Here is a 57,671-nt window from a genome sequence, read left to right as displayed (position 1 = left end):
TGATCCCCCAGTGGAATACACTCCCCGCCATCGCTAATTGCTTAGCTTCAGGTGTTAAAGCAACAGTATTAAAAGGAGTTCCAAACCAGTCAGTGAAATAAGCCGTTGGTTCTGCAACACCAAAAAACATGATACCGCTGGCAATACCCGCAGCAAATAACATTGAACTCCATGACAATGTTGAATGTTCAGGCTTTGCCTCTTTACCACCGATACGAATTTTACCTAGTGGTGAAAGCATTAAGAATATACAAAAAACTGCGAAAGTATTAACAGCCCACATAAAGTAGCTATCAAACTGTTCCATAATACCGTTTCGCGTATTATTTAATGCTGTTTTTGCTGTCGCAGGATCGACAACTAACATCACAGCAATAAATAGCAAAATTAATATCGCACTAATACCAAAAACCGGTTTGTGAATATCAAAACCCCAGCGCTGAATATTATCTTGTCCAACTTGATAATCAGTCGTTTCTATACTGTATTTACTACTTACTTTATCCGTCGAAGTATTCAAAAAATCCTACCTTGTTATGTAAACTCAATAATATTATTTAGAGCACTAAACAATATTTCGCCGCAACCATAACAACAGAGAGGATAAACAACAAACAATAACAGCAAAAATGGGTTATAAATTACATAAAACTGACAAATAGCAGTGTCTTATTGTTTTTTACACGAAGTATTTCTTGCGTAAATAAATCATGACGATGACGGTTAGCAGAACAAAATGGTTTAGCGTTTTACATCCCATTCATTATAAAGTGGACAATGATTTACTGTGCCGTATTTAAGGTTAAGTGGATGTATATCTATTAACGCCCGGCTATTAATACTGGTTTTCTACTCTGCATTAACTTGAAATGGCACAAGCCAACACCTACTCCCCATATAGCCGCACTGATCCCTAACAAATGAATACCTGATAAAGTTATTAATAAAGTAAGTATCGCCGACTCTCGGTATTCATCGGTAGAAAATGCATTAAACAAGCAGCTAATTAAGGTGGTTAATAAAGCAAAACTAGCAAGAATATCAGCTAATCCATCAGGCAAAGATACGAAAATAGCGACTACAATTGATGCCCAAATACCCACCAACATATAAAATCCACCGGCACAGATAGCAGCCTTGTAGCGATCACTATGCTTACCATCAATGTCGTCATTCATACAAATAGCGGCACTTATTGCCGCAAGGTTCAACGTGAAAATCCCACAAGGAGCAGCAATCATATTCACTAAACCAGTTCCTAAAAATACTGGGCGAACTGGCACTTTAAATTGAAAGTTCTGAAGCACTGCAAAACCTGCAATATTTTGCGACAACATAGTAATTAAATATAAAGGAATAGCGATATTAATGATCGGTTGAAAATGAAAGCTCGGAGTTAGCCAATAAAATGTTGGTATTGCCATATGAATTGAAGCGGTATTTAAGGTATTGGAATACAACGCAATGCCTACAGAAGCAAGTAACGTCAGCAACATCGAATATCGAGCCATAAATCGTTTCGTGATTATATACACGCTAAACAACAACAAAAACATGATTGGATGCGTTTCTATTTGCGTGAATCCACTTAAACAAATAGGCAATATAACGCCACACAATAAAGCTGAAGTTATTGGTGGTGGAATACGTTGCAACGCCAAAGCAAGCGGACGAATTAACCCAGAAATAAAGGTCAATAAACCACAAACAATAAATGCGCCAATGACATCTGTCGCGCTGTACCCCTGCACTGCAGTGATCAAAAAAGCAGCGCCGGGAGTAGACCATGCAGTTAATACTGGTACTTTAAAATAAAAAGAATAAGCGATGGTTGTTATGCCCATAATCAACCCCAAAGCAAACAACCAACTATTAACCTGCCACTGAGCTAACCCCATTTCTGTTAGGGCATGAATAACTAAAATAACAGACGAAGTGTAACCGACTAAAACAGCAATTGTTCCAGCTGAAATATGACTTAAATTAAATCTCAGATCGTTCATTTTCTACTCCTTAGAACAATGCTATCATGTGCGCTATAGCGCACAATACAGATGGATTTATTTGTACGTTATAGCGCACAGGTGGAACTTTATCATTGTGCGCTATAGCGCACAATAGGAAAGAATGATGAACGAAGAAATTTTTAAAGCCAGAATATCGAAACATTTAAAAGCATTGCGTGAGAAACAAAAACTTAGCCTAGATGCAACATCAAAGTTAACGGGTGTATCTAAAGCCATGCTAGGACAAATAGAGCGTAAAGAATCGAGCCCAACCGTGGCAACCTTGTGGAAGATATCTAGTGGTTTGAATTCCTCATTCACTGCTTTCTTTAGTGATCTAAATGATACTGATGGAAGGATCTTTCCAGCCGATATCGATATGCATGTGAAAACGTTAATCGCTTATGATCCTACGGTTAAATTTGAGATGTTCGAAATCACACTAACCCACTTTCATACGCAGCATTCGTCACCGCACAAGGTTGGAACTATTGAGCATTCTGTTGTTACTGAGGGAGAGTTAGGAGTGTATATCGATGATAAATGGCACTATTTATCCAAAGGTGAAAGTATTCGATTTGAGGCAGATAAACCTCATGACTATCGTGCAGTGACAGAAACAGTTGTATTTCATAACATCGTTTCTTACTCAACAGTAATGCATGAAGACTAGGTTTATATTCATATAAAAAAGAGAGTGAACAGTTGTTCACTCTCTCCTAAACACTTCATAGCCCATTAATTGGCTTAACTAGCAACTTGTAAGTATTTATCACGTACGAGATCATGCATTTGTTTTACAGCCATTAAAGATAACCAAACCAACTCATAGGCTGCTTGCTCATTAGTCGGGTTATCTGAAGTCATTGGTATGTTTGTCTCATCAAAATATGGAAGCTCAACGACTTTTTCATCTTGAATGCTTGAAATCAAAGCATCCATTGCACTATTAATCGTCCCTTCCCAGTCCGTTAGACTATGTATTGTGGTTCCATTTCTCGCAAGAGGAATAAGTAAACACAGATAGTAAGACAGCAAACGATAATGACTGAGCATTTCTTCATAGTATTGAGGATCACGGCGTGTGAAACGAGGCTCGTTCTGCATCTCATTATAAATCAGCTCTAACCCTCGCTCTTTCGATAACATATCCAAACGCTTTTTACCAAATTGAGTGGGCTCAATCTTATTACTTTCAGATTGAAGTTCCTCATAACACATCAAGAATAAGGTTTTAGATGCTTGAAGTGCTTTAATCGATTGAGCGTGGATCTCTTTTCCTCTCCATTGTGGCCAAAGTAAGCTGTAACCCACTAACACTAAAGAGCACCCGATAAGATTATCTATCATACGAGGAACAACAATATCAATGCCACTGCTAGCAATAACTTGGAACACCAACACCAACATAGCTGTAATACAACCAATCGCAAGTGCATAATTTTTAAGAATATTAAACATCGCAACTGTCAGTAGTATGGTTAACAGTATATAAACTTGGAGATCCGATATACCAAGGAAAATCACCCCAGTCGCAAATAATAAACCTGAGCCTGTGCCAAGCCATCTTTGCCATATTTTACTTCTGATCGATGAAAAGCTCGGTTGGATAACCATTATAATTGAAATAAATACCCACTCTGGATGCGCTAAATGAAATGAGTCAGCAATAAAAGCACCCAAAGTAAAAATCAACGAGAAACGCGCTACATGTCGCCATATTGGGTTATTCTTCTTTGGCCAATGCCAAGCTAATTCAAAGGGTTGTATTTCAATTTGTCTTTCAAACGATGGTTGTTCAAGTTCAATCCGACGAGAGAGATATTTAATACTTGCCGCCCAGTAACGAAACCTTGTTTGCTGATTTAACTCTGCTTGAACTGCATCTATTAATTCATCTGCGATGGCAATACATGATTCTGTAGGGGGTATAACTTGTGTATGTTGAAGCGCTTTCGCTTTACACAATAACCTCTGCTGACAATTTTCACTCCATTTTATCAACAGATTACGTTTCTCTTTATCATGTTGAAACTGACTGATCAGATCTTTATTTCTAGTATGACAACTTATCAAACCTTCAAAAATGTCAGCGGCAAGGAATAACTCTTGTTTTAAAGAATTTACATCGTTTTTTGATAATAGAAATGACTCAGATTGAACGGCTTGCTCAAACAATTCAATCAATTGATATTTGGTTTCTATTGCTTTTTTCTCGATACCTTCTCCCAATAAAAACTGGGTTCGGTGTTTAAAAAACGCATTAAGTTGATCGTAAATAGCAATTAAACCCACTTTTAGCGCATAGTGTTTCCATAATGCAAACCAAGCCCAACTGAATAAAGAAAAACCTAATGGACCTAAAACCAGCATCAAATAGGAATACATGTCAGCTTTTGAGTTATGCAGTGACAAGGCCATAACAGTAATCAATAAACTAGATATACCTAATCGTCCCCAAAAAGGACCATTCAGGGCACAGCCTGCAGCTAATATCGATAACACCCCATAAATAACCCACAATGGAATAGCAAAAGTAAGCATAAAATAAGACAGTAACAACGCACTAATCCACACCACTGATGAGATCAAAAAACGCGCCCATCGTCTCGGTCCAGCAATATCTAATCCACTAATTAAAGCCGCTGGTAATGTCATTAATGCCGTCATTGCATAATTGACTTGTCCAGAAATTAGACCTAGTGAAATAATCAATAACATTGCACTGAATGCACGAAAACCAAAGTTAACTGAGGGGGTATACCAGATTTTACGGACGACGGAAGATAGCATTAACACACCAAAACATATCACTTACATGAATGGTTAACCTATCATGATTATGTCGTTAAAACGATATCGCATATTTATACTTGTTTGCTTCTTTTAGAGAATAAGAAACCGTAGGTATATGTAAAATAACCCTATCTTTATTATGTTAAAATAAAGTATAGGGCTATGTTCAACCACTCTATGTAGTTATTTAAATCGGGGATAATAACTTACTTTTAAAGTTATAGCTTTCGACCCAAGCGTTTTTCTACTTGCTTTTTTTCCCACTCAGGACCGAAAATATTAAGGACTTCAAACGCACTAAGCGCATGGCTCACAATACCAATCCCCCAGCCCAATGCAGGCCATACTGCCCACCAATAACCAGGACTCGTAAAATAGTTAATCACGAACAATCCACTTATAACAAAAAGGTACGTGACTAAGTGTGAGTAAAACTCTTTAATACTCTTTACATATTCAAGCGCTTTTTTTTCGTCTTCTGTAACACTGATTTCTTTATTCATTGGCGGCTCCATTTGAAGATCTGATACTTGTATTTCAAACACAGCAGCTAAAGATTTGAGTGATTCTAGCCCCGCTTTTTGTCCTTGCTCAATACGTTGAATCGTACGAATACTTAATCCACTTAATTGAGAAAGTTGCTCCTGAGACCAACCACGTTGTAGTCGTAATTTTCGAATAATCATTACAAATCCTTTTTGCTACTTTCCGCCAAAGCCTAACGGTATCTTATCAAAAACATCACGTCACAAGCCTGACATAAACGCGACAGCCTTTATTTATCAACAAGTTAAAATAGTCACTAAAATAACATTTTTCATCTATGCTGCAAATTTGACGTTTTTAACACGCAACTAACCGTTATCAATAATACCTATTTTAAAGTCTTAATTAACAAGTTCACTCTCAAATACTCTGCTTTCATCACTCTTTCCAACTTTCGTGAAATAGCTCGTATTATTATGTAAAAGTGGAACACTCAAGTATTCACTTATATACGATGCCTAATAACACAAGAAAGTAGAAAACTTAAAAAGGAATCGTTATGAGATTGGCATGTATCCTCATGTTCACACTATTAATTTCAGGGTGTATTAATAGAGATGAAATTTACGCTAACCCACCTGCAAAATTAACAGAAAGCATTAATGCTATTCTTCCCGCAGCGACAGAATATGTAAAACAACAAGAGAAAATCGCGCAAGAAAAAGGTCAACTACTGAATAAGCAAGCATTAGCTATTGCCAAACGTATCGGTATTAAACACCCGGAAAAAGTGCATGTTTATTACACCAACACACTTCCATTTCCTACAGATCCAACATTAGCACAATTAGCCAAAAAATCTGGTTATGCGGGGTCTAATATGGCGGGATACACCTATGGATATGGTATTTGGATCAAAAATAAAGAACGAGATAATCGTGAACTCTTAGCCCATGAACTTATTCATGTTCGTCAATTTGAACAACGCGGTGTACAAGAACAAATTCGGCAATATTTGATGCAAATTTATATCTACGGTTACAACAGCACGCCTTTAGAGATCGAGGCATACAGTGAAGCAAAAAATTATATTTAGTTTCAACTCCCGCGTTCAAAGACAATATCAGGAAGCCAACCATTAGGCTTCCTATTCATCTTTATACAAATGAATGACTCAACACATCCACATTTTTGCTTTTTTCATCGAAATACCGTTACTCTGTAACATACGGTAGAATAAACAAATTACAGAATGTAGACGTATAGAGATCAGCACAACATGAAACGTATTCCAACCAACATTATTACTGGCTTTTTAGGTGCTGGTAAAACAACAGCGATTCTTTCTCTTCTTGCTCGTAAACCTGAAAATGAAAAATGGGCAATTCTTATCAATGAGTTTGGCAATGTTGGCGTCGATGGCGCAATTCTCGAACAACAAGGTGCCATTATCAAAGAAGTTCCTGGTGGCTGCATGTGCTGCGTCGCTGGATTACCTATGTCTGTTGGTATTAATGCCCTACTGGCGCAAAAACCTGATCGCTTACTATTAGAGCCAACAGGATTAGGCCATCCAAAAGAAGTGATCAATAAGCTAACTTCAGGAGTGTATGCAGATTACGTCGATTTACGTGCCACCATCACCCTTGTTGACCCTCGTCACTTTGCTGATAGTTTCTATACTAATAATGAAAACTTCCAAGATCAGCTTGCTCTTGCCGACGTTGTCGTTGCTAACAAGATCGACCAATGTGATGACTACGATCTTTTCACTTTCCAGTCAGCGATTGAACAAGCCGAACCAAAAAAAGCCTTAATCGGTGAAGTAGAACTCGGTAAGCTAGAACTTGAGTGGCTTGATATTCCACGAATTGATCGCGCTGCACAACACAGCCATCACCATCATCACGACGATCACCACCACGATCTCGCCCCTGAGCCAGAGATTGAGCTATTACCAGGGCAGCAATTCATTCGTAAAGAAAACCACGGTCAAGGGTTCCACAGTTGTGGTTGGTTCTTTGCCGCCGATCAACATTTTGAATTTTCAAAGCTTTTCAGTCTATTCTCAAGCTTAAATGCGAACCGTGTAAAAGCTGTCGTGAATACTGAAAATGGTTGTTTTGCCTTTAATGTTGTAAACCAAGTGGTTTCAGTTAACGAACTATCACTCGAAGGTTTTGAATCCCGCATTGAAGTGATTGATAGTGAAGTTTTACCTTGGGATGAACTTGAACAAATTCTTCGCTCTATTATTTTGCCTTCAGTTGAGAACAACTAACGCATTACAGTTACTCACTGATAACTCAGTATTTAATCGTTTCTTCCTATTTCACCAATAGAGGAAGAAATAACAAAAAACTGCTAGTTTATTAAATAGAGCTCATAAAAACACAAGGGAGCACACATGCTAAACCCTAGCACTGCTAAAGCAGTCATCGATCATGCGCTATTTTTAGGTGCCGATTTTGCTGAACTCTTTGTTGAACATCACCAATCTAACTCTGTGCAGTTAATTTCAGGTGAGATAGATAAAATCAACTCAGGGATCGATTTTGGTATCGGTATTCGTCTATTTTTCGGCTTTAAAGTTTTATATGGCTACACCAACAGTACAGACGAAGATGAATTGAAACGCGTTACTAGCCTACTGGCAGCAAAAGATAAACGTGAACAAATTTTATCTGCTGGTAGTTTGAATTTAAACCGCTTTACTAATAAACACAGTTGCCAGTTACCATTAAGCCAAGACGCTAACATGGCAGCAAAAATTGCGTTTTTACGCCAAGCAGATGAAGCTGCTCGTGCTGAAAATGAAAAGATCAGCCAGTTCATCGGTAACATTGGCCAACGTGAACAACAGATTGAAATCTTCAACTCTGAAGGTTTACACATTGGTGATACTCGCCATTATACCCGTATTTCAGCTAATGCCGTCGCGCAAAATGGTAGCGAACAATCCACTGGCTATGAAGCACCAGGGGCATTCACTGGCTGGGAATTTAATAGCAAGGTCAATCCAGAGCAGTTAGGTCAAGATGTGGCTAAACAAGCGATGGTTAAACTGTTTGCTGATGCTTGTCCATCAGGCGAAATGCCAGTGATCATCGGTAATGGTTTTGGTGGTGTAATCTTCCACGAAGCGTGTGGTCACTTGCTTGAAACCACCTCCGTTGCGAAAAAAGCCTCTGTTTTCTACGATAAAATGGGCGAAACCATTGCCAATTCAGTCGTGAACGCAGTGGATGATGGCACTATGGTAAACGAATGGGGCTCTATCAATATTGATGATGAAGGCATGGAAACCCAACGCACTCAGCTTATTAAAGACGGTAAACTTACTAGCTTTATGGTTGATCGCATGGGCGGCATGAAAACAGGCTTTGCTCGTACAGGCTCTGGTCGTCGTCAATCATATAAATTTGCGCCAACTTCACGTATGCGTAATACCTTTATCGAACCCGGTGATAGTAGCCTTGACGATATGCTCGCTGGTGTTGAGCGCGGTATTTACGCTAAGAAAATGGGTGGTGGTTCAGTTCAACCCGGTACAGGTGAGTTTAACTTTGCAGTGCAAGAAGCCTATCTTGTTGAAAACGGTAAAATCACTAAGCCATTAAAATCTGCAACTCTAATTAGTACTGGTCCTAAAGTATTAAAAGAAATCAGTATGGTTGGTAATGATTTTGCCCTTGCGGCTGGTATGTGTGGTTCTGTCAGTGGCTCAGTGCCGACAACTGTGGGTCAAGCTGCATTGAAAGTTGATAATATTCTTGTGGGAGGTGGTAACTAATGGCTGATCAAAATAAATTACAGCAAGCCATCGACCATGTGCTTGAGCGTGTAACTCAAAAAGGCGCGAGTGCTGATGTGATTGCGAATCGCAGCAATAACTTCTCGCTTAAAGCGAATAATGGCGAGCTCGATGAATACAAGGTAACGTCAGGACAAGTGATTGGCGTACGCGTGGTAAAAGATCAACGTATTGCCACCAGCTATTCTGAGTCATTAGATCCAACTAGCCTTGATCTAATGGTTGATAACGCGCTATTGAACGCCGAATATTCACAGCAAGATCCGCATCAAACTATTAGCTGTATTGATAGCAAAATTAGCACAGATTTAAACGAGATTTACCAAAATGATGATGGCGATGTAGATCAAAAGATCGCTCTCGCCCTATCACTAGAGCAAGGTATAGTAAGCAAGCCTGACGCTAAAAGTGCCCCATACAATGGCTTTGCTGAATCAGATGCCCATGTGATTTTAGCGAATACTCAAGGTACGCTTTGCCATCACAGTGAGCGTTCGACCTACTGTTACGCTTACAGCTTAATTGAAAAAGACGGCAAGCAAGCGATGCATGGCGGTATGTCATCAGGTCGTAAGTTCAGTGAGTTAGATGCTAACTTCTGTATTAACTATGGCTATGACATGGCAAAAGCCCTACTCGATGGTTCACCTATCGCTACCAAGCAATACCCTATCATTTTCACCCTAAGCTCACTTAGTAGCTTATTCGGTGCATTTGGAATGTGTACTTCTGGTCAAGCTGCAATGAAAGGCATTAACCCTTGGCGTGATGCGATTGGTAGCCAAGTGGCGAGTTCACTTATTACCATCACTGACAAGGCTTATATTGAAGGCGGTTTTTCTATTAAAGCCTTTGATAGCGAAGGTTTTGCCACTCGCGATACTGTTCTAGTCGGTGAAGGTCAACTAAATAGCTTGCTGCACAATAGCCATACCGCGAGTTACTTCGGGATCGAAAACACCGCAAATGCATCACGCTCTGCAAAAGGTGGATTAGGTGTTGGCTCTCGTCACACGGTTATTTCAGTTGGCGCAAGTAGCGTTGATGATACAACAAGTGGTGAATATGTAGAGCTTGTTGAATTGCAAGGCGTTCATTCTGGCGCAGATGCTATCAGTGGTGATTTCTCATTTGGTGCAAGTGGTTTCTTATGTCGTGATGGTCAACGTATTCAAGCAGTACGTGGTATTACGGTAGCAGGTAACTTCTACCAAATGCTCAAAGAAATAGACGCGGTAAGTAATGTATTAGAACACGATTACAATCGAAGCTTCTATGCGCCAAAAATCCGTTTTGCTCGCCTAAATATAGCTGGTAAGTAAATAAACCGATAAAACCTTGCGACTGTTTACTTGTTCAAATAAGTTATTCAGACGTAAGGTTTTATTTTATCTAACAATAAATATTAGCCTTTCCCCTAACCTATCAGCTTTGTAGTGCTTACTTATAGCGTAACTCTTAATGCTATTGGCACTGATTACTTACTTAAGATCTTTTGGACTTCAAACATGTTAGATAGGTGTCCGCTACTTTAAGCCTTTGTTGCTAACAAAACCCCACAGGTTGCTAAAAAACCGCCAGAGAACTTGTTAAGTAACTTCTTCACTTTCTTTCCCTCAAATACAAAACTTACCCTTGACGTAATACAAGCATAGAGACTTAGTGTCCCACCGACAGATATCGTCGAAATCATAAAAATAATAATAACGTCTGACAGTGAAGTTGACTGTAGATCTATAAACGCGGGAAAGAACCCCATATAAAACAATATCGCTTTGGGGTTAGATAAAGTCATTAACATACCAACAGCCACACTTGAAGTTTTTATCCCTTTATCATGAACTCGTGTTGATGTTATAGAAACATCAGAAGTCCATGTGACATAAGCCAACCAAAAGAGATAGGTAATTCCTACATATTTTATGACGATAGCAAACTCACCCATAGCGTTTGCAACCACAGATAGACCCGACAAAGCTAGAAAGATAAAGATGTAATCAGCGAGTACCACTCCGAGCACAACTAATAAGCCTTGTTTCCAACCATAAGTAAGAGATCTCGATATAACAGCGAGCACACTTGGTCCCGGAATAGCGGCAGATAGAAGCATCGCAAGAAATAGTGCAATACCCGTTGCTATAGACATAAACCATCCTTTGATTTAACGCCTTACTAAATGGCGAGCAATAGTGGAAGTAACAATATCACTCAGCGTATTTTATGAACAACAACTTACCTGTCTCGTATTGCATGGTAAACACCCTGCCACGATTGATGTTTATAGTCGTGCGTTGCCTCGCATTATGTTTCTAATTGATAAATCGCCTTATACATTAACCAAAAAGATCTTAAACAACATTTTCGGGAACTGCGTGGTTTACGCGCCACGTATCCTTATCTTGATATAAGCACTGAGCTTTGTTCAAAAAGTGAACCAGTATTCTCTACCTTGCTTCTTCATTGCGATGACCGTACTTTGAACATCATTAGTTACTTTATGAATATTTGACTAACTGAATGCACAAGAAATAGGATATACAGGTACGTTAAAATCATGTTCAATTTTAATCAATTTTCCTTAATAAGTAAGAGCAATCAAAATGTCTAATGTCGTTCAGTTCTCTGCATTCAGCGGTAATAAGAAAAATAGCGCGACTTCACCCACTACATCACCTAGCCCTAAAGCATTAAGGGAAGAAGCCGCACTAAAACAAGACAATTGCTGTTACTTTTGTGGCACTCGTAAAGATCCCAAAGAGCTAAACTGGCTTAATAAGGTAGGCTTTAAACAAAAAGCGCATGTTGTTTGCGGTACGTGTAGCTCTGAAGCTAAATCACGTTCAATGGATGATCTACGAATCATTCTTGCGCTTAAAGCAATGGATTTTAGAACAATTAAACTCAAACAGTTTCTGGAATTAAGAGAGAAAGGCGTTCAAATAGATGGAGTTCGCGACTACAAATTCTACTTTGAAACCATTGATTGATGGTTCTCTAATGATGAAGCACAAATAAAACCTTGTCCTTACTCTCTTATTTAATATAAGCGATTAAAGAACAAGGTTTTATTTTAGCCAACGTTTAGGTTATTAGTTAGTCACGTTATGCATCACTTTTAACAACATCGATTAACTGGTTTCCGTGCTTATTAAACATTGCTTTTAGCATATATAATCCAAATCCAGCAGCTTGTTTAAGTTCGATGGTCGGTGGCATCATTAATTCATCTTTATTTGAAATGACTTCTAACAATGCTGGTCCTTCTGTTGCTAACAACTCATCAATTGCTTCAGGTAGTTTAGTCACATCATCTACTTTAATACCGGTAATGCCACATGCTTCAGCAATAGCAGCAAAACTTGGATTGGCTAAATCAGTTGAGTCTGACAGTAATCCTGCTGCTTTCATTTCCATCGCAACAAAACCTAATGAACTATTATTGAGTACCACAATTTTTAAAGGCAACTTATAGGGTTTAAGGGTTAATAAGTCCCCCATTAACATAGAGAAACCGCCATCACCACACATTGCAATCACTTGGCGCTCAGGTGCTGCGGCTTGAATACCGATAGCTTGTGCCATCGCATTTGCCATTGAACCATGTGAAAAAGAGCCAATTAATCGATGTTGACCATTTAATTGTAAATAACGAGCAGCCCACAATGTTGGTGTGCCTACATCACAAGTAAAGATGGCATCTTCTGCTGCTTTTTCACTTATTAATTTATTCAATGTCTGAGGGTGAATAAGTGTTTTTCCCTGTTTAACTTGAGTTAACACATCAAAATCTTTTCGCGTTTTTTTATAATGCGCCAAACATGTATTAAGGAAATCTTCGTCAGTTTTCTCTGTTAACTGTACTAATAGTTGTTCAACAAAGACTTTTACATCAGCCACGATACCGAGATCAACTTGGGTATGACGACCAATACTCGCAGGATCGATATCAATTTGAATAATTTTTGCTTTAGCGGGATAAAATGCGCGGAAAGGGAAGCCAGTGCCTAATAAAATTACCGTATCGGCTTGCTCTAACGCATGATAGCCCGATGAAAAACCAATTAACCCCGTCATACCAATATCATAAGGATTATGATGTTCTAAATATTCTTTCCCGCGTAATGCATGCACAATCGGCGCTTTAAGTGTCTTCGCGAGTGTGACCACTTCATCATGGGCAAATTTACAACCAGCGCCCGCCATAATAACGCACTTAGCACTATGCTGTAGCAGATCTGCAGCTGCAGTAACTAATGTCGCTTCGGGTGCAATAACAGGTAATAATGGTTGTTGCCAACGTTTTAAATCAGCATTACTTGGCATATTTTGTAGTGCAATGTCACCGGGCAATACAATAACACTAACACCCTGTTTTAAAATGGCTTGTCGCATTGCCGTTTCAAGCAATTGTGGCATTTGTTCTGGATGGGTTAAGGTTTCACAAAATATACTGCATTCTTTATACAGTGCTTTTGGATCAGTTTCTTGAAAATAATGGCTGCCCACTTCAGAAGAAGGGATATCAGAAGCAATAGCTAATACGGGAACGCGATTTCTATAACAGTTATAAAGCCCGTTAATAAGATGCATATTGCCAGGACCACAAGAGCCAGCACAAACAGCTAATTTACCTGTGAGTTCCGCTTCTGCACCTGCAGCAAAAGCAGCCACTTCTTCGTGTCGGGTTCCCATCCAACGGATTTTACCTTCCGCTCGAATACTATCGCTGATCCCATTTAATGAATCCCCTGTCACACCCCAGATCCGTTCCACACCCGCTTGTGATAAAAAACGAGTGATATAACGCGCGATTGTCTGTTTCATTCGGTTCCCTTTCGACTCTGATGAATATAATTTTTATCTATATTAATCCTCCATTTTCATTTTTTAATATCCGTTTAATTCCAAAATCAATTACCATTATTGAGTTATCTATTCAGGATAATAAATAAGCTTCTCTTTACAAGAAAATATAAAAATGGAAACACTGTTAACTATTTTTATTTATTCCATTTTTTGTTTTTTAGATATTGTAAATATCACGTTCATAATCAATTCAATTGATCTATGTTATTTGCACTTGTCAAAATGAGATAATAAAAATGAAGGATTATTTTAATACCCATTACCCTGATGTTGAATACCTTCGCCGTAAAGCGAAATTCAACTTACCTAAGTTTGCATTTGAATATGTCGATGGCGGCTGCAACATTGAAATGGGACTCAAACGTAATACTCATGATATTCGCCAAATTGAGCTAATCCCCTATTATCTTCGTGATTACAATTCGATTTCTTTAAAAACCACCCTGTTTGGCGAAACGTATGATGCGCCATTTGGTATCAGCCCTGTGGGTTTACAAGGTTTGATTTGGCCAAATGCGCCTGAAATATTGGCGCAAGCCGCTTTTGAGCAAAATGTGCCTTTTATTCTTAGTACTGTTTCAACCTCTCCGATTGAGAAGATTGCCGAAATCACAGAAGGTAAAGCATGGTTCCAGCTCTATCACCCTGTTGATGACAAGATTACAGATGACTTACTTAAACGCTGTGAAGACGCTGGAATCAAAACATTAGTATTACTTTCTGATGTCCCTACTTTTGCTTATCGCCCAAAAGAAATCCGTAATGGTTTAGCTATGCCGCCTAAAATGACATGGCAAAACATTGTCGAAATACTATTGTCACCAAAGTGGGCAATAGCCACGTTGAAAAAAGGACAACCTCAGTTCGAAACTTTGTCCAAATATATGTCAGGCTCGATGGACATGCACCATCTCGCATTATTCATGGATAAAACCTTTAATGGTCGGTTAAGTGAAGACAAAGTCGCACGCTTACGTGACAAGTGGAAAGGCAACCTAGTCTTAAAAGGCTTATCAACGGTTGAAGACAGTCAAAAAGCAATTGCGCTTGGCTTAGACGGCATCATTATCTCAAACCATGGTGGTCGACAATTAGATTCAGGACCTTCTACTATCAGTAAATCCATTGAAATAATGGATAAATGCAAAGGTCAAATTACGATTATGATGGACAGTGGTATTCGTGACGGGGCTGATATTGCTCGTACACTCTCAACAGGAATTGAGTTTGCCTTTCTTGGTCGTAGTTTTATGTATGGTGTAGGTGCCTTGGGTCATAACGGTGGTCACCACACTATTAATATGTTGAAAAAACAACTACAGCAAGTGATGGAACAATGTTGCTGTGAATCAGTCAGTAACCTTACTGATCATATTGCCAAACGTAACCCTTTTACGTTGGATTAATATACTGTCTGTACTCATTGATTGTGGGTACAGACAGTTTAAAAAACCAACAGCGTTATAGCTAATCTTTTGATTATTCAATAACTTCACTGCTCTTAAAACAGTAATATCATAATAAATACAAAAGGTTACTTATATATTAAAATTATACCTACTGGGTAAACTGCGCTAAGATAGAAAAAAATATAAGACCAAATTACTGTTATGAACCTTACTGCCATTTCTACTCTTCTCATTGAAAATAAGATTTTCGCCAACCCTCGTCGTATTGCTCTACTCAATGCTATCCACCAAACAGGCTCGATAAGCAAAGGAGCAAAACTCGCAGGTATCAGTTATAAAGCTGCTTTTGATGCCGTTAAGGATATGAATCTTCTTGCGGGATCTGCACTTGTCACAAGTGAAAAAGGCGGTAAAGGTGGTGGTGGTGCGGATCTAACGCGATTTGGATTACGATTAGTGCAAATGTATGAGCTGCTGAATCAAATTCAAGATATGGGCTTAAAGGCCTTAAATGATGAAAGCGCCCCGTTAGATAGTTTATTAGGTGTCATGTCTCGTTTTTCATTACAGACAAGTGCGAGAAATCAATTCTTTGGACGCATTGGCTCTATCGAACGTCATAGCTTGCATGATCGCGTTACGATTACACTTACCGACACACATAATATCTATGCTACGATCACCCATGGCAGTACGGTAAAACTTCAATTAGTAAAAAACAAAGATGTTGTTGCCCTGATTAAAGGTCCAGCGATCACAGTTTGTAGTGAAGAGAACATGATCCACGGAAAGCGTGATCGCTTTGATAACCAATTATTAGGCACGATAACGTCGATTCAGCAAGATACGAAATCAACCGAAGTTGCTATCGCATTAAATGATGATATTACCGTCTGTGCATTAGTAGACAATCAAGATCTAATAGAAGAAAACCTCCGTGTCGGTATGTCTATTTATGCCCTCTTTAAGTCAAACCAAGTCACTATCGCGACAATGTGCTAACAGGTTTATGGAATATCAACAAAGCCACTGTAATCATGCTTTATATTTAATTGATCAGAAAAAGACTGATACTCTTGGTATTGTTTATTCATCAAGGCGGCCCCACCGCAAACCATTAATATAAGCGCCAAACGGCTTAGCCAAATATTTTCTTTCTGCATTGAATAAAACAATAAAATAACAGCGAGAAGTAATAGAACTAGACTCTCAACACCTATATTTTGTATAAAAAAGGTGACCACTACATCAATCCTAAAAGCATAAGTCGACGCAGTTTAATGCTTTTCAAGTGGAAAGCATTGAAAATATTAGCAACACCCTAATATCTTGCATAACCCTGACAATTAAGTGTAAAAACATAACTATTACAGAAATTATGATGTTTATTTAACCACTGGAATTGTTCGAAATTCAATCTACATTGCTTTAATGCCTATTTTGTAACTAATATTCTACGCTTTACTCGTTCCAGAAACATATTGCTACAAGATATAAGCCTCCCTAGCCTAAATATAGATAGGGAGGCGAATTATGTATTGACTCTATATAACGAGTCCGCCATCGACTTTCAATGTTTGACCAGTAATGAAGCTTGAATTGTCACTTGCTAAAAATAGCACACCATTTGCAATATCTTGCGCCAATCCCATACGTTTGAGCGGCGTTTTAGAAACCATATAATCAATAACTTTTTCAGGTAAATCGACTGTCATTGGTGTTTCAATAAAACCAGGTGCAACACAATTGGCACGTACTTTTGCCCCTTTACGTGCAAACTCTTTTGACCATGATTTTGTCATTGCAATCACGCCAGCTTTTGTCGCTGCATAGTTGGTTTGACCAATATTACCGTCTGTACCAACCACAGATGACATTGTGATAATAGAACCCGATCCTGAAGCCATCATTAACGGAGCAACGGCTTGTGTCATGTTAAATACACCTTTCAAATTGACATCAATAACAAGATCCCAATCATTCTCGGACATATTTTCAATTAAGTTATCCCGTGTGATACCTGCGTTATTCACTAATACATCAATGGTTCCATACTGTTGTGCGATTTTTGTGATCGCATCTGATACGTTAGCTCTATCGCATACATTTAATTCGAGTGCAGTTACATTAGGAAATTGTTGTTCTAAATCGGCCATAGCGCCAAAATTCATATCACAAACATATACATGCTTTGCGCCTTGGTTAGCAAAGGTTTCGACAATACAGCGACCAATACCTTGAGCACCACCAGTTACAAGGCAAACCTTATCCGTTAGCATTTTTACTACCCCTCTTAAAAATATTTACTCTATATACTTATTATTACATCCAATACATAAGCTCTAATCTTTACGGCTTAACATAATAATAGGTAACCAGTCCTAAGCATGCAGTGCATTAAAGCAATTCACTCTTGCATATAATCAAATAACGTTCCACAAATAAGAAAAAGATAAAATTACCGTAAAATAGCTGTAAATCATAAACTGTAACGTTACAATTTATACTTGGTACTCTAGAACGTTATTAACAATGCAAGGAATGCAAATGTTAGATAAGATCGTTTTTTTTCTTCATGTCGTACGTTGCAATTCAGTAACTGATGCTGCAAAACAATATGGCATATCGCCTTCTGCTGGTAGTCGCTGGCTCACAGAACTAGAAGAAAACATGGGAGTTAGCCTTGTTAAACGTACCACGCGAAAAATCACACCAACGCAAGCTGGAAAATTACTATTTAAACAATTTAGCCACATCAATAATCAAATAACCGATGCCATTAATGAAATAAAAAATTTAGGCAATGATGATATTGGCACAATAAGAATTGCTAGCACCCCTTTGTTTGCTAAGCATTTTTTAAGTAAAATTATTGGTGAATATATCAGTGACAACCCTACTATCAATTTTGTTGTAATCGAAACAGCGTTTGAAGTGGATAATGTTCACGATGTCGATTTTGCCATTAGAGCAAATGCAACTTACCGCGGTTTTCAAAACAAAGATAGCTTACTGGTTAAACGTTCTCTTTTCAGTGAACCTTTAAAAGCCTGTTGTTCACCAAGTTATATTAAACGCTATGGAGAACCGATAATACCCCATGATCTAAAAAAGCATTTGTGCTTATTTGCAACAACATTAGTCGGTGGTAATAAATGGATATTTGAACAAAATGGGGAATATAACTCTGTTCAAATACCTAGATCGGTAGAAGTGGACGACAGTGAGATTTTAAAAAATATCGCCCTAGCCGGTGGAGGAATTGCTTACCTGCCTTTCAGTTTGATTAAACAAGACCTTCAAGAAGATCGGTTAGTAACGGTATTAAACAATTATGTAAGTAGCGAATTTGAACTGAGTTTGTATTATAAACCAAGAAAATATATGCCAGTACGATGCGCTAATTTCAAAGATTATCTTTTAAAACGAGTTACTGAAATCGACCAACAACGCAAAAATAGTGATACTCCACTTATATTTTAGTTGTAAAAAGCCTCGCTTTAAGCAAGGCTTTAATCATATAAGTAAGATTAATGAAGATCTAAGCTAACTATAAGACCAAAATGATCCGACACTATCGGGTAATAATCGCCGTTAAAAATTACTTTGTGACTGCTCACACTAACGTTTTGATTCGAAAATACATAATCAATACGTAATGCTTCATGATTGTTTTGCCATCCATCAATGCATTTCACAACGGTATTACCATCATCCTTCATCTGTGCAGATGTATAAGTATCAATAAATCCTTGCTGAATAAGATATGAATAACCCTCATCGACTAAATGGCTAGGGGTATTAAAATCACCTAAGAATAAACTTAACCGGCCAGATAAACAGCTTTTAATACGCTCAATATGTTGCTGAAAAGGACTTTCAATGTCATTCCACCAGCCACAATGACAGTTGTAAATATCCAGCGTTTGATCCTTATAGCCTAAAGTGATCCGTACTGCGCGCCGATGCTTCCAGTATTTTTCATCATAGTTATCATTTAGATCAATTACTTGATGTTCAATCACTGGCTCTCGACTCAAAAATGCAAGCCCTTCTTGGTACACATCATAACTTTGATGAACAAAATCCCACGTTAAATAATACTGATGACCCAGCACCAATAACCTCTGTTGTAGCAGATATGCATAATTATCAGAGTGAACAGGAAAATTACTCACTGTTGATGCATTAATAATAGAACTGTCATAACGCTGATTCACTTCTTGTAAAGCGATCACATCACAATCTTGTTCAATGATTGCCTTTGCGACTACATCTAATTTTTCTAGTTGATCTTGTTCTTGCCAACTGTGCGTGTTCAATGTTAATAACTTCATTATTCAATCACTTACTAATACGATAAAATCAAGCGTGACATTGAAGCCACGCTGACCTTTAACAAATTAAGCCGCGGCAAATTTATCAACTAGACCTGATTTAATAACATCAACGCCAGGACCATAAATTGCTTGAACACCTTGCTCTTTCACGACTAGCCCCATCGCACCAGTAGATTTCCACAACGTATAATCTGCAACTAATGAAGGATCTTTTACCGTAATACGTAAACGTGTCATACACGCATCGATTTCAGAAATATTATCGCGCCCACCTAAGTTTTGGATAATAATTTCCAGCTTATCGTCCTGCGACATCGTATCTGATTTTTCATCAATATAATTACCGGCACGACCTGGTGTTGGTAAGTTAAACTTCACGATTAATAATCGGAATAAGCCATAATTCACAGCAAAGAAAACGATGCACACAATAATAAAGCTGATCAAATCACTTCCTATCCCTGCTGATATCATCATTGGTACACGCGTTAGTAGCTCTATTAAGCCAAATGCATGAATACGCAGATCAATGAAGTCTGCAAGTGCAAAAGCAATACCCGTAAACAAGGCATGAGCGACATACAATACAGGTGCGATGAACATAAACATAAACTCAATAGGTTCAGTTACGCCTGTAAGTAAAACAGCAAGACACGCAGAGAGAAACATTGGTTTATATTGCAAACGTTTGTCATGATCGACACTGTGATACATCGCTAAACCAATACCAATAAGAGAAGATGTTGCGATAATAACCTGCCCGACTTTAAAGCGTGCAGGATGAACTGTATCTAAAAGCTGCTGATACATCGCCGGATCAGTTAATTTAAGGTTGTTAAGATCACTAACCCAAGCAAGCCATAATGGATCTTGTCCATACACACTAGTTCCTGCATTTGGGCCTGTTAATAATTGATAAGCTCCACCTAACTCGGTGTAGTTCATCGGGATCGTTAAGGTATGATGTAGACCAAATGGCAGTAATAAACGCTCAAGCGTACCATAAACAAAAGGGGCAATAATTGGTGCGCTGTCTTTAGATGAGGCAATCCACAATCCAAAATCATTCAATGCACCTTGCACTAAAGGCCAAATAACGGCTAAAACAAAAGCAATGATTACTGAGTAAAAAATCACAACAAAAGGAACAAACCGTTTACCATTAAAAAAGGCTAAGGCTTCAGGTAATCGAGAGTAATCGTAATAGCGATTGTATAAGTTTGCACCGAGATAACCTGAAATAATACCGATAAACACCCCTATATTAAGTGCTGGTGCACCTAATATTGTGGTAAAAAATTGTGTTACAGGTAAATCAGTACCAAATAGGCTGGTCACAATAGCATTAGGGTCAGTCATCATACTGGTATTGACCCCAAATATAACGCCTGTCGTCCGGTTAATTAAGATAAAGGCGATTAACGCGGCAAATGCACCACCAGCTCGCTCTTTTGCCCATGAACCACCAATCGCTACTGCAAATAATAAATGCAAATTAACGATGATACCCCAGCCAATGTTTTCCATAATATGACCAAGGGTTTCGAGTGCGCCTAGCCCACCAGCATACATCGCAAGTACTTTACCAAGCGAAATCATAATACCAGCTGCTGGCATTACAGCAATAACTACAATCAACGACTTACCAAATCGTTGCCAAAAATCAAACGATAACAATTTACTCATTTCTAGTTCCTTTATAGAGCTGGTAGGTTAGCCTAATCACCTACCCTAAATATGATTAATGCTTTGTCATAAAGACGTATGCACCGTAAGCTGATGCAAGAGCCGTCTTCTCAAAATTTGTCTTCGCGATTTCATTATTTGCCGTTTGATTATCAAGTATTAAATCGCCAAGCGCAGAGCAGTCAATATTAACCTTAGCAACGTTATCACTAAGATTTGTGATGATTGTCCATGTACAATCATCGCTAACACGTTGATAAGCGTAGACATTAGGGTCATCTGCGAGTATCAATTTATAACGCCCAATAATAAGAGACTTATGCTGTTTTCTAAGCTCAATAAGCTGCTTATAAAATTGCAAAACTGAGTTTTGATTGTTGAGTTGTTCTGAAACGTTAATCAGTTCATAATTTGGGTTAACCGTTATCCAAGGTGTTACTGTCGAAAAACCACCATTCTCTTCGCTATTCCAAGGCATTGGCAAACGACTATGATCGCGAGATACTCTATTGAGTAAAGAGAGAATATATTGATCACTTTTTCCTTGGTGTTTGAGTTTATTAATAAGGTTTCTAGCAGAGATATCGTCAAACTGATCAAGTGAAGTGAAGTGAAAGTTCACTAAACCTAGTTCTTGCCCTTGATAAATAAAAGGAGTGCCTTTCATTAAAAAATAACAAGTCGCAAGGGCTGTTGCACTGGCATAACGATAATTTGGATTTCCGAATGTATTGATGCTTCGTGCTTGGTCATGGTTTTCTAGATATAAAGCATTCCATCCCATCCCTTCCAATACATTTTGCCATCTTGTAAGGATCTGCTTAAATTTGACTAAGTTGAAACTTGATTGATTACTGTCTTCTGACCACAAGTTCATGTGCTCAAATTGAAAGATCATATTGAACACACCAGCTTTATTTGTCGCAGTTTCTTCCGCAACCCACGTTAGCGCGTCTTCAGCAGCAACACCATTTGCCTCGCCGACAGTAACAATATCAAACGGTGAAAAAGCTTTATCACGAAGCTCATGAAGGTGTTCTTCAATCCCTTTAACATTCATGTGATATTTAAACGATGAAACGTAATTATCCCCATTTGGATTCGGTAACGAAGGTAAGTTAGCCTGCTTTTTGATATGGCTTATCGCATCAACACGAAACCCATCAATACCGCGTTCAAGCCACCAATGAATCATGGAAAATAAAGCGGCTTTAACTTCAGGGTTTTCCCAATTCAAATCAGGCTGTTTTGACGAGAAAAGATGTAAATAATACTGTGCAGTCTCGGCATCGTATTGCCACGCACTACCATGAAAGATACTCTCCCAATTATTTGGTTCATTGGTCGGTTTTTCTGTTGTAGCTTCTGAACCATCTCGCCAAATATACCAATCTCGTTTAGCGCTATTTCTATTTTGACGAGATTCAATAAACCAAGGATGCTCATCACTGGTGTGGTTTATCACCAAATCGATGATAATTTTAATTCCACGTTTATGTGCTTCACGGATTAACCGATCAACATCATCCAAACAGCCAAAGTCTGAGTGAATAGCCTGATAGTCACTTATATCGTAACCATTGTCATCATTAGGTGACTGATAAAATGGACAAATCCATACTAAATCAATCCCTAAATCAGCTAGATAATCTAATTTTTTAATGATCCCGGGGATATCCCCTATTCCATCAGCATTACTATCGTAAAAACTACGAGGGTAAATTTGATAGGCCGTTGCTTCTTTCCACCATACAAGTTTTTCTTGATTTTGATTGGGCTGAGCCATGCACTTACCTATAAATCTAAATATTCTGCCATGTGTTAACGGTAACACATGGCGATAAAGAATTTGTGTTACCGTTAACACAAAAGGTAAAACTTATTCTAAAATAGCGCAAAAGACTTTTAGATAAATTGAGAGCTCTCTCGGGTTTTTAACTCAAATTCACCTTCAACACTACTAAAATCGCGTCGGATTAATTTCTTTACCGCTTGATAACCCATTTCATAATAATTAAAAGAAACAGACGTTAAACTTGGTACTAGCAAATCACTAAATTCATAATCACCAACCCCTACAACCCAAATATCTTTACCTATTTGAAGCTTCAATTCCTTAGCACGACGGTATAAACGAATAGCAATATTGTCTGTTGCACAAAAATATATATATTGCGGTTTAAGAGTTATATTTTGATAGGATTCTGCTTGCTCAGAATCTTGTAAAGAGTGAAATTCTCGAGGAAGTTCGGTCGCATATTGGTCAAGCGCTTGTTTAACGACTGATGTTCGGCTGGAAAGCATACGTTCATCATAAATATACTGCACGCCTAAAACGGCTGCCTTTTGAGCGTCAAGTGTCACCATTGTTTTTGAAACAAGTTCAGTAATAGCCGTTTGTTCAGGGTAAAACAAACAACATCGTTCAGACACATTTTTTCCAATAAAAACAAGGTTCTTTATATCTTTATAAAAGGGTTCAATTACCGTGTGTTTAGAGGCAATAATAATCGTACCTAATGCATTTAAACCATTAAATTCACTGACGGCTTGACGTTCAGATTCATGACAAAAACCTGTTGCATGAAACAGCATACGAACATTAGATTCATTCGCCGCCGCTAAGGCACCTTTAATAACAAGGCTCGTTGTGTAGGATTCAATACGTGGTGCAATAAATCCGATAATATTCGATTGACTACGAATAGATCGGGCAAACTTATTCGGGATATAGTGATTTTCTTTAACAATAGCATCAATTTTTATTCGGTTTTCTTCTGAAACGTAACCGCCATTAAAATACCGTGATACCGTCATTTTTGAGATCCCTAATTGCTTAGAAATCTCTGCCATTGTCATTTTTTGAGTCATAAATTTTCACTACTTGAGATGTTTCAAAAAGATATCTTATCAATGCTTAATCAATTAAAAGACAAATCAGAGAAAGATTAAATATTCCGTAAAACTAGACCACTAAAACATCAGTATATCAAGTATTTATTTTATGAATAGAAAGTTATAATCGTTGAACAAAAAGTCTCACTAAAAAGCAAGACTTTGGATTTTGATAAACTTAATTAGCACCTAAAGTATTTCAACTGTTCGCTTTGCTTTTCAGCAAGATCTGATAACTCTTCACTTGCAACCGTACATTGGCTTAATCCTGATGCATTTTGTCGAATGATATGATGAATATTCTCAATACTATTACTGATATCCATTGTGACTTGTAACTGCTCTTCAGAAGCGGTTGAAACATGGGTATTCATATCACTATTCATTGAAATAGCAGCAGTGATCCCTTCTAGCGCTTCATTTGCTTGAGAAGCGACTAATTTATTACTTTCTAATGTATCAATTGCAGATTGCATACGCTCATTTGCTGAAGTCGATTGCTCTTGTAGGCGCTCTATAATTTGCTGTGTCTCTTTTGTTGATGCTTGCGTTCTTGCTGCTAACTGACGTACTTCATCAGCGACCACTGCAAAGCCACGGCCGCTTTCACCTGCGCGTGCCGCTTCTATCGCTGCATTAAGTGCCAGTAGATTTGTTTGTTCAGAAATACCTTGTATTGAATCAATAACTTGGCTAATTTGTGCCGATTGTACTTTTAGCTGCGCAACAACATCAGCGGCCTCCATTAATGATTCCGCCATTTCTTCATTTGCTTGTTGGTTGTTAGAAAACAAATCATGGCTCTTATTAGCCAACTCACTGGCACTTTTTGAATTTTCATCAGACTTTTGTGCAGCTTGAGTGACTTCTTGTGCCGTTGTTGTTAATTGATCGATTGCTGTTACAACTTGCTCAATCTCAATCACTTGACTATTTGCATGAGTCTCTGAATCTTTCATCACAATTGATAATTCAGTCGATGAAGCTGCAACATTACGACCAACATCATTTAAAACCGCTACTGTTGAACGTAATTTAACAATCATACGATTTAGATTACGAGCCAATTCACCCACTTCATTCGTGCCGTCAACTGCGATTTCATCTTGCAAGTTACCTTCAGCTATTTTCTGCATTGCTCGTTGCAAAATAGTAATTGGCTTGACGATCAGTGAGCCAATGACCAAACAAATAATAATGGCTATTATCAATGTAATAATAAATTCATATCCAATCGCATTTATTGTTTGTCCGTGCTCTTTCTTTTGTTGTGCTATGTAAGTATCTGAGGTTAAATTTACACGCTTATCCAACGCATCAATTGCTGAAATCATGTCATCACCTAATTGGCGATATTTAACAATATATTTTTGATATTCAGAGTCGTTAATTTGACCTGAATGCCTAAGATCAAGCACTTCTAACATCGTGTCACGGCTAAAGCTGATATAGCTGATCATTAATGTTCGAAATGCTTCTAGTTCTTGGTTTATTTCAGGTATTTTTTGCAGGTTTGCAATCGCTTTTTTATTACTTAACTCGCTACTATCAAGAGACTTTGATAAACGTGATAATAAATCTTTATCATAAAGTGCATAAATTGCACTTACTCTCATTGCATAACTATTACTAATTAAACTCGCGGTACTATCTTTAGCTTCAACGACTAATTGTGTTGTTGAATTCATTTTATCAACACTTTCTATAAGGTTACTGCGCCCTAATATCAGTGCTATAAATAATAAAACAGCCATAAATATTACAGGAATAACTAGCTGCAGCTTTATTGATAGATCCTTTAGTAAAAACATTAACAACTATCTCCATGTTGTTTGTATTCGTTTTTTATTGAGCGCATCATAAACAGTATTAAATAAACATATCAATAACTTTATTAATATATTTATAAAAAATGATAAGTCATTTAAAACCAATAAAATTAATATGGTTAATTTTTATTTCTTAGTTACTCAATCTTATGCATGTTTATTTAGTCATTAATTTAATAAATATAAAAATCATGCTTTAAATAATTATATATTTTATTAATCAATGTGATGCTTGATAATTACCAGCCATTAAGTCTTCATTCGCATTAAATGCAGTATATTAATCTAATTAATTTAAATCTCTTACCTCATATTTGGAATATTAAATCATAATTAAAGAATAATTAATCAACATAAATACCTTATAAGCATTAAATACACTAATAAAGCCTTCACTCTTTTTAAAAAGAGATTATGATTGACGAAGCAAATCGCACATATGATGATATTTAATACACTATGAATTTATACAACTTACTTCTCCGTTACCCTACTTTACGGACTTTACTCAACTTTAGAACCAACATAGCTGCATTTAGCTTCCTTACTTGCTCAGTACCTTTGTTCCTTATGGGACATGTAACCATGGGGATTGCATTTTCACTGGGTAGTATTAGCTGTGGCTTTGCTGATACCTCCAGTGTAACAAAATATCGCATTCTTGATTTTTGTATCGCTATTCCTGTTTTTTTTCTTATTAGTTTAGGGACTGAAGCCGTTTTCCCACATTCAGTCTTATTTGTTATTAGCTTAACTGTTGTTAGTTTTAGCTTGTTTATGTTGGCTGTTTTAAGCCCAAGGCTAGGTGCTATCGGTTTTGCCTCCATATTACTTGCTATATACGCTATGTTACTGCATTTAGATGGTCGACCTATTTGGCTTGTTCCTTTGTGGTTAACCTGTGGCGCTTTGTGGTACATTTTTTGGCAAGCGTTAGCCATCTACTTTCTTCCGAACCAAGAATCAAAAGACATCCTGTCTGATTTGTATCAAGCTATTGCTAAAAAGCTTATCACTCACGATCACGGCTTTATTTTTTCCTCCGACAACAATGAGTTGTTTATTAAATCAGCGCAATTACGATCCCAAATAGCGGGCTTATCTCATACCTTAGAAGATCGAATTCACCAGCAATTTACTGCAGGTGAAGATAGCGCAAAACTGCAAGATATTTACCGTTTCTTAAAAGTTGCGGAACGTATTAACGAACAAACACGTTTGCTTTATTTCATTCCTACTTCAAATCTAAAACAAACATGTCCTGAATGGTTAGATAAGATTCACCAAGCAACGTTAAAGATAAGTCAGTATTTAGAACAAGTGACTGTCGATAATGTTCATCGTATAAACGTTCCAAGTATCGACTTTGAAGAGTTACGCCAATATACAATACAAGAAAATATAAAAGAGGAAGCACTGGCTGCGCTTTCATATATTAATAAACTGGATATTATCTACTTAACACTTCAGCAGTTGAGCCAACAAACAAGCCAAACATTAAGCTCTAGCATTATTAAGCCTATTGTTGTGTCATGGAAATGGCGAGAGTTAACCTCTAAGTTAACCAGTCAAATGACGTTAAAATCGAGTTATTTTCGACATGCACTTCGCGGAACATTAAGTTTAGCGACGGGGTTAATTATTGTTCGAACATTAAACTTAGACTTTGGCTTTTGGACTCTTATGACCAGCTTGTTGGTATTACGTCCTAATTTATCAATGACATGGACACGATTACTTCAACGATTAACCGGTACAATCTGTGGTTTATTAGTTGTTGTTGCATTACTGCACTTCCAAGTATCCACAAGCATCCTGCCGTTCATCTTCTGTATCGCTGTTATACTTTTTTTCCATACCTCTGCACGACATTACGGCTTTGCGGTATTCTGCGTGACTTTGTTTGTATTCGCAGGCTTCTCTCTTAACGGACAAGGCGATAATATTCTTTTACCTCGCCTAGACAGCACTGTTCTGGGTGTTTTCTTACCTTTATTATTTGTATTTATCTTATCACCTGGTTGGAATAAGAAGTTATTCCCTACTCAGTTAACGGCAACAACAACTGGTTATATTGATTATCTGGTCTCTTTAAAAATGTACTTGGCAGAGAAATCAGATTGTACGGCTACTCAGTTACAACGTCACTACCAAGATTGCGTGGTTAACGATACTAACCTATTTGATCACTGGATGGGTTATTTAGGTGAACCGCATAGAAAGTCACAAACAGGCGAACATATTTTATTATGCAGCCGCAGTTCTAATATTATCTTGCGTATATTGACCCAACTGAATGAAAATAAACAGTCTTTGTCACTGGATTCAACCATCAATAGTGACCTAGATAGTGTGATTACATCTCTAACAGAGTTAGATAAAACACTTAAGAAATCGCAAAACCACACAGAGTTATTTAAACACATATCAAAACAAGAGAAATTGATTTATCAATCTTTCATCTATATTGAAAATGAAATATATAAACTTGATAACCATACTTTGCTGCAGTTATTAGCAAAAGAAGTGGACTTATTTACATCCGCAATCAAAGTTAATAATATTTAACTCTAAAAAGCCCGATAATTATTATCGGGCTTTTTATCATGTTAAGTTGTCCCAAGCTTTGCCTTTTCATTACAGGATAGCTAAACGGATAATAAAGAAATCCTTTGTCGGGAAAAGCACCCTACCTAATAAGACTATTTCAGGGTGCTTTTGCTTGCTACCTTAAATTTTAAGCCTTTTTACTGACTAAGCTGTCCAAACTTGGGTAAGCTCTTCACAAACCTTTGGTGTACGTCCATATAGGTTTGCATATAAATCTCATCAATACGCTCATTGCTTGGAAAGCTCGATGAGAAATCAACGTGTTTGGTGTCAATCGACAACTTAGCGGCTTCGATAATATGTGCAATGAACATGCGAGGATCTTCCAATCCAATAGAAATACGCATAGTGGTTGGCTTAATACCCGCTTCATTGAGCGCGTCATCGCTCAACTCTGAGTGGGTTGTCAATGCCGGACATAATGCAACTGTGTTGGTTTGCCCCAAGCTCACTTGCAGACCAATAGCGGGTTCGAGCATGTCAAAGAACTGTTTAAACCCGTCACGATTTATTGGCGCACGATCACCGTTGCCCTCCATATCAATAGTAAACAGCGCCGCTGGCAGCCCCAGATACATATTATTCTGACAATGCTCATAGTTATCGCTATCAGTCAAAGCGGGGCATGAGACATTGATGTCTGGGTGGGCATCGAAAATCTGAGCCAGAGTCAATGTATTAATGGTTTTCTGCACAACTCGCATCTCATAGGTTTTCATGCCGTTGAGCACTTCAAACGCTTTGTCCGCATCTAAGAAGGCGCCTTTGATGTAATACACATTCCAAAAAAGGGTTTCACTCCATGGAATTGTCGCCTCATCGCCATTAGGTTTGGTGAATATCACCTCCTCGCCTTTAGGTACAAACATGGTCTCATTGCGGCCAATCACGACCCCGGCCGTTGTGGTTCCCGAACCGGCAAGTTCTTTGGTATAAGAGTGAATCACGTAATCCGGTCTTTCCATCACATCATCGCGTTTTAGTACTGGATGAAGTAATGGCGTGCCGACTGTTGAGTCGACGATAACATCCCACCCGCGAGAGTGAGCAGCTTTACTGATATTGGCGACATCTAATACATAGCCATGTGGGTTACACGGTGACTCAAGATAAACGTATATCTTCTTACCACCAGCGAGGCGATCTGCATACTTAATTGCAACCTCATCAAGGCGAGTCGCAAATTCATCACCAGAGTAACCATCCACCCACTCTACCGCGACATTCAAGTTTGAAGGCTTACCAAACCAATCTTCCAAAAGTTGGTACGAACCGCCATAGATATTACGTGAAGCTAACACAATGTCTTCATGCCCAAGCAAATGACTAAGTAAGCCATCGATAGCTGCCATACCCGAGTTAAAGTTCCACGCAAGGTATTCGTTGGCTCTAGATCCTGCCTCAAGGTCAACCATGTGGTTCGCCAGAGAGATTGAGGTTGGGTTAAGCAATCGAGAGTAAATATCGTGCAATGGCTCTTTACCGTTGAATGCGTCTTCAATCCACTCGGTACACGCAAACAAATAGGTTGCAGTCCGAGTAATCACCGGGCTCGCAGAAAAAATAGCCGCCACATTATCGAAGATAGGATACGCACCTTTTGAGGCAAAGTTACCATTATTAGTCGCGATAGATTGGTATGTCGCGCGCATTGGATTTTGTAGGTTATCGAGTATCTTCGCGATCTGGAATGATAGGAAACGTTTTGCATTAAACCAAGCGATACGGTCACTCTTATCCAGCTCAGAAAGGCCATCAACTGTTATCGCCCAGAGATCGTGAGTCTTTGTATTGGCTTTGTACAGCGTCGTCGCCAATTCCACCAACGTAGTTCCATAATCGCTATTCGGGTCGATACCAAAATGTTTTGCTTGCTCAATAGCAAGGGCTTCTGCTTGTTCGTGTTTGGTTGTTTTACGCAATGGGCTAAGTTGAGTTGAAGTATTCATAATTGCTAAGTCATTCCATCCTTGTTGTATTTCTTTAATTCTAGTGTCGGACAGATGTTAAAGATTGCTATTTGCGTAGTAAGACATACACTTTGTGCAATAATATTGCCAAATAAACTCTAATATTGATGGAATATACCAATGGATGAGATCGATAAAAAAATACTTGATGAACTGCAAGGAAACGCGCGCCTTACAAACCAAGAGTTAGCCGATCGCGTATCGCTTTCACCATCCCCTTGTCTACGCCGAGTTCGAGCACTAGAGAAACAAGGTATCATTCGGGGTTATCATGCCAGTGTCAATCAAGAGGCATGTGGCTTTCCCGTAAATGTATTCGTGTTGGTAAAGCTTGAAAAGCCGACAGAAGAAAACATGCAAGACTTTGAGCAGCACATTGAAGCGATTGATGAGGTGTTAGAGTGCTTTTTAATGACAGGTAATCACGACTACCTTCTTCATGTGGTAAGTGAGTCCCTAAAAAGCTACGAGCAGTTTATCCGCAAGCAGTTGACTCGCCTACCCAATATTGCTTCGATTGAATCTAGCTTTGCATTTGGGCAAGTAAAAACAAAGACCAAGTTGCCTGTAAGATGAGTAATTAAAAACAACAAATATACATTGTGATTTTGTTAATAATGTTACTAGCTGCAAGTACTGAATTATGGCGTTGTTATAAGAATGAGAGCTTTAAAAGTGACGTTTAACTAACAGATAAAATTAACCTATTAAAACTAATCAGAGTTACGTTAATAGGGTATTTATGAGTATTTGTACTAAGTAACTTTGGGGCAATTACAAGTTAACATAAAAGCTAACTCATTGTGATTAGCCAACTGACTATAGATTTTCTGATATCCAGACATGGTATATTCACATGCTTTATACCAAGACGAGAGATCATTTCTGGTGTTTTTTACTCTTTCCCTACCCTATCTGGTATTGCTTAGGTTTGTTGTTGTCCTAACTCACTTCAATTAGGCTTTTGGACATTAAGAATGAGTCCAATCCTCTTTATCATTTAAGAGTTATCTACTGCCAAATGTGATAGAATTTCTTTCAATAACTTATTAATGCAAGATAGAACCTCTAATTTCTTGCAATAGATTTTAGTACCCCAGGTGGTCTCCCAAGGCACGCCTAGAAAAAATAAAGAGTACATAAATAATGAGTAATAGCATTCAGTGGTTTCCAGGGCACATGCACAAAGCCCGCAAAGAAATTGAAGAGGCAATGCCGAAAGTTGATGTGATCATCGAAGTTTTAGATGCTCGTATCCCATTTAGTAGTGAAAACCCACTGATCAAATCGTTCCGTAATACCAATGATGGTAAGCCTGTTGTTAAAGTTTTGAACAAGCGTGATTTGGCCGATCCTGAGATGACACAACTTTGGATTGATCACCTTGAAAAAGAACAAGGTGTTAAAGCCATTGCTGTCACCACTGAAAACTTAAACGAAGTTAATCAGATTATGGAATTATGCCGTAAGCTTGCACCTCACCGTGAAGAAGCAGGTAAAAAAATTCGTACCATGATCATGGGTATTCCTAACGTTGGTAAGTCAACCATTATCAATGCACTTGCAGGCCGAACTGTTGCAATCACAGGAAACCAACCTGCTGTAACACGCCAACAGCAACGTATTAACCTAGATAACGGCGTATTGCTTTCTGATACACCGGGAATTCTATGGCCAAAAGTTGAAAACCCACACAGTGGTTTCCGCCTTGCTGCTACAGGTGCAATTAAAGATACCGCGATGGATTATATCGATGTTGGTTTCTTTACAATTGAATACCTGATCAAAGCATACCCAGATATGATTAAGGCACGTTATAACCTTGATGATGATCTGCCTGAATCTGAAATTGAGCTAATGGAAGAGATTGGGCGTAAACGTGGTTGTTTAAAAGGAGGTGGTCGTGTTGATCTACACAAAGCCTCCGTTATTCTTATCAATGAATTGCGTAACGGTACACTGGGTCACATTACTCTAGAGCATCCAGATATGATCACTGAAGAGCTGATAAATGTGGCAGTAGAAGCTGAACGCAAAGCAGAAGAAAAGATCAAAAAGAAGGAAGAACGACGTAAACGCTATCTAAAAAATAAACGTTAATCGGCTTCAATTTATAGCTAGCCACCTTACTCATAGTGCCATATCGCTATAAGAAGGTGGCTTTTTAATATATGTAATCCAAACTCTTCATTAGAAACCAATTTTTTTTATGTTATTTTGATGAATATTAGCTGTCGTTTACTATTTTTTTGCATACAGCAACAATTACAACACTAATGTTTTTTTAAATTTTCCTCCACTCCATATCAGTAAACTCAGCGCTAATTCTTTAAAAACAAATATATTAATCAGAAAAAATGTGATTTTATTCTCACTTTAATTATCACTACTCTAACGATTATTTTTTGGCATTATTCAATATAATGAAACCACCTGTTTCGCATTAGTTTTTCTCATTTTACTAATGTTAGGTTACCGTCAATAATCGCCGCGTTTTCGAATAAAACACTTTTTTAAACAGCTCTGTCTTGCTATTTCCAGTGATCATTCCTTGGTTTCTGGTTTTTCGTTTTCTAAACGTATTACCTTAAATAAAGACAGATTAATTCAAACATTTCACTTGGAGACCAAGGTAGTGCAAGACTTCACTACTTGTCGCAAAAGCGGCGGCATTTTTGTGCCTGTTGCTGGACTAACTGTATTCGCAATCGCATCAGGCTACCTTATGAGCTTGATCCCGTTATCATTAACAAATTTTAAAATTGATAGCAGTTATGCGAGTTGGTTAGCAAGCATCTATTATATTGGTCTTCTTATCGGCTCGATGATGATCGAACCAATTATTGCGAAGATTGGTCACCGTGTGGCTTTTATTACTTTTTTAGGTTTGCTAGCAGCAACTGTTACGGTTTTACCCATGTTTCCAAATAAAGAAGTATGGCTATTTGCACGCCTAATTGCCGGCATGGCTGTTGCGGGTATTTTCGTTGTTGTTGAATCATGGTTACTTATTGGTGATAACGCGAAAGAGCGAGCAAAACGTCTTGGTTTTTACATGACCTCGCTCTACGGTGGCACTACTGTTGGTCAATTAGCAGTAGGTATGTTTGGTGTTAAAGGCTTTATTCCTTTTATCGTTATTCTAGTACTATTGTTAATCGCTATTTTACCGCCTTTGTTTGTAAAACAAGGCCAACCTAGCAGTGATTCACACCAAGTATTATCAATCAAGCAAATTGCACGTTTGAGTAAACCTGCAATTATTGGTTGTATGACTTCAGGGGTTGTAATGGGCAGCATCTACGGGTTAATGCCTTTAGCATTAAAGCAAAGCGCTCTAACAACAGATCAAGTCGGTGTGTTGATGGCTGCAACCATTCTTGGTGGTATGGTTATTCAACCTGTAATTAGCAAACTATCAATTAAAATGAGTAAAACGCTATTGCTTGCTTTAATGTCTTTGCTTGGTGTTTTTGCTATGGGTATAACTTATCTATCATCAGAATATGTTGTTCTGATTACTGCATTGGCGTTGTTAGGCATGTCTGCTTTTGCGCTTTACCCAATTGCAATTACATTAGCGTGTGACAACTTGGATTCTTCATATATTGTTGCTGCAACACAAGTTATGCTGTTTAGTTACAGCATTGGTTCAGCACTGGGTCCAATTGGTGCTAACAGCTTTATGGCAGAGCAAAATGGAATAATGGATTTCTTCTTCATTGTTCTACTTGCAACGGCAATTTACATGCTAGTAGCAAGTTTACATCGTAAACCTCAAGTTCTCGCGAGTTAAAATAAAAGCGCGATACTATTAATGAGTATCGCGCTTTTAACTTTTAGGACAACTCTTGTTTAGCTGATGTTTTTCACTAAAGCCGCTGCGCCATAAACACCAGCGCTATCACCTAGCTCTGGTTTTACAATCAGGGTATTAAGCTCTGTATTAAACAAGTGCGGTAAAATTTGTGTTTCTATATCTTGATATAACGCATCAATATTACCGACACCGCCACCAATCACTATAACCTCAGGATCAAGTACGTTAATAATTCGTGCGACCGCTAAACCAAAATATTCACGTAAACGCGTTATTGTTTTCACTGCTTCATGATTATTCCGTTTGGCTTGCTCGACAATCTCAGGCAAAGATAACGCTTGAGATGATTGCTCGTAATAATATTGTTCTAACCCTTTACCAGAAATAACCGTTTCTACACAACCTTGCTTACCGCAATAGCAATCTGCACCATTAGGTTCAAGTACATTATGTCCCCACTCACCAGCAATACCATGGCAACCGTATAAGCATTTGCCGTCCACCACTATGCCTGAGCCCACTCCCGTTCCCATAATGATACCAAATACAATTTGAGCTTCAGGCTTAATACGTTTTACGACCCCAAAATGAGCTTCGGCTAAAGCAAAGCAATTAGCATCGTTAGCAATAACTGCATGGATGCCGAGTGTTTCATTAAGATCTTTATCAAGAGGATGACCATTTAAGGCCGTGGTATTGCAGTTTTTCATTACGCCATGAACAGGATCAAGCGTGCCTGGTGTTCCAAAGCCAACCGCATTAGGATTATGTCCGGCCATGTTTGCGCACCGCTCAATCAGTATCTTTATTTGACCAAGTATATGTTGATAGCCTTTAACACTTTCTGTCTCGATACGTTCACGAACAATGGGTTGATCAGTGTTACGATCTATCACAATACATTCGATTTTCGTACCACCTAAATCAACACCCCAGTAATAACGGTCCATATAAAACTCCAAATAAATTCATCGATAATTATAACGACAAAAATTATTTTCTTTTCAGTATCAAATCACCCTTTTACTTTTTAATAAAATAAATATGAAACAAAGGAAGATATAATTAATGAATTAGAAATTAAGCCACTATGTTATATTATTCGCTCATAGTACATTTCGTTTCATTTTTTATGTTGCAGCAAAAGAAAAGTGACATAAAGTGGTGAGTCTCTAGTACATCTACGCTAATTAATGAGTAATAGTAATACATAATGAGTAGATTCCGTCCTTATATCGATATCCCATTACTAATTTCGATTTTAATTCTTATCACGTTTAGCTCTTTGAGTGTATGGAGCGCAAGTAGCTTTAGTGAGCCAATCATAGAGCGTCACCTCATTCGTGCCGGAATTGCGATTGTCGCATTATTATTTATGTCATCAATTTCACCAGCCGCTTATGAACGAAGTGCTCCATACTTGTTTTTTATTACTGTGCTTTTACTTGTTGGTGTATTTATTCTTGGTGATAGTACCAATGGCTCACAACGCTGGTTAGCATTAGGACCAATACGTTTTCAACCGTCAGAACTTGTAAAAATAGCTGTCCCAATGATGATGGCTTGGATCCTTGTCAGTGATGCGGGTCGGCCAAGTATTAAAAAGATCATGATTTGTTTGATAGTAACTGCAATTCCAGCTGGATTAATTTTTATTCAGCCAGATCTTGATGGTGCTATCTTCACTGTAATGTACGCTCTGTTTGTTCTGTATTTTGCAGGGATGTCATGGAAGTTAATTTCATCTGTGATAGCCATTATTGGTGTCAGTCTTCCATTAGCTTGGTATTTCGTGATGGAGACCTACCAGAAAAAACGGATTCTTCAATTTTTAAATCCTGAATCAGATCCATTAGGCTCTGGTTACCAGATCATTCAATCCAAAATTGCGATTGGATCTGGTGGTATATCTGGCAAAGGTTGGATGGATGCAACACAAGGTCATCTTGGTTTCATTCCAGAGAGTCATACCGATTTTATCTTCTCAACATTTGCAGAAGAATGGGGATACATTGGTAGCTTCACTATTTTAGCAATCTATACGTTTATGACTTTTAGAGTGTTATGGCTGGCGAATCAGTCAGAATCAACGTTTGCACGATTAGTCAGTGGCTCGTTTGCTTTAAGTTTCTTTCTTTATAGTTTTATTAACATTGGTATGGTGAGCGGTGTACTACCTGTTATGGGAAGTCCATTGCCTTTCTTCAGCTATGGTGGTTCAGCAATTATTACTCAAGGTGCTATTTTCGGTATTATTATGGCGCTTTGTTTAAGAAAAAAATCTATTTGTGCACCTAATACCTAATAGATAAAATCAAAAAAAGCGCCTTTCGGCGCTTTTTTATTTATAAGTTATTTTCCATTGCGCAGCAATCTGGACGCTCTGCGGCATCTTCTGTGGCAATCTTTAAGGCTGGTGAGTAAATCTCTACACGACGATTTTCTGCTCGACCTTTAGCGGTATCGTTAGTAGCGATTGGATTTGCTTCACCCATCCCTTTCGCTGTAATTTGGCTAGCGTCAGCAACATACTGAGAAAGTAAATCAGCTACATTTTTAGCACGCTTTTCAGATAATTTCTGGTTATAAGTAGCACTACCTGTATTTGATGTATAACCAGTCACTTCAGCTGTTGCACTAGGGTAACGTATTAAACGTTGAATCATTGGTTGAAGGTGTTGCTTATCTTCTTCAGTTAAATACTTACCATCAACACCATAAGCAATTGTAACCATTGAAGGCTCTACTGTTACTGTTGCAGCTTGCACTGGCGGTGCAGTATCAACAACTGGTGCAACAACGGCAGGCGCAGCTCCCCAGCTGTATACAAGGCTCAAACCATAGAACTGTGTATCAAAGTTATAAGCTAGATTAGTATCACGAGGCTTAGACTGAATATCGTGGTAAAGCTGGTACTCTAAGCGGGTAGATAGATGGTTAGTCAATTTATACTCAACACCCACACCAGCAGTACCTAGTAAATGATCATCAAGATCTTTAATGCCATAACCATGGAAATCAGCGAGCATGTAACTGCCACCTAACTTACCAAACACGCCCCATTGATCATTCAGGTTCCATGTCATTCTAGCAGCAAGATCAATAGCATGTTGCTTAATCTTATTGTTTTCAAACTTAGCTTCACCTAACCATGTATAACCCGTTTCAACCGCAAACCAAGGTGTAAAGTTGTAACCTGCAAATACACCAGCCGCGACATCATCTTTATTAAGGTTTATGCCAGTTATTTCTTGATAGTTCTGTTGAAAATTTGAATAGTGAGCACCGCCTAGTCGTGCACCAACATAAAAAGGATTAACAGAAGCAGCAGAAACAGCGGTTGATACAACTAATGCAAGCGGTAGTAATGCAATATATATTTTAGACATGTGAAATTCTTATTATTGTTTAATTATTACTCAAACATACCCTATAGGGATTAATGTTTTCCATCGAGAATAATATTCCATATTTATAATTTCAACTAGGTTATTCATAGATAAATTAGTTCATAAAGATAATTTTAATATTCTTTATTCGATATAAAGCAAAGAAGGTTAATAAATAGTAATCGCAATACCTATTTCATTAGCAAGTTGTTGCAATTGTTCATCCGAATCTAACTTTATAGACCAATTAATACCGCTACCGACAGCACTAACAACATTAGCGCCAGAAATAAGTGTTAGCTCATCAACTTGTGCTTGAAGATTAATTCTGCATTTACCATCAATTCTCACAACAACTTCTCGTTGAGTCGCGATAATACGACCTTGTTCAAAATGTATTATCATCGTTATCTTATTTCTTTTTATTATTAATGACGGCCATTGTTAAACGACTAGTACAAATTAGTCGCTGTCTTTCATCTTTTATTTCAATTTGCCAAACTTGTGTTGTTGCTCCTAAATGAAGAGCACTAGCACGCCCCGTTACTATCCCCTCTCTTATTGCGCGAATATGATTTGCGTTAATATCTAAGCCAACGCAATACTTATCATGATCAACACACAAATTAGCCGCTAATGACCCTAATGTTTCAGCTAAAACAACTGAGGCTCCACCATGTAACATACCCAGTGGTTGGTGTGTTCTATGATCAACGGGCATTGTTGCCGAGAGTGAATCTTCGTCAAAAGCTGAATAGGTAATACCTAAATGTTTGATTAATGTATTTTCTGAGGTTTTATTAAGGCTTGCTAAGCTAAACTCTCTTTTCCAAATAGTCATTTGACTCTCATATCAATAAACTACGATAAAGTAGTAGTTTAACATTGATTTTAAATTTTATTACAGACTGAATAGCCACCAAATTAGTAGACACTCTTTAACTTTATTTCATTTTGCTTTTCATACTCTACTGGCGACAACTGATTATTGGAACTATATCGGCGTTTAATTTTTAGAACATTTCAATATATTCGAAGGTGTCCATACGAAGTTACTCTCTCGTGGTGTAGCACTTCCGGTTAGTTATTTCTCTTTTGAGTAACAGGAAAAAACTTTCGGCAACAGCATTGTCGTGACAATTATCACGGCGACTCATACTTAATTCAAGACCATGCTGTTTCAAAAAACAGTCCCTGTCGTAACTGGTATACTGGCTTCCTTGATCTTAGTGGACGAGCACTTTTCCTATAGGTGAACGTCGCCAAACCACCATCAGCAAAGCATCTAGGACAAGTTCTTTAGTTATTAAGCTTTCATTGACCAACCAATTACTCGCCGAGAGAATAGATCTACAACTATCGCTAGATACAGCCAACCTTCGTGCGTTTTGATATAGGTAGATTGATTGGGCCTAGCGGGTTAAGCTCTCTTGAGAGTTTGTTAGGAACAATGATGTTTTCGACACCACCCTTGGAGCGTGGCTTTCGATAGCCTCTTTGCGTATGAATACCTTCTCGCTTGATTAAGCGATGAACTTAGTTAATTCCACAGGTTTACCCTTCATCTCACAGGTCACTGTAGATTTTTCGATAACCATACACACAGCCTGACTCCAGTCAAAATTGCTTTATCAGCTTGAGAAGGTATTTTCGCCGCTATTTTTGTCTACTGTCTGGATTTTTTAGCCAAGAATAGTAACCACTTGGGTAAATTCCAAAGACTTTACACATGCGTCAAACAGACCATGTGGCCTGATTCGCTTTAATAAAGGCATACCTCAGTCGGACGGGCTTGCGAACTACACTGTAGCTTTTTTTAGTATGTCTCGCTCTTCTGTTAACCGCTGCAATTCCTTTGAAGTCGACGAATTTCAGCACTTTCATCAAATTAAGCTTGGTATTGTGAGGAGTCGAGACCGTAGCGTTTAACCCACGCATACAAACTATGGCTTGTTGTTCCTAGTCGCACAGCAACATCAGGCACGCTATGACCTTTATCAGTCACTTGTTTGACTGCTTCAATTTTAAATTATCCTGGATATATCTTGCTACTCATAAGCACCTCTTTATTAGTCATTTTGTCTAACTGAAAGGTGTCTATCAAGTAGGTGGCCATTCACAAAAAACTTGCATAAAGGTGGATTAATATCACATTTTTATAACAAATATAATCATATTCATAGTTGTGTGATTTTATTTTTCAGTTATTGACCAAGCTTATATATCTACTTTTTATTCATATTTATGCTTAATCAAACAAATTGCCTATTTTGTGAGCCAAAAAAAATACAAGTGCGGCAGTTATAACTTTTGATCTAACTTTATATTTCTCTCGTAACTGTAACCTTGTAAAATACATTTGGCTTAAGATGCTTAATTAAAGCCATACAAATATTAACGTTATAACTACTATTGAATTTCACATTTAAGCCTAATCATTATGAATATTTCAGAACACCGCTCATCAGAAGGCATTCGCCATTCAACTGTTGGTATTATTGGTGGAGGGGTCGCAGGTGCTACAATTGCACTTCGTCTTGCTGAACTTGGAATTTCAATAAATTTATTCGAAGAAGGTATAAGTCTCGTTAACGGCCCACCTATCTGCCATCTTCATGCGGGCGGCAATTTATATCGTGAAATTTCCAATCAACAATGTCTCGACCTACTAGAGCAATCGATTGATACGCTTAGAGTGTTCAAGCATACTGCAAACATTCGCCCTACTGTTATCGCTGTGCCAATTGACGATAAGGGCTCAGCATTAGATTTAATACCTCGCTTAGATTTATTAAAAACCACTTATGAACAATTGGTAAAACGAGATAGTAAGAACAAAGTACTAGGTGAGCCTAGTGATTACTTCACTCTCTATTCGCAGCGAGATATAGAAAAATTAAAACAATTAGATAATCCAACACACCCGATCACACCTGATGATTGGATGATCCCTGTTGCCAAATCTCTTCAATTAGATCAATTCAAATACCCGATCGTCATGGTGCAAGAGTATGGTCTAAGTGTTTTTCGAATTGCAGCAACCGCATCCCTAGCATTGAAGCAAATGAATAACTGTCATGTATTACTTTCGAGTAAGGTGTGTGAGGTTGAATATGACCAAATAGCTCAACGATGGTTAATCACTTATCAAACTCAGGATAATCATAAGCAGCAATGTACTGTTGATTACTTAATCAATGCTTGTGGCTATCGTTCTGGCACAATCGATGATCTAGCTCATATTCCACGAGAGCGAATGGTAGAATTTAAAGCCGCTTATGTAACACGCTGGGAGAAATGTGAGGGGCACTGGCCAGAAGTGATTATTCATGGTGAGCGCGGTACGCCAAAAGGCATGGCTCAACTAACGCCTTACCCTAACGGCTACTTTCAATTACATGGAATGACAAAAGATATTACTCTATTTGAAAATGGGTTAGTAACCTCTGATCATTCCTCTGCTCAACCAAAACTTAGTGAAGCTTTTAAAGAAAAGTTAAACCGACAATGGTCTGAAGAGGAAGTGATTGAGCGTACAGAGAAAGCAATAAAACATGTCGCACAATATGTTGATACATTTAAAAGTGCTGTTGTAGGCGGAAAACCATTATTTGGTGCTCAGCAAATTCCAGGTGCTGATGCAACGCTTCGTGCTGCAGATATATCGTTCTCTGGTGACAACTATGCTCGTTCTGAAATTGTAAAAGCTTCATCAGCACTATCAGCAGCAGATGCTATTGTGAGTGAACTCACCACTAAAGGAATCATCACTTCGCATGATGACGTAAGTACAAGGGAGCAGCTTTTTTCAACAACTTTGCAGTTAGATAAACAAGATATACTTGCGAAGGCAGAAAAAATTGCCGTTCAGCGCGGTTTTCCTGCGTCACTAGCTCAGCCTATAGGCTAATAGCTAATAGCTAATAGCTAATAGCTAATAATAAAAAGCCGTAATGTTTAATATTATAGTGTCACTTCACTGTAAAATATCAACATTGCGGCTTTTTCACGCTATTATTCTCAACACCAAATAAAACCTTGATGAAGGTTAACTTATTTACCCATTAATTTTCTTATTAAGCGTAGCTAACGACTGTTTTAACTGGCTTTCTTTTGCTTTTAACTTATTAAGCTTCTTCTGAAGAGCCTCATAATTATCACAGTCTTTTTGTGATACCCAGTTCCAGCTATTACCGGATTTAAACTCAGCACACGCTTTTTTTGTTTTTTTTATTTCTGGACTTAGTGTCACTATTTGCTTTTGAACTACAGCTAAATCATGCTGTGTCTTTGATTTTTGTTCAAACAACACATTTGAATTATCGATCACTTCTTTTTGTTGCTTGGTTTTAGTCTTTAATGCTACCACTTCTTTATTGAGCTTCTTTTTTGTAACAACCAGTTTTTGGGTTGTCTCTTGCTGCTTTTGAATAGTAACTAATTGCTCCGTTAACTGTTTAAGCTGATCTTTTTGTTTATCTAACTGCAAATTCAGAGCATCTAACTTTTGATTAGAGCTTTCAACAAGTAACGCTTTCTCATCTGTTAACTGTTTAACAGATAACTTTTCTTTATTGAGTTCGTCAACCACTGACTGATAGTCACTTTTTAACGAACTATACGCTGTCGTAACAGGCACATTATTGTAATGCTGTATACCTGCGCCTAATACCCCACCAGCTAATAACCCAAGAAGTAACGATAATTTCCAGTTAAGTTTTGTAGTTTTTCCTGTAGTACTACTCGACATATTTTTCTCCCAAACGTACAGCAACAGCACATTTTTAATTTTTGTTATTATCTAAATGCGTAATTTAACACTTAACATGTAATCAATTGTCATATTTTTAGCAAGGTTTTGAACAGCTTCACTTAGTGAGCTCTAATTAATAACCTTATTTTTAAATCTAGATTACCGTCTCAAAAATAATAATGTGTATCACAAATAATAGATCTTGATGTTAGCTACATTTTGATTGCCATAAGCACTAGTGTTTAAAGTAGGAAGCAAAATGTTGTACTCGATTTACACTGATGTATGTCTATATGGTGCGCACTATGATTACACCACTACTTTTTCTAACTGTCTCTGCCTTTTCAACGCCTTTGCTTGAAAATTCAGTTTATATCCAAAACAATTTAGCTTGTACGTTACGTATAAAAGAAGAGCGGTATCAAGATAAGATTGTTTTGGCATTATCATCTAACTACCATAGTAAATTTGACATTAAAATATATCATTTCAATGATTTATCTGCACCTTCTCGAGGTAAGTTAACCCAAGAGCCCATCTTTAATAAAACTAAAGCAGATATAAAGTACTTAGTCGATCATAACCTATTTAAACGTATTGATAATAATAATGTCATCTATAGCACAACTATCGCTAATGATAATGTCAGCCCCAAATTATTCATCGATACTTTTCGCTCTTACGGCAACCGTTCGCGCATTTATATTGACGGACTTGATCAACCTCTTTCTTTTGTTGCCGATCATAAACAAGCACAAGCTTTCTATAATTGCACGGATAGCTATACAGCAAAGGCGGATGTAGTTGCTAAAAAAACGACACAATTATCGGTGTTTAACAACAACTAAATATACTCAATACACATTAAATTGTTAATGCTTGTATCGTCTCTAACAAAATTTAGAGTGACAACACAGTATCACCATATGAAATGATATTGATATTTTCCATTATCATGTGTGTCTAATACCTTATTATAACTGATTATAATTTGGAGGTTAGGCGATGATAAACAGACTTACTGCAGCTGAAATTACCTCAAAAAAACATCTTAATTATATAAATAAACCTCTCTCACCTATCGCAGCATTGGTCATGCTCACACTTTCCTTTTCTGCGCAATCGACTCCTGAATTAATGAGAGCTAAAGCATTAGATTTACAGCATCTTAATGACAAGAACCGTGTTGTTGATGATGTAGAATTTCCTGTCAGTGAATACCTTATTAGTGAAAAGCTTGATGGAATTAGAGCTTATTGGAATGGTACTCAACTTACGACAAAATCAGGTAAACAAATCCATGCACCACATTGGTTTATAAAAAACCTACCCGCAATAGCGCTTGATGGGGAATTATGGCTACAACGCGGTAAATTCCAAGCACTAACTCAAATCGTCATGGATCATGTCCCTAATGAACAGGCATGGCGTAGTGTCAAATATATGGTATTTGATTTACCAGCATCAGATTTACCTTTTGAACAACGCTATAACACCTTAGTCAAACTTATCGAGACTCATAGTACAGTTCCAAACAATGTTCTTTATCTGGTTGAACATAAGCGTATCAACGAAATCAGTATTCTTACGCAATGGCTTGATATTATCGTTAATAACCACGGTGAAGGCTTAATGCTTCAACATATTAATAACTATTATGTCGCCGGCAAAACAAATAAGTTACTTAAACTCAAACAACATCAAGATGCTGAAGCAATTATTATTGCTTACGAAAAGGGAAATGGAAAATATCAAGGATTAATGGGATCTGTTTGGGTAAAAACAGCCAATGATAAAACCTTTAAGATAGGAACAGGCTTTACCGAACAACAACGCAAAAACCCTCCCCCAGTTGGCACTACAATTCAGTTTCGTTACAACGGGTATACCGATCGAGGTATTCCACGGTTTGCACGTTTTAGCCGAGTAAGATTATCGCCAGACACATAGCAATATAAAAGATCGGCTACTACATCAAACAGAAGCATAATTCACTACTAGCTATAAATAAGAGCTCTCTTTTCCATTAATTTCGCTGTATTGTTTTGTTTACTGTTATATCAACGATAAAGCTCAAGCAAGTTGCTGTCTATTCGTTACACTTAAATTATCCAGTTCAAGCCGTTATAACGATTCACTTCTTAGCAGAAAATCAATAAAGAGGTGATAAAACACAAGGAGCTTGGGATGAATATACAGAAACAACCCATGCATCGTTATATAGATCACCGTGGTAATTTAGTCGCCCCTCTTCCTGAATGGGCTAATGATACATTACTACAGCAATTTTACCGCGATATGGTTTTAGTTCGTCACTATGATAAAAAAGCAATTGCCTTACAAAGAACAGGAAAGTTAGGTACTTATCCTTCACACCTTGGCGCAGAAGCAATTGGTATCGCGATTGGTTCTGCTATGCAATCAACCGATGTGCTTGCACCTTATTACCGTGATATGCCCGCATTATGGGCGCGTGGTATCAGTATGTTGCAGAACTTACAATACTGGGGTGGCGATGAATTAGGTAGCAATTTCCCCTCAACATCCCCCGATATTTCACATAATGACGATATGCCATTTTGCGTACCAATTTCAACACAATGCACTCATGCTGTTGGTATAGCAGCAGCAATGAAAATCAAAGGATTACATAGAGCAACCGTTGCTACTTGTGGTGACGGAGCTACCTCAAAAGGTGATTTCCTTGAGTCACTTAATTGCGCGGGTGTATGGAATATCCCCTTAGTGTTTGTAATCAACAATAATCAATGGGCGATCTCTGTACCACTGCATCTACAATGTCATGCCGAACACTTAGTCGATAAAGCCAAAGGCGCAGGAATAAAAGGTATCATGGTTGATGGCAATGATATTGTTGCCATGTACGATGCCCTTCTGCAAAGTTTAGATCAGGCACGAAAAGGCAAAGGTGCCACATTAATAGAGGCAGTTAGTTATCGCCTATGTGATCATACAACTGCTGACGATGCCTCTCGTTATCGTGAAGATGAAGAAGTCAAACAAGCATGGCAATTCGATCCTATTTCTCGATTAAAGACCTATTTAATCAATCAAAATTTATGGTCAGAAGCCGAAGAATCACAATGGTTAGATATTTGCCATCAGCGTATTAACCAAGCCGTTGAACAATACCTTGATCTTACTGTACAAGCGCCAGAATCAGCATTCGATTATCTTTACGAGAAAGCCGACCCCGATCTGCACTATCAACGTGACGCACTTATCAATAAAGCGATGCGAATGGAGAAGCAAAATTCAGGAGGGAATAATGGCTGATATTACATTAATAGAAGCAGTAAACCTCGCCCTTCACTATGAAATGCAACACGATCCTAATGTCGTTATTTTGGGTGAAGACATTGGTGAAAACGGTGGCGTTTTTCGCGCAACACTCGGTTTAAAACAAGCTTTTGGTTGTAAACGTGTTATTGATACACCACTAGCAGAATCGTTAATCGCCGGTGTCACTGTTGGTATGGCATCACAGGGGCTCCGCCCTATTGCTGAATTTCAGTTTCAAGGCTTTATTTTTCCAGCAATGGAGCATCTAGTCTGTCATGCAGCAAGAATAAGAAATCGTACTCGTGGCCGCTTAACCTGCCCTGCTGTTTTTAGAGCCCCTTTTGGTGGTGGTATACATGCGCCGGAGCATCATTCTGAAAGTATCGAAGCAATGTTTGCCCACATTCCGGGCTTAAAAATTGTGATCCCTTCTTCACCGCAACGAGCTTATGGATTATTGCTCGCCGCGATTCGCAGTAACGATCCGATCTTATTCTTTGAGCCCAAACGGATTTACCGAACCGTTAAATCACATGTCGAAAATAACGGTCTCGCTTTACCACTTGAGCAATGTTTTACGTTAAGAAAAGGAACTGATATCACCCTAGTTACTTGGGGTGCTTGTGTGGTCGAATCACTTCAAGCAGCAGAGACCTTATCTCATCATGGCATAAAACTTGAGGTGATTGACTTAGCCAGTATCAAACCTATCGATATGGCGACCATTACTGCATCACTCGAAAAAACAGGCCGCTTATTAGTGGTGCATGAAGCAGCAAAAACCTGCGGTGTTGGTGCAGAGATCATTACAAGAGTGGCAGAAAGCGCGATGTGCTTACTGAAAGCGCCGCCTAAACGTCTAACAGGCTTTGATACCATCATGCCTTATTATCGTAATGAAGATTATTTTATGATCCAACACGATGACATTGTAAATGCCGCTCGTGAACTCATGGAGGGTTGGCAATGAAAGCATTCACATTACCCGATCTTGGTGAAGGTCTGGCTGAATCAGAAATTGTGCAATGGCATATCAATATTGGCGATACCGTGAAAACCGATCAAGTGGTCGTCACTGTAGAGACAGCAAAAGCAACGGTTGATGTTCCTGCGCCTTATAGCGGAAAAATTGTGCATCGTTATGGAAAAGAAGGCGATGTTATTAATATTGGTCAATGCTTGCTAGAAATCGATGAATTACTCGCGAATACTTCAAAAATACAACCAGAGAAAATCAGTACAAGCTCTGAAAATCACGCATCCCCTTCGACTACTGTTGTTGGAAACATCTCCCAGCTTGATAAAAATGTTGATGTTGATCCTATCTATGATGATACAAATCAAACCGTTAATTTACATTCTATTGCTAATCAACATCATCCATTAATTGCGACCCCTTCTGCGCGGTTATTAGCACAGAAATTAGGTGTCAATATTAAAGAAATCACAGGCTCTGGGACTAACCACTTAATTCTTGATAATGATGTCTATCTTGCTTACCAACAACAAATACCAGGGACTGAACTCTTAAAAGGTTCGCGCCGCAATATGGCAAAAAATATGACGCGATCGCACCATGATGTCGCTTCTGCCACTATTACTGAAGAAGCACATTTATATCACTGGCAAAAAAATGACGACATAACGGTCAGCCTAGTTAAAGCGATCAATAACGCCTGCCATATAGAACCAGCACTTAATGCATGGTTTGATGCAGACACAATGACAAGGTGTTTACATAAAACCGTTAATATCGGTATTGCTGTGGATAGCAGTCATGGTCTGTATGTACCAGTGTTACATCATGCAGAGCAATATCATCAGGAAGGGATCCGACGCTGGATTGATCGCTCCGCAGCCAGTATTCGCAGCCGAAAAATAGATCGTCAGCAGTTACAAAAAGCAACCATAACACTTTCTAACTACGGTGCTATTGCCGGTATTTATGCCACTCCAGTTGTGACGCCACCACAAGTTGCCATTATTGGTGCAGGACGGATCATGGATAAAGTGGTTATGGAAGGTGAACGAGTAAAAACCATAAAGGTACTGCCACTTTCTATTACCTTTGATCATAGAGCATGTACGGGGGGAGAAGCCGCGCGATTTATTAAGGCACTGGTCAATAGCTTAGAAAGTCCACCTTGTGACAACATTGAATCTTCATAACGTGATAACACTTGCTTGAAATACACTCACTAACATATTGTTACATCAAACAATAACAATATATTGCATCGTATAAACAACAGCTTATGATAGTAGTTACCTCTCATTTTGCAGTTATATAAAAACTATGCGCTATCCTTTTTTTACAGCAAGTATCATCACTCTTCTCTTTTCAAGCTCACTTATGGCAATGCCTGATGGTGATGCCACTAAAGGTGAAATAAAAACGCCGAGCTGCCGTTTTTGTCACGGCAGCAACGGCATTGCACCACGCCCAGATTACCCTAACCTAAAAGGCCAACAAGCCGAGTATTTGTATAACTCGATGCAAGCATATTTAGATGGCAGTCGCACTGGCGGTATGTCATCAATGATGAAAGCCCAACTTAAAAATTTATCAGATCAAGATATCGCCGATATTTCTGAATACTATTCACAAATGAAATAATCGCGCTCAAAATCAGTCATTCTTCAATCTTAGAAGAACGACTGATTACTTATTGGTCATACAAATTAAGATGCCGTATTTTATAGCGGAAAAAACATCATAGAGAGACTATCTTTGTGGTAAGTTGAGATTACACCCTATAATGAGAAACTAAAAATGAAAATCTTCAGCAACTTTGAAAGTGGAAGTATTAACGTTGTTAAAGCTGATAGCAAAGACGACATTCAGTTAAGTATTCCTAACGATAATAACTCTGAACTTCATCAATGGTTCCATTTCCGTTTAGAAACAGAAGCTCAACAACCGCATAACTTTACAATCCTTGATCTAGCAAATTCAGCCTACCCTGAAGGCTGGAAAGGGTATGATGTTGTTGCTTCTTACGATCGTGAAGAATGGTTCCGCGTTCCAGCAGAGTTTGACGGTGACAAGTTAACCTTCAGCGTAATCCCTGAAAATGGATCAATGTATTTTGCTTACTTTGCACCATACAGCTATGACCGTCATCAAGATCTTCTTCACCTTGCACAAAGCCACTACAACTGCCGTCTAGAAACATTAGGCCACACACTTGATAACCGAGATATGAGTCTATTGGTTATTGGTGATGAATCAACCGCTGAAAATAAAAAGAAAGTATGGGTGATTGCACGTCAGCACCCAGGTGAGACAATGGCAGAGTGGTTTTCTGAAGGTCTTGTTCAACGCTTACTGGATGAAACAGATACCGTTGGTCGTGCTTTACTTGAAAAAGCCGTTTTCTACATTGTGCCTAATATGAACCCAGATGGTAGTACGCGTGGTCACCTTCGCCTAAATGCGATTGGTGTAAACCTTAACCGTGAATGGCAAACACCATCACTAGAAAACAGCCCAGAAGTTTTCTACGTGCGTGAAAAAATGTTTGAAACAGGTGTGGATCTCTTCCTTGATATTCATGGTGATGAAGCGATTCCTTATAACTTTGTTGCAGGTTCAGAAGGAATTCCATCTTATGATGCGCGCTTAGAAAATCTTGAAAATATGTTCAAGCAGGCACTGCTAACAATTACACCAGAGTTCCAAGTTGAGCATGGTTACGATAAAGATAAGCCAGGTGAAGCGAACCTAACTGTAGGCTCTAACTGGGTAGCAGAAGAATTTAAATGTCTTTCTTACACTATTGAAATGCCATTTAAAGATCACAATAACCAACCAGACAGCTTATACGGTTGGTCACCAGAGCGAAGTGTGGCATTTGGTAGCGACACACTTGCAGCGGTGTTAGTAGTAATGGATCACTTACGCTAATATCTCGTAATTAGTAAATATATAAAGCGGTCATCATGGTGACCGCTTTATTACTTATTTTGCTAACATCGGATAAGTAAAGAAAATCAAATGCGTCAAGTTAAACATAAAGTGTACTAATACAGCTACCCATAAACGCCCTGTCAGATAAAAAGCTAAGCCGTAACATAAACCGGCAAGACCTGCGAACACAACTAACAACATGCCACCAGCAATATGTGCAAATCCAAAAAGTAAGCTAGCAACAACAAGCCCGATTACCCAACCGAAACGCTTCGATAAACCTTGTTGGATAAAACCGCGAAAAAGTGCTTCTTCTGCTACACAGGTAAACAACAAGTTGTTTAGTACAAATAACCACAACCAATGTGGTGTCGAAAGAGAAAACTTTAACGCCCCTAACCCCGCAGCAATAGGTAATAACGACAAACATCCCATCACAACTAGAGCGAGTGCTTTAACGTTGCATGTTTTGTTACTCCCTAACAATGCCGGATAAGCCAGTAACAAACCAAAGAAAACCAACGGTTTATCAAGGTTTAAATACATAGTAAACGGTGTACTATCAAGGCTTGCGTAAACCTTATCTAATACCTGAAGATTATCAAAACCGGGAATCGCGTGAGCAAAAAGCGCTAAAGACCAAATCAGCATGAAGCTTAATCCAGCATAACGCCACTTCCCTTCTTGCTTAGCGGTGAAATACGCCACTAAAAAGCCAATGGCAATACCACCGATAGCAATGATTGATAATCGCTCTTGAAATACAGCAGCGAGCAAACCTAAAGTAACTAATACGGCAGTCAATAATGTTTTACGATAAAATCCACTAATGACAGCACAAGCTAGTAAACCCCATATCCAAACTGTTGGTTCCATTTACTATTTCCATTCCTAATAAGAGTTAGTAACATCTAAATTACCAGAAAACATATCATACCCTGAAGAAATATTTGCTAACATCATAATTTGAAAAGAAAATTAATGTTTTTTGATTTATTATTCGGTTATAGCCTCTGTTCCGTTCACCAATCGAGATTCACAATCAATGGCAAAAAGTAAACCTGTTGTACACCTTCACTCATACGGCATTTTCACCACTTGGGATGCAGAATCGAAAAAGCTTCCTAAAATCAAAGAGTTTACCTTAGACATTCCTGCTGAAATTGATATTGAATTTGGTTTTACCGTTAATATTAAGAAAGCCAAAGGTGAAAAGGTTCGTTACTGCATTTACCACCCTAATATCACTGATGACGACGGTGAAGTCTTAGAACCATTCGATGGTTATGTTTATGTTCGTAATAATGATTGGGATTTTTACCTTGGCGATACGATTTGGGCTCCCATCAGTAATAAAGTTGGCCCATGGCGTATGACATTAGAAATGAATAACAGCATAATTGCGGATAAAACCTTCAATGTTTTCAATCATGATGAAGGACAATTCTGGAAACGTCGCGGCTGTTAATCATTTTTGAAATGCTATCGTTTCATTATTGGAATCTAAACTTACTTCCTAATAATCTTTTTTGAAACAAACTTGTCACATAGTCACTTTAACTTAGTCAGCAAATAACTAAGCCCTTAAAGGATACACATGACTAAGTCACTTCTTGCACTTTCATTAATTTTAAGTTCTGCGGCAGTATCTACATCGGCTATGGCTGCAGAACACATCGCCGTATCAGGTTCAACTTCTGTTACAGAAGTAATGGAAGTTCTAGGTGAAACCTACCATAAGAGCCACCCTGACGTATTTATCGACATCAACGGTACTGGTTCAACTGCAGGCATTAAATCTTCAATCGAAGGTGTAAATGATCTAGGTATGGCTTCACGTAACCTATCAGCAGAAGAGAAAAAAGCCGGATTGGTTGAAACTGAAATTGCTCGTGACGGTATTGCTGTTGTTGTTAACCCAAAAAACCCAGTTAACAGCTTAACAAAATCGCAAATCGAGCAATTATTTAAAGGTGATATTACACAATGGTCTCAAGTCGGTGGTAACAGTGATCCTGTAGTTGTAACCACACGTGAAAATGGCTCTGGTACTCGAGGCGCATTTGAAGAGTTAATGGAACTGACCACTAAAATTAACGGTGTAAAAGTGTCAACTATCAGCCAACGCGCACAAGTTGCGAGTGGTAATGGTATTGAAAAAACAGTCGTTGCTAATAACAAAGATGCAATAGGCTTTGTATCATTAGGTTCTATTGATAACTCGTTAAAAGCAGTTGAGGTAGACGGTCACAAAGCCTCTGTTGCAGATGTACTGAACAAAACATACCCACTTTCACGTCCTTTCTTGGTACTAAACCAACCGGGTAAACTGAAACCTGCGGCTAAAGAGTTCCTAGCTTGGATCATGTCGCCAGAAGGGCAAAAAATAATTAAAGATAAAGGCTATATCGCAATGTCTTAATATATCAAAAAATCCACACTCCTTCTGTGGTAATGAATGAACTTTCCTCCCAGAGTACATCAGTACTCTGGGTTGAAATGTCCTCTCCTGCTGTATTTCCTTTCCCATTTTCTCGTATTATTATCCTTATCCCCAGACACCCAACAGTTCCTTAAAAAGTTTGCGAAACCAGTGAACACAAGTTTTGGTAGCTATATTCATAAGGATTCTTACTTCTATAAAAATATACTCATAAATTCATTATCGCTATCAAGAGCAGATAAGTATTTAAATATAGATGGCCTTTGAACTATTCAATGCACTCGCAGTCCAAAAGTGTCCGTATATTAGGTCTGTCACACCTTTAATTATCTTTGTGACAGAACCAAATATACGAATGTTTTATTTTTTAAATAAATAACAATAAGGATAGAAAATGAAAACCAAAATAGTATTAATTTGCTCTTTATTTTTTGCAAGCGTGATAGCTTTTGCAGGAACAATCAATCCATTCACTATAACGTCCCAACATGAACAACAGCATAAAGATTACCAAAGTTATAGCGGTGATGTCGTAATGCAAGTTAATAGCGGTACAGTAATTAACTTTGTCGGTGACTCAGAGCATGACGAACCGAATGGAATGGTTTATAAAGGGAATGTTGAAGCAAGCTTTCCTGTATCAAACATGAGTAAACAAACAGTTCTAGTGAGCACAGACAAGCTAACGGTAATACAAGAACATGATCATAGTATAAAACTAAAGGCAGATAATCTTACTGTGAAATATATAAACAAACCTGCTAATTAAGACAAGATCAATTAATTCGTTTACTTTTAAAAGACTGCTATTTAGGTTAACACTTATCAATTTTTAACTAATAGGTGTTAACCAAAAAAGACGTTCATTTAAGGAAAAAGTTATTTTTACGTACACCTTTGTGTAAACCCAATATAGTAATTTCACTTTTTATCAATATAGTAATGTCACATATTGGTATCGTTGGTGGTGCTTTCCACCAAGTATCTAGCTCTGCGCCGTATTATTTTCAATACGCTCAAAAGACCAAGTTGATTGAATACTACACAAAATTCAATTCTAGCCAGATAGGGCGAAAATAAGACAGCTTCCCTTAAAAATAAAAAGAGAGAAAAGTTAACAATGAATATCGCTCAACTCCCCACACCAGCTTTGATCGTTGACTTCGATAAAATGAAAAACAATATACACGAGATGCAACAACGTATTGATGCTCTACAGTTAAATCTCAGACCGCACACTAAAGCACATAAAAGCCCCACTATAGCGAAAATGCAGATTGATGCAGGAGCACAAGGAATATGTACTGCGAAACTTGGCGAAGCCGAAGTTATGGCTGCCGGGGGGATTAACGATATTCTAATAACAACCCCCATAGCAGGAAAAAATAAGATTCAACGTTTAGTCAAACTTTATCAGCAATACCCCGACTATCGCTTTATTCAGGTAATTGATCATAAGCAGCACATCATCGATATCTCAGAAGCAGCAACAGATGCGGGAATTTGTATTGAATTAATGATTGAAGTAGAAAGTGGTCAACAACGTTGTGGTGTGGAGATCGGTGATGACTTAATTTCATTAATAGAAACAATTAATTGTTCTGATGGTGTAAGTTATGTTGGATTGCAGGCATACAGTGGTCACTTGCAGCATATAAAAGGTTATCAAGAGCGAAATACTCAAGCAAGAACAGTCGTTGAAGATCTCTTTAATTACATTAATAACGTATTAACACCTAAAGGATTGGCACCGGAGATTGTGAGTGGTGGTGGAACAGGCACATATGAAGCCTATCAAGGGCTAGGGTTTAGTGAAATTCAAGCAGGCTCTTATTTGTTTATGGATACTACTTATCAAGATATTGGTGATGAAAATAATCAGTATCAAAATAACCAATTTGATGTCACTTTAAAAGTATTAAGTACTGTTATTAGCCACCCTACCCCACAGCGAGCGATCATTGATGCAGGTATGAAATGTCTTTCTATTGATCTTGGCATGCCTAAAGTAGAAAGTGACGACATGCTTAGTTACAAAACGGGAGGAGATGAACATGGTATTATTCACCTCATTGATAACCATGAACCACTACAAATAGGCCAACAACTCATATTGCTTCCAAGCCATTGCGATACAACGCTGAACAATTTCAACACCTTGTATGCCGTAAGAGGAAGTGAAGTCATAGATCAATTCCCAATTATTGGCCGTGGTCGTTCTGATTAAACCTCTATTTAAATATCATAGAACGCAGCGTTTCAATAACGCTGCGTTGTGAGCAGAAAGATAGCGCTAAAATATACTATTAACGTAAATGTCTTTTACTGTACCTTTACTTATCTGAAAACGAATTTACGCTCTCCCTCTATCTATGAAGTCAGTATCGAAGTTACCAATTGAAATAGGATACTCACAGCTCCACAAATGTTTAAAGGGAACATTTGCAAATCCATTAGGGTTTCCTTTATATCCAGTACTTTTCCAGACATTTAACGAAAAGCTTACCCAAACCTTGCCATCTTTCTGCTAGTGTAAAAAACACAATTCGATTAAAATCGAAAACAGTATATCGATAAATTAATGATTTAGTTATCAAGGATAAAAGGAAGAACACATGGGTCTTTTTAATGCACTGTTAGGCAACGCTGGTGAAATGAGTATCGCTGACGCGACTGAGGAGCTGTCAACCATCCTTGGTCCAAACGAAAATATTGAACTCGCATATAAACTTGTTCGCGATATGATCATTTTAACGGACTACCGCCTGATCCTTATTGATAAGCAAGGTATAACGGGTAAAAAAGTAGAGTACCGCTCTATCGCTTACAAATCGATCACCATGTATGCCGTAGAAACAAAAGGTCACTTCGATTTAGATGCAGAATTAAAATTATGGATTTCTGGTCAACATGAACCAACGACTCTTGAGTTCAATGGCAAAACCAACGTCTACGCAATGCAAGGTTTACTCGCGGCAAAAGTTGCAGGTAAATAACAGAATATAAATAAAAAAGCCTGCACTAATAAAAGATGCAGGCTTTATTATTAATCAATTGATTATCGTGACACGCTAACTAAAGCTTCTGCCAAGTGGTCGATATGCTTCTCTTGTAAGCCGGCAATATTAATTCGTCCATCTCCTACTGCATAAATACCATATTGTTCACGTAGCGTTAAAATTTGCTCAGGCGTTAAGCCTGTTACAGAGAACATACCTTTATGCTGCTCAATAAAATCAAACTGCTCACTACCACGTTGACGTATAGCTTGTGTTAGCCCTTGGCGTAACGTCAATATACGGCTATGCATGGCATCTAATTCATCTTTCCAGATATTTGTCAGTTTCTGATCATTTAAAATATCAGCAACTAATGCCGCGCCATGATCTGGTGGCATGGTATAACTTGAACGCGCTAAAGTAAGAATACGTCCTTTTGCTTTTTGTGCTTCTTGTTGACTATTACTAATAATAATCGCAGCACCCGTTCGTTCACGGTACAAACCAAAGTTCTTCGAACACGAAGTCGCAACAACCATCTCTTCTGTGTTGTCAGCCATATACTTAAGCCCAGCGCCATCTTGTTCTAAGCCATCACCAAAACCAAGATATGCCATATCGACAAACGGCATAAAACCATTTTTGTTTGCTAATGCCGTAATCGCTTGCCAATCAGCAAATGTAATATCAGCACCTGTTGGGTTATGGCAACAACCATGTAATAACACAACATCTTTAGGGCCTGCTTTAGCAAGTTCGTTGAGCATTGCCTCACTATTTACTTGCTTAGTTTCAGGGTCAAAATATGGGTAATACTTAACCTTTAAACCTGCTGCTTCCATCACTGGTTTATGGTTTACATAACTCGGATTAGTTAACCAAACAGTGGTGTCAGGTTGCGCAACATTAATAAGATCAGCGAGCATACGTAACGCGCCGCTCGCCCCTGGTGTTTGGACTGCTGAAGCACGAGAATGTGCAGATGTGCCTGAAAGTAAAAGATCCATCATCGACTGATTGAATACTTCACTACCCGCTAAAGCCACATATGATTTTGTTGTTTGTGTTTTAATTAAACGTTTCTCAGCAAGCTGAACAGCTTGCATGATCGGTGTTTCACCAAGGCTATTGCGGTAAACACCAACACCTAAATCTATTTTGTTGTCACGCGGATCTTCTCGATATGCAATCGATAAGGAAAGAATAGGATCTAATTGGACTGGAGAGAGCGATTTAAACATCAAATTAATTCCATTTATATAACAATGAAATTAAGTTATCACTTCATTTAATTAACGTCATTAGAAAAAATGAAATCAAACACTAATTAATTGATTAAGTTAAGTATCATAACTTAATCAATTATCGTGCTCGAGCACCAAATGACTTTAACATTTGGTTAGTTAAGTAACGCTTTCAGCGAAGGTGCTTTTTCAAGAATCTGGTACAAACGCTCACCATGCTCTTTTAATAACTGACAAGAGAGTTCAACATTACGCGATAATACCGCTTTCATCAGCGCTTCATGCTCACCATTGTCATGATATTGCTTCTCAGGTGATAGATTCGCGTTCAATAAGAAATGTCGATAACGTTCTTGCTGATCATAAACATTTGAGATCATATCAAGTATAAACTCAGAGCCTTCACACGCAACAAGCGATAAATGAAACTCTTTATGGCGCAGTTCCCATTCGTCATAATCAAACAATGCTGATTCAGGATCTAACCGATTAAGCTTGTGAAAGGCCGTTAAAACCTGTAATTCCCATGCTTCATCCCCCTTTTTAATGGCATCTTTTAACGCAACATGGCCTAAAGCTAAACGTGCCTTTAAAATTCCACGTAATTCATCGAGTGAAACATCGGCAACCCAAAAGCCTTTCTGAGGCTCCATCTTGACATATTTCTGCCAAGATAATTGCACCATTGCCTCTCTTAAAGGAGTACCGCCAACTTGATAGCGCTCTTTTAATTCACTGAGTATCAGCTTCTGGCCAGCTTCAAACTCACCACATAAGATATCATGCCTAATCTGGCACATTACTCTATCGCTTATGGTTGCAAAATTATCTTTAGTCATACCAACCATCTAATCTTAATCATAAATAACACAATACAAATTCGGAATAATCGAAGTAAGCCTATCTCTTACATCTTACCGAATATTTAACATATCCACATTACGAAACATGGGTTCTATCTGTTTTCGATGAAAACTTAATACAGTAATAGTGAATAACGATTCAAGTTTTATTCTATTCAAAAAATAATGCCAGAACACTTTATAATTAAATAAGATAAGGAATTTTTACTGACATTTAGTTTTTTGCCCTAAAGATAGAAC

Annotated in this window: 49 protein-coding genes and 1 pseudogene (1 of these 50 running past the window's edge); 27 read left to right on the top strand and 23 right to left on the bottom strand. The window is 38.1% G+C overall.

The features are described from left to right. On the bottom strand, window positions 1-520 hold the 5' portion of the coding sequence (locus CTN01_RS13460; RefSeq protein ID WP_045148830.1) for a BCCT family transporter. It extends 1,073 nt beyond the left edge of the window; the window shows 520 of its 1,593 coding nt (coding positions 1-520); it begins with the start codon at window positions 518-520; its stop codon lies beyond the left edge, outside the window. 301 nt (window positions 521-821) lie between these two features. Then, entirely contained in the window at window positions 822-2,003 is a 1,182-nt protein-coding gene (locus CTN01_RS13455) for a benzoate/H(+) symporter BenE family transporter (protein WP_045082013.1), read from the bottom strand. A 127-nt stretch (window positions 2,004-2,130) separates the two neighbouring features. On the opposite strand from CTN01_RS13455, the gene CTN01_RS13450 reads away from it, so the two are divergent. After that, complete coding sequence (locus CTN01_RS13450; RefSeq protein ID WP_045082012.1) at window positions 2,131-2,679, top strand: helix-turn-helix domain-containing protein; 549 nt, start codon at window positions 2,131-2,133, stop codon at window positions 2,677-2,679. Between the two features lie 74 nt (window positions 2,680-2,753). Here the strand turns inward: CTN01_RS13450 and CTN01_RS13445 are convergent, their stop codons facing one another. Both CTN01_RS13445 and CTN01_RS13440 read right to left on the bottom strand, forming a co-directional pair. Then, window positions 2,754-4,805, bottom strand: coding sequence for an FUSC family protein (locus CTN01_RS13445; protein ID WP_408669346.1), 2,052 nt, complete (start codon window positions 4,803-4,805; stop codon window positions 2,754-2,756). A gap of 215 nt (window positions 4,806-5,020) precedes the next feature. Continuing rightward, window positions 5,021-5,488, bottom strand: coding sequence for a 2TM domain-containing protein (locus CTN01_RS13440; RefSeq protein WP_045148828.1), 468 nt, complete (start codon window positions 5,486-5,488; stop codon window positions 5,021-5,023). Window positions 5,489-5,847: 359 nt separating this feature from the next. Between CTN01_RS13440 and CTN01_RS13435 the strand changes: the two genes are divergently transcribed. From CTN01_RS13435 to CTN01_RS13420, 4 genes are all read left to right on the top strand, one after another. Continuing rightward, a complete protein-coding gene (locus CTN01_RS13435; RefSeq protein WP_045082010.1) occupies window positions 5,848-6,384 on the top strand; it encodes an eCIS core domain-containing protein in 537 nt (178 codons plus the stop codon). Between the two features lie 183 nt (window positions 6,385-6,567). Further along, a complete protein-coding gene (locus CTN01_RS13430; protein WP_107342170.1) occupies window positions 6,568-7,569 on the top strand; it encodes a CobW family GTP-binding protein in 1,002 nt (333 codons plus the stop codon). 126 nt (window positions 7,570-7,695) lie between these two features. Continuing rightward, window positions 7,696-9,081 (top strand): TldD/PmbA family protein, encoded by a 1,386-nt coding sequence (locus CTN01_RS13425; RefSeq protein WP_045148827.1) that lies wholly within the window; start codon window positions 7,696-7,698, stop codon window positions 9,079-9,081. Beyond that, window positions 9,081-10,424, top strand: coding sequence for a TldD/PmbA family protein (locus CTN01_RS13420; protein WP_045148826.1), 1,344 nt, complete (start codon window positions 9,081-9,083; stop codon window positions 10,422-10,424). The genes CTN01_RS13425 and CTN01_RS13420 overlap by 1 nt, the downstream gene beginning before the upstream one ends. A 209-nt stretch (window positions 10,425-10,633) precedes the next feature. On the opposite strand, the gene CTN01_RS13415 is transcribed toward CTN01_RS13420, so the two are convergent. Further along, window positions 10,634-11,248, bottom strand: a complete 615-nt coding sequence (locus tag CTN01_RS13415; RefSeq protein WP_045148824.1) for a LysE family translocator — start codon at window positions 11,246-11,248, stop codon at window positions 10,634-10,636. A 454-nt stretch (window positions 11,249-11,702) separates the two neighbouring features. Here CTN01_RS13415 and CTN01_RS13405 point away from each other — a divergent pair, with 454 nt between their 5' ends. Continuing rightward, the gene (locus tag CTN01_RS13405; RefSeq protein WP_045148822.1) at window positions 11,703-12,089 is read left to right on the top strand and encodes a hypothetical protein; all 387 of its coding nucleotides are present in this window, start codon (window positions 11,703-11,705) and stop codon (window positions 12,087-12,089) included. Window positions 12,090-12,204: 115 nt separating this feature from the next. On the opposite strand, the gene poxB is transcribed toward CTN01_RS13405, so the two are convergent. Continuing rightward, window positions 12,205-13,926 (bottom strand): ubiquinone-dependent pyruvate dehydrogenase, encoded by a 1,722-nt coding sequence (poxB, locus tag CTN01_RS13400; protein ID WP_107342169.1) that lies wholly within the window; start codon window positions 13,924-13,926, stop codon window positions 12,205-12,207. Window positions 13,927-14,204: 278 nt separating this feature from the next. Between poxB and CTN01_RS13395 the strand changes: the two genes are divergently transcribed. Both CTN01_RS13395 and CTN01_RS13390 read left to right on the top strand, forming a co-directional pair. Continuing rightward, window positions 14,205-15,374 carry an alpha-hydroxy acid oxidase gene (locus CTN01_RS13395; RefSeq protein WP_045127392.1) on the top strand — a complete coding sequence of 390 codons (1,170 nt, stop codon included), beginning with the start codon at window positions 14,205-14,207 and terminating at the stop codon, window positions 15,372-15,374. A gap of 204 nt (window positions 15,375-15,578) precedes the next feature. Continuing rightward, a complete protein-coding gene (locus CTN01_RS13390) occupies window positions 15,579-16,379 on the top strand; it encodes a TOBE domain-containing protein (protein ID WP_045148820.1) in 801 nt (266 codons plus the stop codon). A gap of 5 nt (window positions 16,380-16,384) precedes the next feature. On the opposite strand, the gene CTN01_RS13385 is transcribed toward CTN01_RS13390, so the two are convergent. Continuing rightward, window positions 16,385-16,621, bottom strand: a complete 237-nt coding sequence (locus CTN01_RS13385) for a hypothetical protein (RefSeq protein ID WP_045148818.1) — start codon at window positions 16,619-16,621, stop codon at window positions 16,385-16,387. 300 nt (window positions 16,622-16,921) lie between these two features. Beyond that, the gene (locus tag CTN01_RS13380) at window positions 16,922-17,656 is read right to left on the bottom strand and encodes a beta-ketoacyl-ACP reductase (protein ID WP_045082002.1); all 735 of its coding nucleotides are present in this window, start codon (window positions 17,654-17,656) and stop codon (window positions 16,922-16,924) included. A gap of 268 nt (window positions 17,657-17,924) precedes the next feature. On the opposite strand from CTN01_RS13380, the gene CTN01_RS13375 reads away from it, so the two are divergent. After that, window positions 17,925-18,860, top strand: coding sequence for a LysR family transcriptional regulator (locus CTN01_RS13375; RefSeq protein ID WP_045148816.1), 936 nt, complete (start codon window positions 17,925-17,927; stop codon window positions 18,858-18,860). A gap of 47 nt (window positions 18,861-18,907) precedes the next feature. Here the strand turns inward: CTN01_RS13375 and CTN01_RS13370 are convergent, their stop codons facing one another. The 5 genes from CTN01_RS13370 to CTN01_RS13350 form a co-directional block, all read right to left on the bottom strand. Then, window positions 18,908-19,714: an endonuclease/exonuclease/phosphatase family protein gene (locus CTN01_RS13370; RefSeq protein ID WP_045148814.1), complete on the bottom strand. Its 807-nt coding sequence runs from the start codon at window positions 19,712-19,714 to the stop codon at window positions 18,908-18,910. A gap of 66 nt (window positions 19,715-19,780) precedes the next feature. Next, complete coding sequence (locus CTN01_RS13365) at window positions 19,781-21,403, bottom strand: PTS transporter subunit IIBC (RefSeq protein WP_045148813.1); 1,623 nt, start codon at window positions 21,401-21,403, stop codon at window positions 19,781-19,783. A gap of 55 nt (window positions 21,404-21,458) precedes the next feature. After that, entirely contained in the window at window positions 21,459-23,189 is a 1,731-nt protein-coding gene (locus CTN01_RS13360) for a glycoside hydrolase family 13 protein (RefSeq protein ID WP_045184117.1), read from the bottom strand. A gap of 119 nt (window positions 23,190-23,308) precedes the next feature. Continuing rightward, on the bottom strand, window positions 23,309-24,274 hold the full coding sequence (locus CTN01_RS13355; RefSeq protein WP_045148811.1) for a LacI family DNA-binding transcriptional regulator: 966 nt from the start codon (window positions 24,272-24,274) through the stop codon (window positions 23,309-23,311). 206 nt (window positions 24,275-24,480) lie between these two features. Further along, window positions 24,481-26,109: a methyl-accepting chemotaxis protein gene (locus CTN01_RS13350; protein WP_107342168.1), complete on the bottom strand. Its 1,629-nt coding sequence runs from the start codon at window positions 26,107-26,109 to the stop codon at window positions 24,481-24,483. A 603-nt stretch (window positions 26,110-26,712) separates the two neighbouring features. Between CTN01_RS13350 and CTN01_RS13345 the strand changes: the two genes are divergently transcribed. Beyond that, window positions 26,713-28,695, top strand: coding sequence for an FUSC family protein (locus CTN01_RS13345; protein WP_045082001.1), 1,983 nt, complete (start codon window positions 26,713-26,715; stop codon window positions 28,693-28,695). Between the two features lie 179 nt (window positions 28,696-28,874). Here CTN01_RS13345 and CTN01_RS13340 read toward each other — a convergent pair whose 3' ends face one another. Further along, entirely contained in the window at window positions 28,875-30,686 is a 1,812-nt protein-coding gene (locus CTN01_RS13340; RefSeq protein ID WP_045148809.1) for a trans-sulfuration enzyme family protein, read from the bottom strand. A 141-nt stretch (window positions 30,687-30,827) separates the two neighbouring features. On the opposite strand from CTN01_RS13340, the gene CTN01_RS13335 reads away from it, so the two are divergent. The 3 genes from CTN01_RS13335 (at window position 30,828) to CTN01_RS13325 (ending at window position 34,503) form a co-directional block, all read left to right on the top strand. After that, a complete protein-coding gene (locus tag CTN01_RS13335) occupies window positions 30,828-31,283 on the top strand; it encodes an Lrp/AsnC family transcriptional regulator (RefSeq protein WP_045148807.1) in 456 nt (151 codons plus the stop codon). A gap of 567 nt (window positions 31,284-31,850) precedes the next feature. Next, complete coding sequence (ylqF, locus tag CTN01_RS13330) at window positions 31,851-32,807, top strand: ribosome biogenesis GTPase YlqF (RefSeq protein ID WP_045148805.1); 957 nt, start codon at window positions 31,851-31,853, stop codon at window positions 32,805-32,807. 535 nt (window positions 32,808-33,342) lie between these two features. Continuing rightward, entirely contained in the window at window positions 33,343-34,503 is a 1,161-nt protein-coding gene (locus CTN01_RS13325; RefSeq protein WP_080896195.1) for an MFS transporter, read from the top strand. A gap of 59 nt (window positions 34,504-34,562) precedes the next feature. Here the strand turns inward: CTN01_RS13325 and CTN01_RS13320 are convergent, their stop codons facing one another. Then, window positions 34,563-35,477, bottom strand: a complete 915-nt coding sequence (locus tag CTN01_RS13320) for an ROK family protein (protein ID WP_045148803.1) — start codon at window positions 35,475-35,477, stop codon at window positions 34,563-34,565. Between the two features lie 263 nt (window positions 35,478-35,740). On the opposite strand from CTN01_RS13320, the gene rodA reads away from it, so the two are divergent. Beyond that, window positions 35,741-36,832 carry a rod shape-determining protein RodA gene (gene rodA / locus CTN01_RS13315; RefSeq protein WP_045148801.1) on the top strand — a complete coding sequence of 364 codons (1,092 nt, stop codon included), beginning with the start codon at window positions 35,741-35,743 and terminating at the stop codon, window positions 36,830-36,832. Window positions 36,833-36,872: 40 nt separating this feature from the next. Here rodA and CTN01_RS13310 read toward each other — a convergent pair whose 3' ends face one another. From CTN01_RS13310 to CTN01_RS13295, 4 genes and pseudogenes are all read right to left on the bottom strand, one after another. Beyond that, the gene (locus CTN01_RS13310; RefSeq protein ID WP_045148800.1) at window positions 36,873-37,916 is read right to left on the bottom strand and encodes an outer membrane beta-barrel protein; all 1,044 of its coding nucleotides are present in this window, start codon (window positions 37,914-37,916) and stop codon (window positions 36,873-36,875) included. 168 nt (window positions 37,917-38,084) lie between these two features. Beyond that, the gene (locus CTN01_RS13305; protein ID WP_045148798.1) at window positions 38,085-38,321 is read right to left on the bottom strand and encodes a DUF3389 domain-containing protein; all 237 of its coding nucleotides are present in this window, start codon (window positions 38,319-38,321) and stop codon (window positions 38,085-38,087) included. Window positions 38,322-38,328: 7 nt separating this feature from the next. Next, window positions 38,329-38,757, bottom strand: coding sequence for a hotdog fold thioesterase (locus CTN01_RS13300; protein WP_045148796.1), 429 nt, complete (start codon window positions 38,755-38,757; stop codon window positions 38,329-38,331). An 83-nt stretch (window positions 38,758-38,840) separates the two neighbouring features. Continuing rightward, window positions 38,841-39,939, bottom strand: a pseudogene (locus CTN01_RS13295) (IS3 family transposase). Between the two features lie 417 nt (window positions 39,940-40,356). Here CTN01_RS13295 and CTN01_RS13290 point away from each other — a divergent pair. Further along, entirely contained in the window at window positions 40,357-41,826 is a 1,470-nt protein-coding gene (locus CTN01_RS13290; RefSeq protein WP_045148790.1) for an FAD-dependent oxidoreductase, read from the top strand. 147 nt (window positions 41,827-41,973) lie between these two features. On the opposite strand, the gene CTN01_RS13285 is transcribed toward CTN01_RS13290, so the two are convergent. Next, complete coding sequence (locus CTN01_RS13285) at window positions 41,974-42,666, bottom strand: hypothetical protein (protein ID WP_107188320.1); 693 nt, start codon at window positions 42,664-42,666, stop codon at window positions 41,974-41,976. Window positions 42,667-42,974: 308 nt separating this feature from the next. Here CTN01_RS13285 and CTN01_RS13280 point away from each other — a divergent pair, with 308 nt between their 5' ends. The 7 genes from CTN01_RS13280 to CTN01_RS13250 all read left to right on the top strand — a co-directional run bounded on the left by CTN01_RS13280 (window position 42,975) and on the right by CTN01_RS13250 (window position 49,879). Next, the gene (locus CTN01_RS13280; protein WP_107188321.1) at window positions 42,975-43,517 is read left to right on the top strand and encodes a hypothetical protein; all 543 of its coding nucleotides are present in this window, start codon (window positions 42,975-42,977) and stop codon (window positions 43,515-43,517) included. A 157-nt stretch (window positions 43,518-43,674) separates the two neighbouring features. Beyond that, window positions 43,675-44,619 carry a DNA ligase gene (locus CTN01_RS13275; RefSeq protein WP_045148788.1) on the top strand — a complete coding sequence of 315 codons (945 nt, stop codon included), beginning with the start codon at window positions 43,675-43,677 and terminating at the stop codon, window positions 44,617-44,619. Window positions 44,620-44,856: 237 nt separating this feature from the next. Then, window positions 44,857-45,966: a pyruvate dehydrogenase (acetyl-transferring) E1 component subunit alpha gene (gene pdhA, locus CTN01_RS13270; protein ID WP_045148786.1), complete on the top strand. Its 1,110-nt coding sequence runs from the start codon at window positions 44,857-44,859 to the stop codon at window positions 45,964-45,966. After that, window positions 45,959-46,942, top strand: a complete 984-nt coding sequence (locus tag CTN01_RS13265; protein WP_045148784.1) for an alpha-ketoacid dehydrogenase subunit beta — start codon at window positions 45,959-45,961, stop codon at window positions 46,940-46,942. Before pdhA ends, CTN01_RS13265 begins: the two co-directional genes overlap by 8 nt. Then, window positions 46,939-48,141, top strand: coding sequence for a dihydrolipoamide acetyltransferase family protein (locus CTN01_RS13260; protein ID WP_045148782.1), 1,203 nt, complete (start codon window positions 46,939-46,941; stop codon window positions 48,139-48,141). The genes CTN01_RS13265 and CTN01_RS13260 overlap by 4 nt, the downstream gene beginning before the upstream one ends. A 127-nt stretch (window positions 48,142-48,268) precedes the next feature. Next, window positions 48,269-48,589, top strand: coding sequence for a c-type cytochrome (locus CTN01_RS13255; RefSeq protein WP_005365580.1), 321 nt, complete (start codon window positions 48,269-48,271; stop codon window positions 48,587-48,589). A gap of 156 nt (window positions 48,590-48,745) precedes the next feature. Continuing rightward, the gene (locus CTN01_RS13250) at window positions 48,746-49,879 is read left to right on the top strand and encodes a M14 family metallopeptidase (RefSeq protein ID WP_045148781.1); all 1,134 of its coding nucleotides are present in this window, start codon (window positions 48,746-48,748) and stop codon (window positions 49,877-49,879) included. A 54-nt stretch (window positions 49,880-49,933) separates the two neighbouring features. On the opposite strand, the gene CTN01_RS13245 is transcribed toward CTN01_RS13250, so the two are convergent. After that, window positions 49,934-50,758: a CPBP family intramembrane glutamic endopeptidase gene (locus CTN01_RS13245; protein ID WP_045148779.1), complete on the bottom strand. Its 825-nt coding sequence runs from the start codon at window positions 50,756-50,758 to the stop codon at window positions 49,934-49,936. A gap of 169 nt (window positions 50,759-50,927) precedes the next feature. On the opposite strand from CTN01_RS13245, the gene CTN01_RS13240 reads away from it, so the two are divergent. From CTN01_RS13240 to CTN01_RS13220, 5 genes are all read left to right on the top strand, one after another. Then, window positions 50,928-51,350, top strand: coding sequence for a DUF3859 domain-containing protein (locus CTN01_RS13240; protein ID WP_045081986.1), 423 nt, complete (start codon window positions 50,928-50,930; stop codon window positions 51,348-51,350). Between the two features lie 129 nt (window positions 51,351-51,479). Continuing rightward, window positions 51,480-52,304 carry a phosphate ABC transporter substrate-binding protein gene (locus CTN01_RS13235; protein ID WP_005365589.1) on the top strand — a complete coding sequence of 275 codons (825 nt, stop codon included), beginning with the start codon at window positions 51,480-51,482 and terminating at the stop codon, window positions 52,302-52,304. Between the two features lie 415 nt (window positions 52,305-52,719). Then, a complete protein-coding gene (locus CTN01_RS13230; RefSeq protein WP_045148778.1) occupies window positions 52,720-53,094 on the top strand; it encodes a hypothetical protein in 375 nt (124 codons plus the stop codon). A 351-nt stretch (window positions 53,095-53,445) separates the two neighbouring features. Then, window positions 53,446-54,552, top strand: coding sequence for a DSD1 family PLP-dependent enzyme (locus CTN01_RS13225; RefSeq protein WP_107342167.1), 1,107 nt, complete (start codon window positions 53,446-53,448; stop codon window positions 54,550-54,552). Between the two features lie 388 nt (window positions 54,553-54,940). After that, entirely contained in the window at window positions 54,941-55,321 is a 381-nt protein-coding gene (locus CTN01_RS13220) for a PH domain-containing protein (RefSeq protein ID WP_005365599.1), read from the top strand. A gap of 62 nt (window positions 55,322-55,383) precedes the next feature. On the opposite strand, the gene CTN01_RS13215 is transcribed toward CTN01_RS13220, so the two are convergent. Next, the gene (locus CTN01_RS13215; protein WP_045081984.1) at window positions 55,384-56,565 is read right to left on the bottom strand and encodes an amino acid aminotransferase; all 1,182 of its coding nucleotides are present in this window, start codon (window positions 56,563-56,565) and stop codon (window positions 55,384-55,386) included. Between the two features lie 158 nt (window positions 56,566-56,723). Beyond that, the gene (locus tag CTN01_RS13210) at window positions 56,724-57,416 is read right to left on the bottom strand and encodes a GntR family transcriptional regulator (RefSeq protein ID WP_005365601.1); all 693 of its coding nucleotides are present in this window, start codon (window positions 57,414-57,416) and stop codon (window positions 56,724-56,726) included. Window positions 57,417-57,671: the final 255 nt, after the last annotated feature.

This window comes from Photobacterium angustum (assembly GCF_003026365.1).
In the GTDB taxonomy this organism is placed as follows: domain Bacteria; phylum Pseudomonadota; class Gammaproteobacteria; order Enterobacterales; family Vibrionaceae; genus Photobacterium; species Photobacterium angustum.
The sequence above is the reverse complement of the archived record's forward strand: the minus strand, read 5'-3'. Positions and strand labels throughout refer to the sequence as shown.

Excerpts from the sequence above, each read along its gene's own strand:
- CTN01_RS13455 (WP_045082013.1), bottom strand. The coding sequence starts at position 2,003 with ATGAACGATCTGAGATTTAATTTAAGTCATATTTCAGCTGGAACAATT.
- CTN01_RS13450 (WP_045082012.1), top strand. The coding sequence starts at position 2,131 with ATGAACGAAGAAATTTTTAAAGCCAGAATATCGAAACATTTAAAAGCA.
- CTN01_RS13440 (WP_045148828.1), bottom strand. The coding sequence starts at position 5,488 with ATGATTATTCGAAAATTACGACTACAACGTGGTTGGTCTCAGGAGCAA.
- CTN01_RS13435 (WP_045082010.1), top strand. The coding sequence starts at position 5,848 with ATGAGATTGGCATGTATCCTCATGTTCACACTATTAATTTCAGGGTGT.
- CTN01_RS13430 (WP_107342170.1), top strand. The coding sequence starts at position 6,568 with ATGAAACGTATTCCAACCAACATTATTACTGGCTTTTTAGGTGCTGGT.
- CTN01_RS13425 (WP_045148827.1), top strand. The coding sequence starts at position 7,696 with ATGCTAAACCCTAGCACTGCTAAAGCAGTCATCGATCATGCGCTATTT.
- CTN01_RS13420 (WP_045148826.1), top strand. The coding sequence starts at position 9,081 with ATGGCTGATCAAAATAAATTACAGCAAGCCATCGACCATGTGCTTGAG.
- CTN01_RS13415 (WP_045148824.1), bottom strand. The coding sequence starts at position 11,248 with ATGTCTATAGCAACGGGTATTGCACTATTTCTTGCGATGCTTCTATCT.
- CTN01_RS13405 (WP_045148822.1), top strand. The coding sequence starts at position 11,703 with ATGTCTAATGTCGTTCAGTTCTCTGCATTCAGCGGTAATAAGAAAAAT.
- poxB (WP_107342169.1), bottom strand. The coding sequence starts at position 13,926 with ATGAAACAGACAATCGCGCGTTATATCACTCGTTTTTTATCACAAGCG.
- CTN01_RS13395 (WP_045127392.1), top strand. The coding sequence starts at position 14,205 with ATGAAGGATTATTTTAATACCCATTACCCTGATGTTGAATACCTTCGC.
- CTN01_RS13390 (WP_045148820.1), top strand. The coding sequence starts at position 15,579 with ATGAACCTTACTGCCATTTCTACTCTTCTCATTGAAAATAAGATTTTC.
- CTN01_RS13380 (WP_045082002.1), bottom strand. The coding sequence starts at position 17,656 with ATGCTAACGGATAAGGTTTGCCTTGTAACTGGTGGTGCTCAAGGTATT.
- CTN01_RS13375 (WP_045148816.1), top strand. The coding sequence starts at position 17,925 with ATGTTAGATAAGATCGTTTTTTTTCTTCATGTCGTACGTTGCAATTCA.
- CTN01_RS13370 (WP_045148814.1), bottom strand. The coding sequence starts at position 19,714 with ATGAAGTTATTAACATTGAACACGCACAGTTGGCAAGAACAAGATCAA.
- CTN01_RS13365 (WP_045148813.1), bottom strand. The coding sequence starts at position 21,403 with ATGAGTAAATTGTTATCGTTTGATTTTTGGCAACGATTTGGTAAGTCG.
- CTN01_RS13360 (WP_045184117.1), bottom strand. The coding sequence starts at position 23,189 with ATGGCTCAGCCCAATCAAAATCAAGAAAAACTTGTATGGTGGAAAGAA.
- CTN01_RS13355 (WP_045148811.1), bottom strand. The coding sequence starts at position 24,274 with ATGACTCAAAAAATGACAATGGCAGAGATTTCTAAGCAATTAGGGATC.
- CTN01_RS13350 (WP_107342168.1), bottom strand. The coding sequence starts at position 26,109 with ATGTTTTTACTAAAGGATCTATCAATAAAGCTGCAGCTAGTTATTCCT.
- CTN01_RS13345 (WP_045082001.1), top strand. The coding sequence starts at position 26,713 with ATGGGGATTGCATTTTCACTGGGTAGTATTAGCTGTGGCTTTGCTGAT.
- CTN01_RS13340 (WP_045148809.1), bottom strand. The coding sequence starts at position 30,686 with ATGAATACTTCAACTCAACTTAGCCCATTGCGTAAAACAACCAAACAC.
- CTN01_RS13335 (WP_045148807.1), top strand. The coding sequence starts at position 30,828 with ATGGATGAGATCGATAAAAAAATACTTGATGAACTGCAAGGAAACGCG.
- CTN01_RS13320 (WP_045148803.1), bottom strand. The coding sequence starts at position 35,477 with ATGGACCGTTATTACTGGGGTGTTGATTTAGGTGGTACGAAAATCGAA.
- rodA (WP_045148801.1), top strand. The coding sequence starts at position 35,741 with ATGAGTAGATTCCGTCCTTATATCGATATCCCATTACTAATTTCGATT.
- CTN01_RS13310 (WP_045148800.1), bottom strand. The coding sequence starts at position 37,916 with ATGTCTAAAATATATATTGCATTACTACCGCTTGCATTAGTTGTATCA.
- CTN01_RS13305 (WP_045148798.1), bottom strand. The coding sequence starts at position 38,321 with ATGATAATACATTTTGAACAAGGTCGTATTATCGCGACTCAACGAGAA.
- CTN01_RS13300 (WP_045148796.1), bottom strand. The coding sequence starts at position 38,757 with ATGACTATTTGGAAAAGAGAGTTTAGCTTAGCAAGCCTTAATAAAACC.
- CTN01_RS13290 (WP_045148790.1), top strand. The coding sequence starts at position 40,357 with ATGAATATTTCAGAACACCGCTCATCAGAAGGCATTCGCCATTCAACT.
- CTN01_RS13285 (WP_107188320.1), bottom strand. The coding sequence starts at position 42,666 with ATGTCGAGTAGTACTACAGGAAAAACTACAAAACTTAACTGGAAATTA.
- CTN01_RS13280 (WP_107188321.1), top strand. The coding sequence starts at position 42,975 with ATGATTACACCACTACTTTTTCTAACTGTCTCTGCCTTTTCAACGCCT.
- CTN01_RS13275 (WP_045148788.1), top strand. The coding sequence starts at position 43,675 with ATGATAAACAGACTTACTGCAGCTGAAATTACCTCAAAAAAACATCTT.
- pdhA (WP_045148786.1), top strand. The coding sequence starts at position 44,857 with ATGAATATACAGAAACAACCCATGCATCGTTATATAGATCACCGTGGT.
- CTN01_RS13265 (WP_045148784.1), top strand. The coding sequence starts at position 45,959 with ATGGCTGATATTACATTAATAGAAGCAGTAAACCTCGCCCTTCACTAT.
- CTN01_RS13260 (WP_045148782.1), top strand. The coding sequence starts at position 46,939 with ATGAAAGCATTCACATTACCCGATCTTGGTGAAGGTCTGGCTGAATCA.
- CTN01_RS13255 (WP_005365580.1), top strand. The coding sequence starts at position 48,269 with ATGCGCTATCCTTTTTTTACAGCAAGTATCATCACTCTTCTCTTTTCA.
- CTN01_RS13250 (WP_045148781.1), top strand. The coding sequence starts at position 48,746 with ATGAAAATCTTCAGCAACTTTGAAAGTGGAAGTATTAACGTTGTTAAA.
- CTN01_RS13245 (WP_045148779.1), bottom strand. The coding sequence starts at position 50,758 with ATGGAACCAACAGTTTGGATATGGGGTTTACTAGCTTGTGCTGTCATT.
- CTN01_RS13240 (WP_045081986.1), top strand. The coding sequence starts at position 50,928 with ATGGCAAAAAGTAAACCTGTTGTACACCTTCACTCATACGGCATTTTC.
- CTN01_RS13235 (WP_005365589.1), top strand. The coding sequence starts at position 51,480 with ATGACTAAGTCACTTCTTGCACTTTCATTAATTTTAAGTTCTGCGGCA.
- CTN01_RS13230 (WP_045148778.1), top strand. The coding sequence starts at position 52,720 with ATGAAAACCAAAATAGTATTAATTTGCTCTTTATTTTTTGCAAGCGTG.
- CTN01_RS13225 (WP_107342167.1), top strand. The coding sequence starts at position 53,446 with ATGAATATCGCTCAACTCCCCACACCAGCTTTGATCGTTGACTTCGAT.
- CTN01_RS13220 (WP_005365599.1), top strand. The coding sequence starts at position 54,941 with ATGGGTCTTTTTAATGCACTGTTAGGCAACGCTGGTGAAATGAGTATC.
- CTN01_RS13215 (WP_045081984.1), bottom strand. The coding sequence starts at position 56,565 with ATGTTTAAATCGCTCTCTCCAGTCCAATTAGATCCTATTCTTTCCTTA.
- CTN01_RS13210 (WP_005365601.1), bottom strand. The coding sequence starts at position 57,416 with ATGGTTGGTATGACTAAAGATAATTTTGCAACCATAAGCGATAGAGTA.